This is a genomic window from Brevibacterium sp. FAM 24630 (genome assembly GCF_049804075.1).
In the GTDB taxonomy this organism is placed as follows: domain Bacteria; phylum Actinomycetota; class Actinomycetes; order Actinomycetales; family Brevibacteriaceae; genus Brevibacterium.
The window spans coordinates 1-57,671 of the sequence record NZ_JBNBZD010000001.1; the positions used below are offsets into that span (position 1 = coordinate 1).

The 57,671-nt window shown below is 61.9% G+C and carries 49 protein-coding genes (1 of these 49 running past the window's edge); 12 read left to right on the forward strand and 37 right to left on the reverse strand.

All coding sequences use genetic code 11. The features are described from left to right. Window positions 1-491: 491 nt before the first annotated feature. Window positions 492-1,388, reverse strand: a complete 897-nt coding sequence (locus ACPUD7_RS00005; RefSeq protein ID WP_425118743.1) for a patatin-like phospholipase family protein — start codon at window positions 1,386-1,388, stop codon at window positions 492-494. Window positions 1,389-1,393: 5 nt separating this feature from the next. Then, entirely contained in the window at window positions 1,394-3,409 is a 2,016-nt protein-coding gene (locus ACPUD7_RS00010; RefSeq protein WP_425118744.1) for an ABC1 kinase family protein, read from the reverse strand. Window positions 3,410-3,559: 150 nt separating this feature from the next. On the opposite strand from ACPUD7_RS00010, the gene ACPUD7_RS00015 reads away from it, so the two are divergent. The 3 genes from ACPUD7_RS00015 (at window position 3,560) to ACPUD7_RS00025 (ending at window position 9,038) form a co-directional block, all read left to right on the forward strand. Next, window positions 3,560-5,791, forward strand: coding sequence for an AAA family ATPase (locus ACPUD7_RS00015; RefSeq protein WP_425118745.1), 2,232 nt, complete (start codon window positions 3,560-3,562; stop codon window positions 5,789-5,791). Then, entirely contained in the window at window positions 5,788-6,879 is a 1,092-nt protein-coding gene (gene mcrC / locus ACPUD7_RS00020; protein WP_425118746.1) for a 5-methylcytosine-specific restriction endonuclease system specificity protein McrC, read from the forward strand. Before ACPUD7_RS00015 ends, mcrC begins: the two co-directional genes overlap by 4 nt. 251 nt (window positions 6,880-7,130) lie before the next feature. After that, entirely contained in the window at window positions 7,131-9,038 is a 1,908-nt protein-coding gene (locus ACPUD7_RS00025) for an ATP-dependent nuclease (protein WP_425118747.1), read from the forward strand. A gap of 209 nt (window positions 9,039-9,247) precedes the next feature. Here ACPUD7_RS00025 and dctP read toward each other — a convergent pair whose 3' ends face one another. The 4 genes from dctP to ACPUD7_RS00045 form a co-directional block, all read right to left on the reverse strand. After that, window positions 9,248-10,528 carry a TRAP transporter substrate-binding protein DctP gene (gene dctP, locus ACPUD7_RS00030; protein ID WP_425118748.1) on the reverse strand — a complete coding sequence of 427 codons (1,281 nt, stop codon included), beginning with the start codon at window positions 10,526-10,528 and terminating at the stop codon, window positions 9,248-9,250. Window positions 10,529-10,682: 154 nt separating this feature from the next. After that, window positions 10,683-12,275 (reverse strand): TRAP transporter large permease, encoded by a 1,593-nt coding sequence (locus ACPUD7_RS00035; RefSeq protein WP_425118749.1) that lies wholly within the window; start codon window positions 12,273-12,275, stop codon window positions 10,683-10,685. 9 nt (window positions 12,276-12,284) lie between these two features. Beyond that, complete coding sequence (locus ACPUD7_RS00040; RefSeq protein ID WP_009884128.1) at window positions 12,285-12,821, reverse strand: TRAP transporter small permease; 537 nt, start codon at window positions 12,819-12,821, stop codon at window positions 12,285-12,287. After that, window positions 12,821-13,807, reverse strand: coding sequence for a LysR family transcriptional regulator (locus ACPUD7_RS00045; RefSeq protein ID WP_425118750.1), 987 nt, complete (start codon window positions 13,805-13,807; stop codon window positions 12,821-12,823). The genes ACPUD7_RS00040 and ACPUD7_RS00045 overlap by 1 nt, the downstream gene beginning before the upstream one ends. A gap of 110 nt (window positions 13,808-13,917) precedes the next feature. Between ACPUD7_RS00045 and ACPUD7_RS00050 the strand changes: the two genes are divergently transcribed. Then, a complete protein-coding gene (locus ACPUD7_RS00050; RefSeq protein WP_425118751.1) occupies window positions 13,918-14,613 on the forward strand; it encodes an aspartate/glutamate racemase family protein in 696 nt (231 codons plus the stop codon). Window positions 14,614-14,767: 154 nt separating this feature from the next. On the opposite strand, the gene ACPUD7_RS00055 is transcribed toward ACPUD7_RS00050, so the two are convergent. The 6 genes from ACPUD7_RS00055 to pheS all read right to left on the reverse strand — a co-directional run bounded on the left by ACPUD7_RS00055 (window position 14,768) and on the right by pheS (window position 22,407). After that, window positions 14,768-16,141: a reverse transcriptase domain-containing protein gene (locus tag ACPUD7_RS00055; RefSeq protein WP_425118752.1), complete on the reverse strand. Its 1,374-nt coding sequence runs from the start codon at window positions 16,139-16,141 to the stop codon at window positions 14,768-14,770. After that, window positions 16,134-16,793 carry an SLATT domain-containing protein gene (locus tag ACPUD7_RS00060; protein ID WP_425118753.1) on the reverse strand — a complete coding sequence of 220 codons (660 nt, stop codon included), beginning with the start codon at window positions 16,791-16,793 and terminating at the stop codon, window positions 16,134-16,136. The genes ACPUD7_RS00055 and ACPUD7_RS00060 overlap by 8 nt, the downstream gene beginning before the upstream one ends. A gap of 460 nt (window positions 16,794-17,253) precedes the next feature. Continuing rightward, window positions 17,254-17,688 (reverse strand): hypothetical protein, encoded by a 435-nt coding sequence (locus tag ACPUD7_RS00065; protein WP_425118754.1) that lies wholly within the window; start codon window positions 17,686-17,688, stop codon window positions 17,254-17,256. A 64-nt stretch (window positions 17,689-17,752) separates the two neighbouring features. Continuing rightward, on the reverse strand, window positions 17,753-18,631 hold the full coding sequence (locus tag ACPUD7_RS00070; protein WP_425118755.1) for an SDR family NAD(P)-dependent oxidoreductase: 879 nt from the start codon (window positions 18,629-18,631) through the stop codon (window positions 17,753-17,755). Window positions 18,632-18,776: 145 nt separating this feature from the next. After that, a complete protein-coding gene (pheT, locus tag ACPUD7_RS00075; RefSeq protein WP_425118756.1) occupies window positions 18,777-21,362 on the reverse strand; it encodes a phenylalanine--tRNA ligase subunit beta in 2,586 nt (861 codons plus the stop codon). 1 nt (window position 21,363) lies between these two features. After that, complete coding sequence (gene pheS, locus ACPUD7_RS00080) at window positions 21,364-22,407, reverse strand: phenylalanine--tRNA ligase subunit alpha (protein WP_135542676.1); 1,044 nt, start codon at window positions 22,405-22,407, stop codon at window positions 21,364-21,366. Window positions 22,408-22,577: 170 nt separating this feature from the next. Between pheS and ACPUD7_RS00085 the strand changes: the two genes are divergently transcribed. Beyond that, entirely contained in the window at window positions 22,578-24,209 is a 1,632-nt protein-coding gene (locus ACPUD7_RS00085; RefSeq protein ID WP_425118757.1) for an acetolactate synthase large subunit, read from the forward strand. 88 nt (window positions 24,210-24,297) lie between these two features. On the opposite strand, the gene ACPUD7_RS00090 is transcribed toward ACPUD7_RS00085, so the two are convergent. Together ACPUD7_RS00090 and ACPUD7_RS00095 are read right to left on the reverse strand one after the other, a co-directional pair. After that, on the reverse strand, window positions 24,298-25,668 hold the full coding sequence (locus ACPUD7_RS00090) for an MFS transporter (RefSeq protein ID WP_425118758.1): 1,371 nt from the start codon (window positions 25,666-25,668) through the stop codon (window positions 24,298-24,300). A gap of 134 nt (window positions 25,669-25,802) precedes the next feature. After that, window positions 25,803-28,886, reverse strand: coding sequence for a cytochrome P450 (locus tag ACPUD7_RS00095; protein ID WP_425118759.1), 3,084 nt, complete (start codon window positions 28,884-28,886; stop codon window positions 25,803-25,805). 132 nt (window positions 28,887-29,018) lie between these two features. Here ACPUD7_RS00095 and ACPUD7_RS00100 point away from each other — a divergent pair, with 132 nt between their 5' ends. Beyond that, entirely contained in the window at window positions 29,019-29,933 is a 915-nt protein-coding gene (locus tag ACPUD7_RS00100; RefSeq protein WP_135539280.1) for a LysR family transcriptional regulator, read from the forward strand. 164 nt (window positions 29,934-30,097) lie between these two features. Here ACPUD7_RS00100 and ACPUD7_RS00105 read toward each other — a convergent pair whose 3' ends face one another. After that, the gene (locus ACPUD7_RS00105) at window positions 30,098-30,757 is read right to left on the reverse strand and encodes a pentapeptide repeat-containing protein (RefSeq protein ID WP_135539281.1); all 660 of its coding nucleotides are present in this window, start codon (window positions 30,755-30,757) and stop codon (window positions 30,098-30,100) included. Window positions 30,758-30,916: 159 nt separating this feature from the next. Between ACPUD7_RS00105 and ACPUD7_RS00110 the strand changes: the two genes are divergently transcribed. Further along, window positions 30,917-31,270, forward strand: a complete 354-nt coding sequence (locus tag ACPUD7_RS00110; RefSeq protein ID WP_425118760.1) for an SdpI family protein — start codon at window positions 30,917-30,919, stop codon at window positions 31,268-31,270. Between the two features lie 130 nt (window positions 31,271-31,400). Here the strand turns inward: ACPUD7_RS00110 and ACPUD7_RS00115 are convergent, their stop codons facing one another. The 5 genes from ACPUD7_RS00115 to infC form a co-directional block, all read right to left on the reverse strand. Then, on the reverse strand, window positions 31,401-32,042 hold the full coding sequence (locus ACPUD7_RS00115; protein WP_135539285.1) for a hypothetical protein: 642 nt from the start codon (window positions 32,040-32,042) through the stop codon (window positions 31,401-31,403). Between the two features lie 665 nt (window positions 32,043-32,707). Beyond that, complete coding sequence (locus ACPUD7_RS00120; protein WP_425118761.1) at window positions 32,708-33,529, reverse strand: TrmH family RNA methyltransferase; 822 nt, start codon at window positions 33,527-33,529, stop codon at window positions 32,708-32,710. A 226-nt stretch (window positions 33,530-33,755) separates the two neighbouring features. Continuing rightward, a complete protein-coding gene (gene rplT, locus ACPUD7_RS00125) occupies window positions 33,756-34,145 on the reverse strand; it encodes a 50S ribosomal protein L20 (RefSeq protein WP_025779787.1) in 390 nt (129 codons plus the stop codon). A 128-nt stretch (window positions 34,146-34,273) separates the two neighbouring features. Then, the gene (gene rpmI, locus ACPUD7_RS00130) at window positions 34,274-34,480 is read right to left on the reverse strand and encodes a 50S ribosomal protein L35 (protein WP_135539289.1); all 207 of its coding nucleotides are present in this window, start codon (window positions 34,478-34,480) and stop codon (window positions 34,274-34,276) included. A 99-nt stretch (window positions 34,481-34,579) separates the two neighbouring features. Then, window positions 34,580-35,230 carry a translation initiation factor IF-3 gene (gene infC, locus ACPUD7_RS00135; protein WP_425118762.1) on the reverse strand — a complete coding sequence of 217 codons (651 nt, stop codon included), beginning with the start codon at window positions 35,228-35,230 and terminating at the stop codon, window positions 34,580-34,582. Between the two features lie 283 nt (window positions 35,231-35,513). Between infC and ACPUD7_RS00140 the strand changes: the two genes are divergently transcribed. Then, the gene (locus ACPUD7_RS00140; protein WP_167854400.1) at window positions 35,514-35,885 is read left to right on the forward strand and encodes a DUF1844 domain-containing protein; all 372 of its coding nucleotides are present in this window, start codon (window positions 35,514-35,516) and stop codon (window positions 35,883-35,885) included. Window positions 35,886-35,952: 67 nt separating this feature from the next. On the opposite strand, the gene ACPUD7_RS00145 is transcribed toward ACPUD7_RS00140, so the two are convergent. Further along, complete coding sequence (locus tag ACPUD7_RS00145; protein WP_135539293.1) at window positions 35,953-36,645, reverse strand: TetR/AcrR family transcriptional regulator; 693 nt, start codon at window positions 36,643-36,645, stop codon at window positions 35,953-35,955. 137 nt (window positions 36,646-36,782) lie between these two features. On the opposite strand from ACPUD7_RS00145, the gene ACPUD7_RS00150 reads away from it, so the two are divergent. Then, complete coding sequence (locus ACPUD7_RS00150) at window positions 36,783-37,724, forward strand: NAD(P)H-binding protein (RefSeq protein ID WP_135539295.1); 942 nt, start codon at window positions 36,783-36,785, stop codon at window positions 37,722-37,724. A 17-nt stretch (window positions 37,725-37,741) separates the two neighbouring features. Here ACPUD7_RS00150 and ACPUD7_RS00155 read toward each other — a convergent pair whose 3' ends face one another. From ACPUD7_RS00155 to ACPUD7_RS00195, 9 genes are all read right to left on the reverse strand, one after another. Continuing rightward, window positions 37,742-39,379 carry an AbgT family transporter gene (locus ACPUD7_RS00155; RefSeq protein ID WP_425118763.1) on the reverse strand — a complete coding sequence of 546 codons (1,638 nt, stop codon included), beginning with the start codon at window positions 39,377-39,379 and terminating at the stop codon, window positions 37,742-37,744. Between the two features lie 40 nt (window positions 39,380-39,419). Then, window positions 39,420-40,766 carry a M20 family metallopeptidase gene (locus ACPUD7_RS00160; protein WP_425118764.1) on the reverse strand — a complete coding sequence of 449 codons (1,347 nt, stop codon included), beginning with the start codon at window positions 40,764-40,766 and terminating at the stop codon, window positions 39,420-39,422. A gap of 139 nt (window positions 40,767-40,905) precedes the next feature. Further along, complete coding sequence (locus tag ACPUD7_RS00165) at window positions 40,906-41,688, reverse strand: SseB family protein (RefSeq protein ID WP_425118765.1); 783 nt, start codon at window positions 41,686-41,688, stop codon at window positions 40,906-40,908. Window positions 41,689-41,692: 4 nt separating this feature from the next. Next, window positions 41,693-42,430: a bifunctional 1-(5-phosphoribosyl)-5-((5-phosphoribosylamino)methylideneamino)imidazole-4-carboxamide isomerase/phosphoribosylanthranilate isomerase PriA gene (priA, locus tag ACPUD7_RS00170; RefSeq protein ID WP_135539303.1), complete on the reverse strand. Its 738-nt coding sequence runs from the start codon at window positions 42,428-42,430 to the stop codon at window positions 41,693-41,695. 77 nt (window positions 42,431-42,507) lie between these two features. Next, window positions 42,508-43,116, reverse strand: a complete 609-nt coding sequence (hisH, locus tag ACPUD7_RS00175) for an imidazole glycerol phosphate synthase subunit HisH (protein WP_425118766.1) — start codon at window positions 43,114-43,116, stop codon at window positions 42,508-42,510. After that, on the reverse strand, window positions 43,113-43,715 hold the full coding sequence (locus ACPUD7_RS00180; protein WP_425118767.1) for a hypothetical protein: 603 nt from the start codon (window positions 43,713-43,715) through the stop codon (window positions 43,113-43,115). Before ACPUD7_RS00180 ends, hisH begins: the two co-directional genes overlap by 4 nt. After that, complete coding sequence (hisB, locus tag ACPUD7_RS00185) at window positions 43,712-44,308, reverse strand: imidazoleglycerol-phosphate dehydratase HisB (RefSeq protein ID WP_135539308.1); 597 nt, start codon at window positions 44,306-44,308, stop codon at window positions 43,712-43,714. Before hisB ends, ACPUD7_RS00180 begins: the two co-directional genes overlap by 4 nt. Next, a complete protein-coding gene (locus tag ACPUD7_RS00190; protein WP_425118768.1) occupies window positions 44,305-45,522 on the reverse strand; it encodes a histidinol-phosphate transaminase in 1,218 nt (405 codons plus the stop codon). The genes hisB and ACPUD7_RS00190 overlap by 4 nt, the downstream gene beginning before the upstream one ends. Window positions 45,523-45,676: 154 nt before the next feature. Further along, window positions 45,677-46,015, reverse strand: coding sequence for a LysM peptidoglycan-binding domain-containing protein (locus tag ACPUD7_RS00195; RefSeq protein WP_135539312.1), 339 nt, complete (start codon window positions 46,013-46,015; stop codon window positions 45,677-45,679). Window positions 46,016-46,249: 234 nt separating this feature from the next. On the opposite strand from ACPUD7_RS00195, the gene lexA reads away from it, so the two are divergent. Further along, window positions 46,250-47,005 (forward strand): transcriptional repressor LexA, encoded by a 756-nt coding sequence (gene lexA, locus ACPUD7_RS00200; RefSeq protein WP_135539314.1) that lies wholly within the window; start codon window positions 46,250-46,252, stop codon window positions 47,003-47,005. Window positions 47,006-47,122: 117 nt separating this feature from the next. On the opposite strand, the gene ACPUD7_RS00205 is transcribed toward lexA, so the two are convergent. Further along, on the reverse strand, window positions 47,123-49,093 hold the full coding sequence (locus ACPUD7_RS00205; RefSeq protein ID WP_135539316.1) for an ATP-dependent DNA helicase: 1,971 nt from the start codon (window positions 49,091-49,093) through the stop codon (window positions 47,123-47,125). Beyond that, entirely contained in the window at window positions 49,090-50,562 is a 1,473-nt protein-coding gene (gene hflX / locus ACPUD7_RS00210; RefSeq protein ID WP_135539318.1) for a GTPase HflX, read from the reverse strand. The genes ACPUD7_RS00205 and hflX overlap by 4 nt, the downstream gene beginning before the upstream one ends. A gap of 129 nt (window positions 50,563-50,691) precedes the next feature. Between hflX and ACPUD7_RS00215 the strand changes: the two genes are divergently transcribed. After that, a complete protein-coding gene (locus ACPUD7_RS00215; RefSeq protein ID WP_135539320.1) occupies window positions 50,692-51,306 on the forward strand; it encodes a class I SAM-dependent methyltransferase in 615 nt (204 codons plus the stop codon). 96 nt (window positions 51,307-51,402) lie between these two features. On the opposite strand, the gene dapF is transcribed toward ACPUD7_RS00215, so the two are convergent. The 4 genes from dapF to ACPUD7_RS00235 form a co-directional block, all read right to left on the reverse strand. Further along, window positions 51,403-52,392 carry a diaminopimelate epimerase gene (gene dapF / locus ACPUD7_RS00220; protein ID WP_135539322.1) on the reverse strand — a complete coding sequence of 330 codons (990 nt, stop codon included), beginning with the start codon at window positions 52,390-52,392 and terminating at the stop codon, window positions 51,403-51,405. Window positions 52,393-52,438: 46 nt separating this feature from the next. Continuing rightward, window positions 52,439-53,020 (reverse strand): PadR family transcriptional regulator, encoded by a 582-nt coding sequence (locus tag ACPUD7_RS00225; RefSeq protein ID WP_135539324.1) that lies wholly within the window; start codon window positions 53,018-53,020, stop codon window positions 52,439-52,441. 73 nt (window positions 53,021-53,093) lie between these two features. Then, window positions 53,094-54,497 carry a vanillate/3-O-methylgallate O-demethylase gene (gene ligM / locus ACPUD7_RS00230; RefSeq protein WP_135539326.1) on the reverse strand — a complete coding sequence of 468 codons (1,404 nt, stop codon included), beginning with the start codon at window positions 54,495-54,497 and terminating at the stop codon, window positions 53,094-53,096. Between the two features lie 89 nt (window positions 54,498-54,586). Further along, window positions 54,587-55,453: a methylenetetrahydrofolate reductase gene (locus ACPUD7_RS00235; protein WP_240689731.1), complete on the reverse strand. Its 867-nt coding sequence runs from the start codon at window positions 55,451-55,453 to the stop codon at window positions 54,587-54,589. Between the two features lie 255 nt (window positions 55,454-55,708). Between ACPUD7_RS00235 and ACPUD7_RS00240 the strand changes: the two genes are divergently transcribed. After that, window positions 55,709-57,067, forward strand: coding sequence for an MFS transporter (locus ACPUD7_RS00240; protein WP_135539328.1), 1,359 nt, complete (start codon window positions 55,709-55,711; stop codon window positions 57,065-57,067). A gap of 123 nt (window positions 57,068-57,190) precedes the next feature. Here the strand turns inward: ACPUD7_RS00240 and miaA are convergent, their stop codons facing one another. Next, window positions 57,191-57,671: the 3' portion of a tRNA (adenosine(37)-N6)-dimethylallyltransferase MiaA gene (gene miaA, locus ACPUD7_RS00245; protein ID WP_135539330.1), read on the reverse strand. The gene runs 452 nt beyond the window's last position; only the last 481 of its 933 coding nucleotides appear in the window; its start codon lies beyond the right edge, outside the window; it ends in the stop codon at window positions 57,191-57,193.

Consider the following 57,671-nt stretch of genomic DNA (forward strand, 5'->3'; position numbering starts at 1 on the left):
TGGATCCCCGCAGGGCCGTGGCGACACACGGTGGTCGTGTCATGCTCGAATGGCAGAATCAGTGTCGGTACGCGGCAACGGAGCCGGAATCATGGGCAACCAGCTACCCATGAAAAATCGAGGCTAGATAAGGCCGGGCAAGCTTCCTAACGCGCCAGCTCGAGGATCGCCACGGCTGTGAAACTCAGGTCGCACCGAGCGTTATCCCATTCTCGATCACTACTCAACCGAGACGATCATCAACCAAATTGGCGACCCGTCTCATAGAATTTGATGCTGCCATACCGAGCACTAAAGCGCAGAGGTTAGAGACAGGTCTCGTCGCCATCGCATGCGGGGCCAATGCCACCCAGATCGGTTGCAAAGTTCATTCGCGAAGGGTCATGATCACCGTTTGACGGGTCGTGACGGCTGCGTTCTGCCTGATTGTTTTGTCAGAGTGTGAGCAGGTGAGGAACCGTGCGAGCCTTTCCCGTGCGGCCGTTGCCGGCCTACTTCAAGCCAACGAACTCCGTTACCGCCGACAGCTCTCGCCGAGCCTGCGACAGTCCCATCCGATGGGCGGCAGCAAGCCGCGAGAGATCGCGAGTGCTGTTGTCGACCGGCATGCGTTCGGGCGCGAAGACATGCGCTTTGCCCTCCGCTTCGAGCTCGAAGATGCGTTCACGGGTCTCGTTATAGCGCTTCCACCTAGTCAGCAGTGCCTCAGCCAGGGCCGGATACTTTCTGAAGATGCCGCGAAAGACTGCAGGGAATCGCTGCGGCACTTTCTGGTAGACACGTTCTTGCGTGAGAACAATGACGAACTTCTCGAAGCCCTCGCGCTGAGCCTGACTCAACGCGATTCCGCCGTCCTCCCCCATCGCACCGTCGACGTACACGTGCCCATCGAGGTGCACCGGCGGCATGACAATCGGCATCGTCGATGATGCCTGCACCCGGATCATCAGATCGTCGATGTTCGGGGTATCTTTCTTCGACCACACCGCCTCGTCGCCGGTCACCGCATCGAACGCGATGACGCGCATGTCGCCGAGGCTTGCCTCGTAGGTGTCCCAGTCGAAGGGCAGTGCTTCGTCGGGTGCACCTGCTCGCTGGTAGATGTACTCGCCGTGGAACATGCCCTTTCCCCGAGCGAAGTACCGCCATCCGCCGAACTCTTCTTCCGCCGCGAACTCAACGAATGACCTGCGTATCCTCCAGGCATCTCCGGACAGGTAGTTCACTGCTGTGGATGCTCCGGCGCTGATACCGGCGACCCAGTCAAATGACAGGCCCGCTTTGAGTAGGGTGACGGCCATGGCGCTGGTGAGCGATGCTCGCATTCCACCGCCTTCGAAGATGAGTGCGGTATCGCTGATTCTCGTCGTCTCCACTGGCTCCGTCATTTGGCCTACCCGAGCCCTTCCCACGTCATCCGCTGCCTGAGCGCTGGTGCGAGGACCAACGCCGCAATCACACTACCAGCAAGTAACATCCAGGCGCCGAAGTAGGTGAAGAGTTTGAGTTCTGGCGCCAGTGCTGGCCCAAAGTCAGCGGCCATAAGGATCACCCCGCCGAGGATGAGTGCAGTTGAGACGATGACCTGAATGAACTGTTCAACCGTGGAGACCAGCAGGTTCTTGATGGTCGCAATGTTCAGCCCACTCGTTCCGACGTCGAGCGTGCCGTCCTGCAGGTGACCGGCGATGCGCGAGATCTGTCCGGGCAGCTCAGCGATCTGTGGTGCGGTCGCCGCCGCGTAGAGCGTCATCTCGTGTCGGTCGACTCCCAGTCCCCCGACCTCACGCAGCAGCATCTTCCCGTTCTGCGTGACTAGGGCCAGCAGGTTGAGTTCCGGCACCAGACGAGTAATCGATCCCTCGAGGGTACTGATAGCACGGAATGCTGTGGCTACCGAGGCCGGCATCCGGAAACCGAAGTCGACGACGAAGTCAATGAGCTCGCCGAACAGCGCCGCCGAGCTCGACCCCGGTGCCCCGTCTCCGTATTTGAGCATGATCTGCCCGATCTCACGCTGCAGCTCGCGCAGATTGACCTCGCTCGGTGTGCCGAGCAGCTCAAGGATCGCGGCGGTCGCCGCTTGTGAGTTCTGCGAGTCGAATGCCATGAGCAGAAGTGCGATTGCTCGGCGGTCGCGTTTGTCGATGCGCCCGACGGCACCGAAGTCGACGAGGCCGGCACGGCCCGCGCTTGAGACGACGATGTTTCCGGGGTGGAGGTCGGCGTGGAAGATACCCTTCCCGAGCACCTGTCGGACGACCATGAGGAAGAGGTCCTGGGCGATCTCTCTGCGCGCGATTTCGGAGAGGTGATCGACCACCTCGGCGCCGTGGGAAAGAGGGGAACCCTCAACAAGGTCCATGACGATGACGAACTCGCCGGAGAGATCCTTGTACACGTGCGGGATATGGACGACGGAGTCGGTCTGCGTCGTCGACCGGCCGGTCTCGTCGGCGAGGCGGAGGGCTTCGATGTGCGCAAGCTCACCACGGTAGTCGAGTTCGCCCTGGAGGGAGTCGACGAAGCTGCGGGCGAGCTTGCCGATGCCGATCTTCTTCGCCCATTCCGTGGTGCGTTCGAGTCGCTCGGCGAGAGTGAGGACGATGTCGCAGTCGGCGCGGACTTGCTTGCGGATCTTCGGTCGTTGCACCTTCACGGCCACGGCTTGGCCCTCCCAGGTCACGGCACGGTGGACCTGGGCGACGGAGGCGCCGGCGAAGGGGATTTCGTCGAACTCGGCGAACACCTCGGCGACGGGTTTGCCCCATTCGGACTCGAGCTGGTGTTTGACCTCGGAGAACGGGACGGGTTTCACCCCGGCTTGGAGGGTGGAGAACTCTTCGACGAACTCGTGCGGGATCATGTCACCGCGGGTGGCGATGAACTGGCCGAGCTTGATGAACGTGACGCCTGAGGCGGCCAGGGCATCGCGGGTGGTTGAGGCGATTTCGCGCAGGGACACGCGCAGGGTGGGGATCCGCGGTTTGAGGTAGCGGGCGAGTCCGAATTTAATGAGGATCTTTTGGATCTGTGCGAGTCGGTTGAGGCGGCGGTACCAGGTGGGGATCTTCGGCGCGTTGCGGATGAGTGAGCTGAGTGTGCCCGAGGGCATGATGAGTTCGATCGCGAGGAGGACGAACATCTGGATGACGATGAACCAGGCGAAGAGGAGCAGGAAGACCATGATCGCGGGGAAGCTCATGTCGAGGGTCGGATAGTATCCGCCTGCGGAGATGCCGAGCATCTTGTAGGCCTGGAGGGTGATCGGCCAGATCGACAGGCCCATGATGAGGGAGACGATGGTGTTGCGGGCGGCTCCGGTGCCGGTGAGCATCATCCGCCGGACGAGGAATCCGACGATGAGCGCGCTGAGGACGCCCAGCCCGATGGTGTAGAGGATCGTCATACGTGGGCCTCCCTGAGTCAGATATCATCGTGCCGCTACAACACGTTTCAGCCTAGTTGATGTTGCCTGAGGTCAGGCTGGGTATGCAGTGGTCAAAGTCGATCGTGAACAGCGTGGACAACATCTGAAATGTGCGGATAACATCCAAACATGTCATCTGATCAGGTATCTCTGCCCGACATCGTGAAGTCCCGCCCTGCAGCTGAACAAGACATGGCGCAAGAGGTCGCGGAAATTGTCTCCCATCTGCTTGGCGACCGCCGGTCAATCATTGACCCCTCCGTCGAGATCTGGACAGCCAAATCAGCCGAGGATCTGCGTGCACGGATCGAGGATGATCCGATTTTCGGCGGTTCTATGGGGCAATGGAAAAAGCTGGACATCCAATTGGCGGACGCACCTCGAGAGGTAGTGCTCTTGGCCGCAGAGCTCGTCTTCCTCCGGGAAGTACCTGTGTTGGAAGCTCGCCCGGCAACACGGAAAGCTCATGTCGAACAGGTCCTCTCCCACCTGGACACCCCAGTCGAACTGTCCCAGGTCATTCTTCAATCGTTCGAACGACCTTCCGGCGACGTAGGATTCCGGGCCGGACGCGGATTCAACGGCAGGTTGTGGCTGCACTTAGCTTGGGCTGCAACCTTCATCCGCCATTGGGAATCTTTAGATGAAGCGACTCAGAACCAAGCACGAAATGATCCTTGGATTCTCCAACAGGTGATGCTCGAATGTGGGGATGATCAAGCGAATATTCGAAACGCCTTTCAGTTCCTTTTTCGGCCGGATGTCTTCGAACCTATTGCATCTGCAACGACAAAGATCCAGGTGCGCGATGGGCTTGCCGATTGGGTTGGCACAATCTCCGGCGACGATCCAGCAGCGGTCGACCGCGACCTTTTGACAGCGAGAGCGTCCCTGGCGGAAGAGTTCGAGGGTGAATTCGGATTCTGGTACGACGGTGTCCGAGAGCTCTGGGACGACAGTTTCATCGACTCAGAGTTCGATGGGACATCTGACCCAGATGAAGACGCTCCACGAGCACGTCGCTACTGGCTCTACTCCCCCGGTAGCCAAGCGTCGGAGTGGAAGGTGTTCTCGTCTGAAGGAATCATGGCACTCGGTTGGGATATCGGGGACCTCGCCCAATTCCCAGACAGGGATTCCATCCGCCAAGCTCTTGACGTTGATGAGACTGGGTCATCGATGAAGAACGACGTTTTGGCGCTTTGGCAGTTCCAGAATGAGATTGAGCCAGGAGACATCGTCTATGCCAAGAAGGGGCGTCGACTGCTGGTCGGCAGAGGCGAGGTCACATCTGCAGCGCGGTACGAGGCAGACCGCAGATCATACCGCTATGTCCGGACCGTGGAGTGGACACATGACGGTGAGTGGGAAAATCCGGAAAACGCTGCGATGAAGACTCTCACCGATATAAGTCAATTCCCTGGGTACATTGACCAGCTCGAAGAGCTGTTCGCCGAAGACAGCGAAGCCGTGCAAGAACCTCTTCGAGAAACACTCCCGACCTACACTCGCGAAACCTTCTTAGAGGAGGTCTTCGTCAGCGAAGACGATTATGATCGTTTGGCATCTCTACTCAAACGCAAGAAGAACATCATACTGTCCGGTCCTCCCGGAGTCGGCAAGACTTTCGCAGCGAAGCGACTCGCTTACTCGATCATGGGCGTTAAGGATACCGATCGCACTCAGATGGTCCAGTTCCACCAGAGTTATTCGTATGAGGACTTCATGATGGGTTACCGACCGACAGAAACCGGTGGGTTCCGATTGGAGCAAGGACCGTTCTATCGGTTCTGCGAAGAAGCCCGAGCTGACGATTCAAAACGGCCGTACTTCTTCATCATCGACGAGATCAACCGAGGCAACATCTCGAAGATATTCGGCGAGCTGCTCATGCTTATTGAATCGGACAAGCGCGGACAAGAGCTCCGACTGCTTTACAAGGACGAGTTGTTTACCATTCCAAGCAACCTCCACATCATCGGCATGATGAACACCGCCGATAGAAGCCTTGCCGTTCTCGACTATGCACTGCGACGGCGCTTCGGATTCTTTTCGATGCGGCCCGCCTTCAATACTCCGGGATTTGCAGATTGGCAGGCTGAGGTCGCCAACTCGAAATTTGATGGCCTTGTGGATGTTGTCACCCGGCTCAATGTTGACATCGCCAATGACCTATCGCTTGGCCAGGGCTTCACGGTAGGTCACAGCTACTTGACTCGTCCGAGAAACGGCAATCTCGATGAGACCTGGATCCAATCGATCGTGCACGATGAGCTCATTCCACTTCTCGACGAATACTGGTTCGATGAGCCGGAGAAGTTCGAGAGCTGGTCCAAGGAACTCAAAGCCATACTGACATGAGTGCATCAACTATTCTCATACGAAATGTGTACGTCATGATGGCGTATGCATTTCGGGCACTGCAAACCCGTGATATTGCGTCTGTCAAGGGCGAATCGTTCGACCACCTCCATGACCTCCTTGCCGATTTGCTTCGCCGAGGTTTGAGTTCGCAAATCAAACGCGGTCTGCATCACGACTATCTTCCACAAACCGACACTCTCACCACTGTTCGCGGACGCATCGACATCTCCCTGACAGCTAGTTCTCGATCAATGTTACGTGGACGGCTGGTCTGCCAATTCGACGAATACCTCCCCGACACTCCCCACAACCGAGCCCTCAAGTCAGTAGTGATCTTGCTGATCCGTCGCGGTCAGGTCCAACCGGTCCGTCGAAAGGCCCTCGCTGACCTAATGCCTCATCTCGCTTCGGTGCGAGAGATCAGGCCAACTGAGATTCGTTGGGGCGACCTGAGTATTCATCGAGCCAACGCGAATTACCGAATGCTACTCGGGATCTGCGAGCTCATCGTCAAAGGGCTGCTCCCAACCCAGGAATCGGGCGAAACGAAACTGTGGTCCTGGCTGAACGACGAAGCAATGAGCAGACTCTATGAGCGGTTCATCTTGCAGTACTACAAGGTCCATCATCCTGATCTGTCTCCTCATGCCCGGCAAATCCCATGGGCCTTCGACCCTGCCGAAAGCAGCGGTACCGGCCAGTTGCCTGTCATGCAAACAGACGTCACGCTCACCGATGGCAGCTCGGAGCTCATCATCGATGCGAAATACTACGGTCGGTCACTCCAATCAGGTCGAGGAGACAAACAGACGGCCCACTCGCACAACCTCTACCAAATTGCCACGTATGTGTGGAACGCCGACGTGCAACGCGAAGGCTCGGTCACTGGACTGCTTTTGTATGCTCGGACCGTCCACGAGGAACAGCCCGATGTCGACGTTGTCGTCCGCGGCAACCGAATTAGTGTCCAAACCCTAAACCTCGATCTCCCATGGGATGAACTCCGCGGCGTCTTGGAACACTTGCCAGATTCCCTACGAACAATCAGCAATGACCGCAAGACAGAGCTGCGAAGCAGAGGATGATTACTTTTACAGGAGGACAATGAGAAGCCCTCACAGCCGGTCGAAACTTCGTATTCGATAGTTCACAGATTCGCACCCGCAATTAGACCATAAAATCAAACATAAAGCTCCGGTATTAGGCCTACAGTTGCGATACCTTCGCCTTCACGAAAGAATCATCCCGATCTAAACAAACGAAGGAAGGCAAAACATATTAAACGACAGGAAAACAAACGCCAAACCTGCCCCTTAATCAAACGAAAGTGAACTCCATGCGAATTAAAACTGTCCGAATAAACAACTACCGTGTCTTCGATGACGTTCAAATAGAATTTTCGGAAATCACCGCTTTTATTGGACCTAACGGTGTCGGGAAATCCAACATCCTGAGGGCGCTCGATTGGTTCTTTAACGGACCTCAAAGCAGTCTTACCGAAGCAGACTTTCATAATCGTGATACAAGTAAGCCCGTCCAGGTCGAGGTCATCTTCACCGACCTATCCGAGATTGATCGGGATGCTCTGGGAAAGTACGCACCATCGGGAACTCAATCATTCACTTGCTGGAGAACCCAAGACACCAATGGGGCCGATATTCGATCGGCGAATTCCAAAGGGTTCAGTTCCTTCACACCAATAAAATTGGCATCAAGCGCGGCAGAAAAAAAGCAGCTTTACAAGGATCTTCGAGATGGCCAGCCAGATCTAGGTCTCGAAGACGCAAAGACTGCGGGGGCAATTGCAGACGCAATGACCGCGTGGGAGTCCCGGAACCCCGAGTATCTGACGGATGTTACAGAGCAGCTGGAGACTAACTTTTTCGGCTTTAACTCCCGAGGTAAGCTCAGAGGCATATTCGACTATGTATTCGTCGGCGCCGACCTGCGGGCAGGGGAAGAAACAATCGATGCCAAATCGAGTATCATCGGGAGAATTCTGGAACTAGCGGTGGACAGAACCGCCGCGGACGACGAAATATCCAACATAACAGATGATTTGCGCGCCAAACAGCAAGAGGCTTACAAGAAGGCCTTTGGTGATCAATTGTCCGGAATCGCATCTTCCCTCAACGCAGAGATAGCACGATACTCTCCAGGGCATAGCATTACAGTGTCGCCTTCGGAGTTGGATATAAAAGCGCCCAAAACCACATTCTCGGTTGAAGTTGTCAAGGGAAGCACTCGAACCGACGTCGAGGGCCAGGGGCATGGCTTTCAAAGGACTCTCCTTGTATCTGCACTTCAAGTACTTGCACATAGCGGCCCCGCGGGCAGCGAAGGAACAATTTGCCTCGCCATTGAGGAGCCTGAGCTGTTCCAACATCCGCTACAGGAGAAAGCTTTTGCGCGGGTTCTCCGTGAACTCGGTGGTGCCGAGAACAGCCAGGTCCAAATTGCATATGCCACGCACAGCCCCTCATTCGTCGACCCGCAATACTTCGACGAAATTCGACGTGTGACTCATGCTAGCGATGCTTCTACATCACCTACGGTTACGTCAACAACAATGGAAAGAATCCGCGATAGGGTCTCAAATGTAATTGAACCGGAAAAATTCTCAAAACAAGTTTCTTCTGTAATTAGCGATCGATTACCCGTGGCGCTCTTCGCGGAGCAGGTTCTGGTAGTTGAAGGGACGACAGATGCGGCTGTTATCCTTGGGGTCGGAGACCGGCTATCCACAGTGGTAACTGAAGTTACCGGGTTGTCAGTGGTGCCGGCTGCGACGAAACGCGATGTTGTCTTATTCTCTGCAATTCTCTCCGAGCTGGAAATCCCCAACTATGTACTCTTTGATGGGGATGCCAATGTTGACGAGCGAATGCGAGCAAAAAACCAGAAGGCATCCACTATTCAGAATCAAATGACCGCGAATGCCGAAATTAATCGCGCTCTAATGGAATATTTTGGTACCCCTCCCACTGATTTTCCCAAGACCCAACTGTTCGATCGCTTCGCTGTCTTTGAAGATATCTTAGAAACATTTCTAGATGTTGAATGGCCTGAGTGGGGATCCGCACTATCAAAGCTAGAAAACGAAAGTGGAGTCCAACTTCGAAAACACGCGGACAGCTACAGACTCGTGACCAGCCAAGTTGACGGTCAAATTCCCGAATTTTTCCGTGATCTTCTCAAGAGGTGCAGTCTAAAAATGCCAGACGACGCAGACAGAATCAGCTGATTCACGACCTCGATGATCCTCAGTACAGTGCAATATTGTAGTGATAGGTAGTCATCGCTCTCGGCCCCGTCTAATCTCGATGTGGCCGAGAGCGATTCGATCGGCTTCCCCTTCGCTGCCTCGAACGACGCCGAGAACGATGCCATCTACTCCCGGCAGGCTTGGCTCCAGCCTGAGACCGAGGTAGTCGAGCTAGAATATCCCCACCGTCACTCCGGCCGGTGCTCACTCATGACCTTCTTGAACAGCTCGTCGCCGAGCTTGTCGTAATTCGCGTCCTCCGGGTACCACTCGTCGAGTGAGGCGAAGTCGCCCTTGTCGTCGTAGCCGAGTTCGGACACGGACTTCGCCCACTCAGATCCAGCGGTGCCCAGCGTCTTCGGCGCGCCGTCAACGCCAGCCTTCGCAGCCGTCTTATCCGACAGCGTCTTCGCGTACGTCGCCATCTGCTTCTGCACGTCATCGTCGAAAGGCTTGACCGAACCGTCGTTGTCCTTCGCCTGCTCGACGGCCTGCGCCTTCGCTCCGATGACGACCTCCATCATCGTGCTGAACGTCGTCGACATCGAGTCGAAGATGACCTGCTGATAGGCGACCGGCAGCTCCGAATACTTCTTACCCGCCGTGATCGCACCGGCCGACCGAGCAATACCCGCGTCCGAGGCCACACCGATGTTCGGGGCCACCTCGAAGGTGCCGGCCTCGACGTTCGGTGCCAACTGTCCGAGGTCGCAGTCGACGGTTCCGCGCTGCAGCGCCTCATAGGTCTCCGGGAACGACAGCGACACCGGAGTCGCACCCAGATCGGTCACCTGCTTGCCGGCGGCAGCCGAACCAACACGCACCTGCTTGCCCTTCCAATCATCGAGCGAAGTCATCGGCTTCGAGCACATCGTCGAATACCCACCGGCGGCGAGCATCGGGATGAGCGGGACGAGGTTCTTCTTCTCAAACTCCTCGAGCACCTCGGGCGTCTCCCACGCAGCCTGCACACCGGCCGCATTCGCCGCCAGATCACTGGCCACCGGCGAGGACGGCAGCGTCGACATAGCCGTGCCGATCGCGTCGAAGGCCGGGTACTCGGCCGGGGTGTAAGACGGCAGCGTGAACGCGAGATCGACTCGGCCATCGGCCAGAGCATCATCGACGGCGTCGTAGCCAGCGATCGCCTGACCCCACACAATGTCGACGGTGATCTTCCCGCCCGAACGTTCCTCGATCGCCTTCTTCACATCCAAACCATTGGGCGCGAGGATCGACTTCTCCGACATCGACGACGGCTGGAACTTGATCGTCACCGGGTCGAGGTCGGCCAGTGCCTCATCGATCTCGTCCTGGGAGGCGTCATAGGCGAAGCCCTCCCCCGCGGAGTCCTCCGACCCCGATCCGTCACCGCCGACGGATCCGGCGCATCCGGCCAACAGTGCCAGCGACGCGACCATGGCAATGGCGGTGGCGGGACGACATGCCGCCGAAGAGATGCGCTTCATGGGACTCCTTTGAACGAAGGCTGAGAAATCCCTTAAATTCTATTCCTTTGATTCTCAACCTTCACCATGACTCCCCTCACACCAGGTCACTCAGACCTGCGGCAGCCACACAGACGGCGCATGACACGGTTGGGCAGGGCCACCTCGGCGAGGATTATCCGGACATTCCCCCGCTCGTGCGGCTAATGAGGTCGGGCAGCCATTCGGTCATTCCGGGCACGGCGACCATGAGGATGAGGAAGACCACGACGACGGGCAGGAACCACAGCAGGGAGATGAAGATGTCGCGCAGGGTGACCGTGGCACCGAGGTTGACCTCGGGGTTCTTCGCGATCGAGTGGACGATGTAGGGGATGATGCCGACCGGCGGGGTGACCATGGCGAATTCGCCGAGGAGGACGACGAAGACTCCGAACCACAGCGGGCTCACGCCCATCGCCTCGAGGGTGGGCAGGAGGATCGGGATGGTCAGCAGCATCATCGACAGGGTGTCGAAGAACATGCCCATGACGATGTAGAGGACGATGAGGACGAGCAGGAATCCGATCCGCGACAGCCCGAGGTCCGTGATGAGGCCGGTGAGGATGGGGGCGAGTCCGGTGATGGCGAGCAGGCTCGTGAGCATGGTCGCGCCGATCATGATGAAGAAGATCGCCGAGGTGGCCGCCACCGTATCCATGGCCGATTCCGCGACCTTCCGCCACGGTCGTTCGCCCCGTTTCTCCCACACGCACAGCAGGAGTGAGCAGAGTGCGGCGGCGGCTCCTGCCTCGGTGGGGGTGAAGATGCCGGAGAACATGCCGCCGAAGAGCACGACGAGGATGACGGCGAAGCCCCAGACGCTGGCCAGGGAGGTGAAGCGGTCGCGCCAGGTTGTCGTGGGGCGTTCTGGGGTTGTGGGGTTGGTGGTATCGGTTGCTGCTTGGCCGCGGCCGACGAGTCTCGGGACGAAGACGCCGACGGCGAAGATGAAGGCAGCAAAGCAGACGGCGAGCACGATTCCGGGCAGGGCACCGGCCATGAGGGCGGGGCCGACGGGCACGGAGGCGATGCCGGCGTAGATGACCATGAGGATCGAGGGCGGGATGAGGTTGCCGGTCATGCCGGCGACCATGATCGTGCCCACGGCCATGCGTTTGTCGTACCCGGCCTTGAGCATTTCGGGAATGCCTGCGCGTCCGAGCGCGTAGGTCATGCCGATGGTCGAACCGGTGACTGCCGACAGTCCGGCACCGGCGAAGGTGGTGCCGATGCCGATGCCGCCGGGCAGCCAGGAGAACCAGTGGTCGGCGACGCGGTAGACCTTGCCGGACAGTCCCGATTGGGTGAGCAGCATGCCCATGAAGATGAACATCGGCAGCACGCTCATCGACCAGTCAGAGACCGCGCTGAACGGGGCGGTCGCCAGGATGTTCATCGTCGCCGGGATCCCGGACACGGCGTAGACGCCGATGATCGAGGGCACGGACAAGGCGATGGCCACGGGCACGGAGAGGAAGAGGAGGACGAGCATCATCCCGATGCACCAAGCTCCGCCGATCGCCGCGGACGGACTGGTGAAGAGACCGATGAGGCAGACGGCGACTAGGCCGAACCCGATGGTCAGGGCGAGGGCACCGGGGCCTTGGCGACGGCGGGAGTCCTTCGGGAACAGGGTGCGCGTGGTGGGGGCGGCGGTGCTCGGGGCGGCTGCGTTTGGATCGTCCGGGCGTGGGGTCGGGCCGGTGGTGTCGGTGTTCGCGTTCATTCGGCCGCCTCAGTAGGTCCGGGTCTCGAGGCCGTGTTCGGCGGGTTCGTCGGTGACCAGGTCTGGGTCGGGCTGCCCGGTGCGGGCGATGACGGCAGCGTCGAGGACGTAGAGCACGGCCAGGAGAACGAACACGATGGGCACGAGGAAGTACACCGGCCAGGTGATGACGTCGGAGACGTCGGCGGTCTGCCCGATCGCCATGTACTCCAGTGCCCTGGTGAGACCGAACCAGGCGAACGCGAGCGAGACGAGCGCGCCGAGGATGCACGCGAAGATCGTGAATACCGCGGCGGTGGCGGGCCTGGCCCGTTCGATGGCCATGGTCACGGTGATGTGTTCCTTCTGCAGCTGGGCGGCGGGGATGCCGAGCAGAGCCACGATCGGTAGGTACCAGTATTCGACGATTTCGTTGGTGCCGTAGATCGGGGCGTCGAAGAGGGACCGCGCGAGGGCGTGGGTGACGATGTGGAGCATCATGACGATGACGGCGGCGGCCGTGGTGACCGTCAGCCACCGGTCGAGGACTCTGTTGAAAGTGAACATCACGAGTCACTGTAGCTCTCTGGCGCGGGTTCGGCGCCGGAGTTCGGTGTGACTTCGACTGCGCGGAGTGCGTCGAGGAGGTCGTCGATCTCGGAAGCGGCGGCCAGGCTGTCGGGCATCATCGCGGTCACCCGGCGGGCGCCGGCTTCTTGAAGGGCGATGGGGTCGATGCCGGCCACCTTCGAGTAACGACGGGCGCTGCGGGGCAGGAGGGCGACGCCGAGTCCGTTGGAGACGAGTGATTGGATGGCGCCGGGGTTGTCGGTGATGTGGCGGGTGCGGGGTTCGAAGCCGGCGTGCCGGCAGAGTCGTTCGGCGGTGGAGCGGCAGCGCACGCAGCCCATAATCCAAGGTAGGTCGGCGACGTCGTTGAGGTGTTGGATCTGGCCGGCTCGGTTCCAGCGTTCGGGGACGAGGAGGTCGAGGTGGTCGGCCCCGAGGTCGACGGTGGTGTGTCCGGGCAGTTCGGGTGGTGTTTCGTCTTCGTGGTGGAAGAGGAAGGCGATGTCGATATCGCCGTCGTTGAGCAGGCTCAGCGCCTCGGGCGGTTCGGCCTCGGACACCTCGTAGGAGTGATGAAGCGGTGAGTCCGCACTTGCGCCGGCGTTCGCCTCGAGCCGACCGAGTGCTGCGGCCAGTGGGCCGATGACGAAGCTGGGGAATCCAGCGAGCCGGACATTGCGTCCGCCGAGGCCGAAGGCTTTCGCAAGGTCACTGCGCAATCCCGTCACCGAGGCGGCCACCTCGTTCGCGCGGATGCGCGCGAGTTGGCCGGCGGTGGTCAGTCGGATGCCGCGTGGAGTGCGGTCGAAGAGCGTGACACCGAGGTCCTTTTCGAGGGCGGTCATGTGTTGGGACAGGGCTGGTTGGGACCAGCCGAGTGTGCGAGCGGCGGCGCCGATGCTGCCGGCTTCGGCGATGGCACCGAAGATGAGAAGACGTTTGGGTTCGCCGAGAGTGAGAGCGTGTTCGAACACGGAAGACATAAGTACAGCTTATGTCAGAGCAGAGGGAACTGGGTCTACCGAAGGCAGATGATGCGCACCACACTGGAAGCAGTCGCGTTAAAGTCATTGCCGAGTTGAGGAGTTGGAGTATGCGCAGGATCGGTCTGCTGGGTGGAATGAGCTGGCATTCGAGCATCGAGTACTACACGAAGATCAATGATGCCGTGGCCAAGCAGCTCGGCGGTCATCATTCCGCGAAGATCCTGCTCGACTCGTGCGACTTCGCTGATATCCGGGAGCTGCAGGAGGCCAACGATTGGGCAGGCAGTGATGCATCGCTCGTCTCGACGGCGCAGCGCCTGGTCGATGGCGGCGCCGAGGCGGTCGCGATTGCCACGAATCTCATGCACAAGTGCGCCCCGGCAATCGAGGCGCAGGTCGACGCGCCTCTTATTCACATGGTCGATTCGATCGCGACGATGGCAAAGCGTCGGGGCTATTCGACACTGGCTGTTCTGGGCACCCGATGGACCATGCTGGAGGACTTCTACACGGGCCGACTCGAAGCCCAGGGCATCAAGACCCTGGTTCCCGATGAGGCGACGTGCCTCGAGGTCGATCAGATCATCTGGGACGAGCTCACCCAAGGCATCTTCACGGACAAATCGCGCGCTCGCTATGTCGAGATCATGAACGACCTCAAGACTCGCGGCGCCGAGGCAGTGACACTGTCGTGCACGGAGATCGGCCTCCTGGTTCCCCCGGAGACCGCTCCCCTGCCTGCCATCGACTCCGTTGATGCGCATGTCGCCGCGATCGTAGAGTGGATGCAATGCACATCGTAAACCACAACAAAAGATAAAACTGCAGCAAGAAACAGCCGACTTCGACTTACCTAAACAACACGGCATTGCCCTAAAGGGATCCCTACCTTCACATATAAGGCGGTCCGGCTACGCCACCCACTAAATGACCACAACCCCCACTACTACGAGCAGGTCAATAAGCAATCGCGAGATCCTCTTCCATATCATTGAGCAATTTACTAACTCGAAAATCGAATTCTCGATTTACTTCATATTCGCTCATCTTGCGCACATCAGCACGCACGAGCCCCGCAATCTTATACAACCATTCACGGCGGCGCGTCAATTTCATCTTATCAAAATTCGGAACATAACCGCTGACGTCTAATGCCCGGCGAGCCGCGCACCTGAAGGATTTCACAAATGATTTCGGACGAATCTTACCCGAAAGTCCATACATTACGACACGCTTTAGGACGAAATTGTCCAAACGATGCAGCAACGAAAAGTCTCTCATAAGCGAATAATATTGAAGCCACCCTCTTTTGTGTCCGTCGAAAACACAACCGGAAATCGTTAGGTTCAAATTATACTCGAGCCGCGCATTCCTACGCGATAGAGACTCCTGCTTGCGTAGCTCCTTCTTATAGTCAGCGAATAGTCTGGAGATCTTTCGTTCCAGAGCTTGAACGCTACTTTTGCGAACACTCGGAGTATTCCGCTCACCGCCTAATTTATATCCAAGATAGTCAACTTTATCCTCCAGCTTCCCGTGCGTAGTCTTAGAGCCACGCTCCTCCATGGGATGGGCCTGCAGACCGACAGGTTCAACAAGGGCGCAAACTTTCCTGAACAAAAGTTGATGCTGAACGCGAGGGCTGAGAATCAAGATATCGTCAACATAGCGACAATAATATATTCCCTTCACTCTGCGCATTTCTGAATCAAGATCACGCAAAGCAATTTCCGACAGTAGACTGGAGACTGCCAATCCCTGCGGAACGCCGCGTCCATTAGGAGACGAGGAAGCAACGTTATCAGGCGAAGTTGGAGTTTGAATGATCTTTTGCACTAGCTCTACAGCTGCAGGTAGAATAGCTCGCCCACCCAGCTTCTTAAGAATATATTCATGATCAATGCTTGGATAAAAATTCCGAATATCGATTCGGACGAAATATTTGTATCTACCAGAGTCTACCTCATCAACTAGGCGCGATACAGCGAGCTGGGGCAAGGGCGGATTGACCTCCGGAAAACACTGCTTAAGGAATATTTGCATAGCCTTTATAACAGCGCGATCACGGGCAGCGGGTATCGATACCTGACGCGGAGCACTCCGCGCACCCTTGCTTTTTAGCTTTGAACGATATCCAATTGGCGCGTATTTTCCATTCTCAATCTTGCGAGCAAGCATTTCGGAAATTGGTTTCCGCTCATTGAGCACATCCGTAGGTCTAGTGCCATCTCGCCCGCGCACTTTTGAACCGTGCAACACATTCTCTGTAAATGTAGCAAGTGATTCTGCAGAGAACAGCTCAGACCATAAATCTTCCTGACAGTTACCCAAAGATAATCCAAATCATGAAAGGAAGCACACCGAAAACGCTGGCACCAGACAAGACCAGAGGAATCCGAGAAATCCACGAACTACGCCACATGACGGAACGATATTGCTTGTTTGAGATCCCTCGAGATTTACGCTCTTCTTCGTTTAGTGAGGAATAGAAATCTGCGGTGGAATGATTGAAAGTCGTTCCCAGCTCATTGAGATATTCATCATTCAGTTTTTCAATTTCTTCCAACGAAACTCGATCGCTGCTATTCCCAGTAACGCATTGTTCGATTTTGGTTGATACTCTTTGCAGATTTTGATAATGCCTGAACAACTCGGAACTTTTGGCCCCGTAATTCGCATTTGTGACCAACAAAGAAACAGCAAGCACCACGATACCCAATATCGCCGAGATAAGATCTCCCCTATCGGCATATATTGAGGGTTCGACTAGACTAGTCGTGGCGATAATTGATGCCGTCAGCGCCATCAAGACAAGGGTTGTATCCCACCTTTTGCCTCTCTTCTCAATTCGCCGTGCAGTCTCGTGCCTAGACTTTCTTGTGATCTCTACTCGGTCCTGCAGTCTCTCGAGTAGTTCTTGACAAGTAGGTGTGCCTGGCCGCTCCCGACTTTCGTCGTGGCCACCACTGGTGTGATCGCTCAATTGATTATCGCTCCGTTGGGAACCGGCTTCAGTAGGAAGCCTGCATTTGCATTAGTTACAGAAGCCTAAGCTCTCGCTCAGACCAGCGGCCAGGTATCTGCCAATATATCAGCTAGGTGCGCTTGAGGTCTATTGCATGTCTGCATGTTCTGCTTCCGTCATATTGGAGTGTCAAGCGAGTACATTCTCCGATTTCTGCCACCCACCTTAAGAGGATGGTACCAAACTCCATGTCTGGGATTGCGAGCACGTTCTTTTCAAGAGTCGCCTCTAGAGTGGAAGTAGTCTGCAATCCCTTAAAATCAATCTCGCAATAGTTACATAGTCGTCTACATCTATCTTTCTGGAAACCCTATTTTTCGCATTTATTCCGCTAGAAATCGGTAACACTGAGCTAACTCATCCTCACGTAGACACTCAATCAGGCATACATTCTGCAATTTTCATAGATCGAAAGATGTTATTCGCGCGATTCCTCGCTCTCAGCAGTGCGCTGCAGATTAACGAATTGTCGCGCCTTCGAAGAGAGGTCATTCGCGCGAGCAGTCATCGGGCTGTCAATTAGTGCCGCCAGCTCCGCCGCAAACTTCTCGTCAAAGCTGGTGTCAGGACCACCAGACGAGACCTTCACATACGAAAGATGCTCACCGATCAGTCGAATCACCTCGGCAAACGTGTCTATCATATAGACTATGAAGCGATCTGCCGCAAGTAGGACGCTGACCAGGTCGTTCGTATAGATACGATCAAGCGCCATGAGCGCTGCCAGTCGGGCCGCTGGCTCAAGTCCAGAAACCCACTGCTCAATGAACCGATCACGAGTCTCTTCGAAGTTGTGACCGTCGTTTCCGGTGTCCTCGAAGCCATCCACTACTGCACGAGCCACAACTTCCACAGGCATAGACTAGGCCAACTTCAGCGCGTCATCCAACGATCCTGAGGCAGAGGAGGTAATTGCCTCAGCCAAGGACGATCCGACGAGTCGACTCCTCCAAGCCATCCGCCTCGGCGAGCAGCGACTCCTCCGTATCCGCACCGGCGCGAACATACCGTCCGGTGAACGCATCCAATGTCCCCGAGGCCAAAGCCACAGCCAGATCGGTGACCTGCTCGGGTGAGGTCCAATCATCCCCCTGACGGAAATCGTGGACGGGCATCGACTTCGTCATGGCTGTCTCGACGACGCCCGGCGCCATCTCGAAGATACGCAGTCCCTTGTCATGCCCGAAGTGAACGACCGAGTCGGCGATGCGGAACAGTGCTGCCTTCGACGCCGAGTACACTGCATACGCCGGCGTGCCCTTCGCCCCCGATCCCGAGTTGAGGTCGATGATGCGGCTGGGACGGCCGGTCGCCTGGGCGCCCGCCATCAATACGGGTGCAAAGACGTTGATCATGAGCGCGACGCCGAGCACGTTCGCGTCGACGACGTCCTTGAGGCTCTCCGGATCGGCGTCCCACAGTGGCCCTTCGGTCGACTCGATGCGCCCGGCATTGTTGATGAGCACCTGCAGGCGCTTCCCCGTCGATTTCTCGAGCTCAGCGACAGAGTCACGCAGCTGTTTCACCGCGGTGACGTCATCGGTGCGCAGACCGACACCGGTCACCGTTCCCCCGGTCGATTCAGCGATCTCTTCAGCCGCAGCTTCCGCCTTCTCCGCCGAGGTGGCCGTGACGATCACGTCATACCCGGCCTTCGCGAACGCCTCCGACAGGTGACGCCCGATTCCGCGGGCACCGCCGGTGATGAGGGCGATCGTCTCTGATGGGACCGCAGTCGCTTCTGATTCAGTATCGCCGGCAGGCAGGTTCGTTCCGTAAGGCAGCTTCTCGGTCATGTCAGATCTCCTCGTGAGCGATGGGGGTACAGGTGGTCGGTGGTGCTTACTGTCTGGGTGCGCTCTACCGTGATGCTTCGAGCGGACACGGCAGAACCCGGTCGAACCACTGTATCGGTCGACCGGGCTCTGTGACGCACTGTTCTCAGCTGCGGACTTCAGCGCCGTGACGCTGGGCGGCCAACTTCGTCGCCGCCTCACGCATCGCCGACGCCTCATCGGCCTTGAGCGTGCGATCCGGGGCACGGAACGTCAGGCGGAACGCCAGCGACTTCTTGCCCGCAGGCAACTGGTCGCCGGTGTAGAGGTCGAAGGTCTCGAGCAGTTCGAGCTCCTCCCCGGCACCTTCACGCAGCGTCGCGGCCAGAGTCTGCGTCGGCAGCTCGGCATCGACGATGAGCGCGACGTCCTGGCGGGACACTGGGTAGGTCGACAGAGCGCCGTCCCAGGCTCGCAGGTCGTCTTGGGCCAGCAGTGCATCGAGGTCGATCTCGAAGGCGACCGTCCGCGCCGGCAGGCCGAGGTTCTCGCACACCTTCGGGTGCAGCTCACCTGCATGGCCGAGCACCTGACCGTCGGCAAGGACAAACTTCGCCGCACGGCCCGGATGCCACGGGGCGATCTGGTCGGCCTCGACGGTGACCTCGAGGCCATTGACCGCAGCGATCCGGCGCACGGTGTCGATGACGTCGGTGGCCTCGGCCTTGCGGCCCTTGCCCCAGACTCCGGGCAGCTCCGCATTGCCGGAGATGATGCCCGCGTAGTGGTAAGGCTGATGCGGCACCGAAGCGTAGATCTTCTCGAGCTCGTCATCGCTCGGGTGGTATCCGGGCAGGTGACGCGGTCCGGGACCCTCAGGCAGACCCGCCGAGGTGGACACCAGTCCCGCCTCGAACAGCGCGACGTCCTTCGCCCCGCGGCCCTGGTTGCGGACCACGAGGTCGACGAGCGTCGAGAGCAGGTTGGTGCGCATGAGCGGCAGGTCTTCGGACATCGGGTTGGCCAGGCGCACGTGCTTGCGACGCACATCATCGGCCTCGAGCCGCAGCTGGTCATCCCGTTTATCGTTCGTAAACGGGTAGGACAGCACCTCGGTGAACCCGTCGGCCGCCAACAAGTTCGAGATCCGGCGACGCGTCTTCTGCGCCACCGTCAGACCGTTGCCGGCCCGAGCGGCGGGCTGAACGGAGGGGATGCGGTCGTAGCCGCCGGTGCGGGCGACTTCCTCGATGAGGTCGACGGTGTCGGTGATGTCCGTGCGCCAGCTGGGCACGGTCACCGACACGGTCTCCTCGTCCTTAGTCGACACTGTTGCGCCGATGCCCTCAAGAAGTGAGGTCACCTCGGCGACGGTGTAATCGACACCGACCAGCGACGCGACACGAGCGACCTTGAAGTCGAGCACCATCGGCTCGGGAGCCTGCCCGATCTGCGTGGTCGCAGGGCTGAGCGTTCCGCCGCCGAGTTCGACGAGCAGGTCCGCGCAGCGACGTGCGGCCACAGGCCCGAGCCTCGGGTCGACGCCGCGTTCGAAGCGACGCGAGGCCTCCGAGGACAGTTTGTGGCGACGGGAGGTGCGGGCAATCGAGATCGGGTCGAAGTGAGCAGCCTCGATGACGACGTCGGTCGTCTGGTCGTTGACCTCGACGTCGGCGCCGCCCATGACGCCGGCCAGACCGATGATCTTTCCACCCTTGCCAGAAGCACCAGCACCGCGGTCGGTGATGAGCAGATCCTCGGCATCGAGCTTGCGCTCGACGTCGTCGAGAGTCGTGAACTTCTCCCCCGCAGTCGCACGGCGCACGACGATCTCGTCGCCGAGCAGCGAAGTGTCGTAGGCGTGCAGAGGCTGGCCGAGTTCGAGCATGACGTAGTTCGTGACATCGACAGTCAGGCTGATCGGACGCATTCCCGCCTGCTGCAGGCGACGCTGCATCCAGAACGGAGTCTTCGCGGCCGGATTCAGCCCGGTGACCTGCAGGGCAGTGAACTGGTCACAGCCGGCCACCTCGTTGATGGGGTTGTTGTCCTCAACCGATACCGGGAATCCATCGTCGGTGGCCGCATTGGTGGGGGTTACCTCGGCGGATCCGATGTCGGTGAAAGTCTGACCCTTCATCTGCGCATATTCGCGTCCGATACCGCGCATCGACAGCTGGTAGCCGCGGTCGGGGGTGACATTGACGTCGAGGGTGACCTGGTCGAGGCCGAGCAGCTCGATCGCGTCATCGCCGGGCTCACCCGTCAGGCCAAGATCCGACAAAACGATGATGCCGGAGTGATCCTCGCCGAGTCCGAGCTCCTTGGCCGAGCAGATCATGCCGTCGGACTTGTGACCGTAGGTCTTCCGGGCGGCGATCTTGAAGTCACCGGGCAGGACGGCTCCGGGCAGGCAGGCGACGATGAGGTCGCCGGCGTCGAAGTTGTGGGCCCCGCAGATGATGCCGCGGCTGGGGCGTTCCTCACCGGGCTGCGGGTCCTTCGGATCATCCTGGGCTTCGTTGTGTTCGGGGCCGACGTCGACGCGGCACCAGTTGACGGTCTTGCCGTTCGAGTGCTCTTCCTTGACCAGTTCGAGCACCCGTCCGACAACGAGTGGGCCCGTGATCTCGGGCCCGAAGAAGTCCTCTTCCTCGAGACCGACGGCTGCGAACTCGGCAGCGAGGGCATGGGGATCGGTCTCGGCTGGGAGATCGACATAGTCGGCCAGCCAGTTCAGTGGGACGCGCATATCAAGCCTTCATTCCGAAACGGGTCGAGAAGCGCACATCGCCTTCGACCATGTCATGCATATCGTTGATTCCCTCGCGCAGCATCAGTGTCCGCTCGATGCCCATGCCGAAGGCGAAGCCCTGGTAGACATCAGGATCGATGCCGGCGGCGCGCAGCACATTGGGGTGGACCATGCCGCAGCCGCCCCATTCGATCCAGCCGGGACCGCCGACCTTGTTGGGGAACCAGAAGTCCATCTCTGCGCTCGGTTCGGTGAACGGGAAGAAGCTCGGGCGCAGGCGGGTCTTCGACTCAGGCCCGAACATCTCGCGGGCGAAGCCGTCGAGGGTACCCTGCAGGTTGGCCATGGTCAGACCCTTGTCGATGGCAATGCCTTCGATCTGGTGGAAGACCGGGGTATGGGTGGCGTCGAGCTCATCGGTGCGGAAGGTCTTGCCCGGGCACACGACGTAGAGCGGGACACCGCGTTCCAACAGGGAGCGCGACTGGACCGGTGAGGTGTGGGTGCGCAGGACAAGACCGGCATCGGCGGGATCGACGAAGAACGTGTCCTGCATCTGTCGAGCCGGATGGTCGGGCCCGAAGTTGAGCGCATCGAAGTTCAGCCACTCGGATTCGATCTCGGGACCTTCGGCGACCTCCCAGCCGAGGCCGACGAAGTAGTCCGCCGCCTGTTCCTGGATGAGGCTCAGCGGGTGGCGAGCGCCGAGGCGGCGACGGTCGGTGGGCAGGGTGACGTCGATGGCCTCTTCGATGAGCACGGCCGCATCGCGTTCGGCTTCGAGCTCTGCCAGGCGTGCGTCGTGGGCCTGCTTGACCGCTCCCCTGGACTTGCCGACGATCTTGCCGGCGGCGGCCTTATCGGCCTTGTCGAGTGAGCCGATGGCCCGGTTGGCGAGCGCCAGCGGGGCTTTGTCGCCGGTGTGGTCGATCTTCGCCTGCTTGAGATCGTCGAGCGTCGTCGCATCCGCGAAGGCTGTCAGTGCCGCGTCGACGGCCTGCTTCACGGCCGACTCGTCCAAGGGGTCGAGTTCGTCTGTCATCAATGTCCTTTTGTCCGTGTCGATGGGACGTCATATCTATTCGCGCTCAAGTCTATCGTCTCCGGTGGGGGCGGCTGGGGCGGCGTCCGCGGGGTGGGTGGGCCGCCTCGGTGACGGTGGTGTGCGGTGGGTCATAGGGATCGTTCGGTGAGAAGCGTAGGGTCGGGACCATGACGACACAGCGTGCATCAGATGTCATGATCAGAGCCTTGGAGAACGAGGGCGTCGACCGCATCTTCGGCATACCCGGTGAGGAGAACATCGATTTCATCGATTCCCTGCGCCGATCGTCGATCGAGTTCGTCCTCACTCGGCACGAGCAGGCCGCCGCGTTCATGGCGGCCACCTACGGTCGGCTCACGGGCACACCCGGGGTGTGTCTGACGACGCTCGGGCCGGGGGCGCTCAACCTTGCGACGGGGGCCGCGTACGCCCACCTCGGCGGCATGCCGGTCATCATGATCACCGGGCAGAAGGGCATCCGCACGGCTGAGCAGGCGGCGTTCCAGATGGTGAATACGGTGGCGACGATGGATCCGCTGACGAAGGTGAGCAAGCAGATCACCTCGGCTGCGATGATTCCGACCATGGTCCGAGAGGCATTCCGCGTCGCTCAGGCCGAACGTCCGGGACCCGTGCATCTCGAGCTGCCCGAAGACATCGCCGGCCTGCCGGTCGACAGGTACGAACTCATCGAACCGCACACGAATTCGCGGGCCGTCGCCAGTGATCTGGCGATCAAGAACGCCGCAAACGTCGTCCGGGAGGCGAAGCGACCGCTGCTCATGCTCGGTGCGGATGCCTCCCGATCCGACTGCAGCGAAGACCTCTCCCGTTTCGTCGCGCAGATGCGCATCCCCTACTTCACCACGCAGATGGGCAAGGGTTCGGTGTCCGGGTCCTCCGACCTGTACCTGGGCACGGCGGCGCTGACGTCCCGCGATTTCGTCCATGACGCGATCGAGGCCGCCGACGTCATCGTCACGATCGGTCACGACACGACGGAGAAGCCGCCGTTCATGATGGATGAGAACGGACCCACCGTCGTCCACATCGGCTACCGCGCGGCCGTGGTCGAGCAGGTGTATTTTCCGCAGTTCGAGGTCATCGGTGACCTGGGTCCGACCCTGCACCGGCTCGCCGAGGTGGTCGACAGCCCCACCTCCACCGCCGAGGCGCTGCTGCCGATGCGTGAGGATATCCTCGTCAAGATCCACGAAGGTGCCGACGAGGATCGGTTCATCCCCCAACGGATCGTGCAGGAGGTCCGCGACGTCATGCCCGTCGACGGGATCGTCGCTCTCGACAACGGGATGTACAAGATCTGGTTCGCCCGCAACTATCGGACGACTCGGGCGAACACTCTGCTGCTCGACAACGCGCTGGCGACCATGGGTGCCGGGCTGCCCTCGGCGATCGGGGCGAAGCTGACGTATCCGGAACGTCGGGTCATGGCCGTCGTCGGCGATGGCGGATTCATGATGAACAGTCAGGAGATGGAGACGGCGGTGCGGTTGGGCTTGGACCTCGTCGTGCTCATCCTCGAAGACGATGCCTACGGCATGATCCGGTGGAAGCAGGAATCCGACGGCATGCCCGACTACGGTCTGACCTTCGGCAATCCGGACTTCGTGAAGTATGCGGAATCCTATGGGGCCTCCGGTCATCGGCTCACCGACGTGTCTGAGATGAATTCGGTGTTGTCGTCGGCTTTCGAAGCCGGTGGTGTGCACATCGTCGTCGCGCCCGTCGACTATTCGGAGAACAAGCGGGTGCTCATCGACGAGCTGGGCAAGCACTGAGCCTGCTCGATCGGTGAGATCTGACTCCGGTGAGGTCCCGCCTCGGCGACTCGCACCGGGCCAAGGCGGGACCCGTCTTTCAGCTCTTTCAGCGCACGGGTGAGTTCCCCGCCCGCCACATTCCCGCGCTCTGCTCCTCTTCGTTGCCGACAGAGAGATCGATGCCTTTGCGGTCCCTGAGCAATGAGACGGCGAAAAGAGAGATCACCGCCATTATCACCAGATAGAGCGAAACCGAGGCTGTCGTGCCCGTCGCCTGCAGGAGTGCCTGGGCGATCGTCGGGGCGAACGCACCGCCGATGACAGCTCCCAGGGCATAGGAGATCGCGACCCCGGAGAATCGGATCGACGCAGGGAAGAGTTCGACATAGAGCACGGCCTGCGGACCGTAGGAGAGACCGAGCCCAATGGAGAAGATTCCCAGCGACAGGTAGAGCAGACCCAATGATCCGGTGTCGATGAGCCAGAACAGCGGGAAAGCAGTGACGATGAGGATGACGAATCCGATGACATAGGTGCGCACCCGGCCGATGGCATCGGACAGGTAACCTGAGACCGCGGTCGAGACCAGCCAGACGAATGACCCGAAGGTGATGGCCAGCAGCACATCGGTCTGCGAGAAGCCCACTGCATCGGTCGTCGCATATTTCGTCACGAACCCGCCAGTGGTCATATACCCGCTGGCATTGTTACCGGCGAAGATGAGTGCGGCGACGAATACAAGAGGCAGATGCTTCTTCAACAGCACGAGGATCGGTGCCTTGCGCTTGGCCGACTCGACCTGGATTTCTTTGAACACCGGAGTGTCCTCGACGGCCCTCCGTACCCAATAGCCGACGCCGATGAGCACGACCGAGAGCAGGAACGGCACTCTCCATCCCCATTCCATGAATGCGTCTCCCGGTGAGATGACTCCGGTCATGAGTGCAATAACGCCTGACGACAGCAACATGCCCAACGGAACTCCGAGCTGCGGGTAGGATCCGGCCCGACCACGCTTGTCCACATCGGCGTGTTCGACGGCCAGCAGGGCCGCGCCGCCCCACTCCCCTCCGGCCGAGAGGCCCTGGATGATGCGCAGGAGAATAAGAAGGACCGGTGCTGTCACCCCGATGGTCTCGTACGTGGGAATGAGACCGATGAGGGCAGTGGCCACACCCATCGTGACCAATGTGACGACGAGGATGAAGCGTCTGCCGAGCTTGTCGCCGAAGTGGCCGGAGAGGAAGGCGCCGAGCGGCCGGAAGAGGAAGGAGATGCCGATCGTCGCGAAGGCGAGCAGCTGGTCGACGCCCTCACCCGCCGGCGCGAAATAGAGGTGGGCGAAGACGAGCGCGGCCGCGGTCGAATACGTGAAATAGTCGTACCATTCGATCGTCGTACCAATGATGGAGGCGAACGCGACCCTCCGCTGATTCGCTTTCTGCGCCGTCGGCGTCTGTGCGTGTGTGGCAGTCATGAGAACGTCCTTGTTCTGTCGTGGTGGTTAGAAATTGTCAGTCCAGAGTCACCGACAGCCGTGATGTGACATCGGCACCCGGGCGAGACACTGAAATCCGGTCGGGGCATCCGCCGCCGGGCTGGAACAGCCGGTCAGACCGGTGAGAGCGTCTCGGACAGATTCGTCAGAACTCCTTCTGCCCACTCACAGGCCGCTTCGGTTGCCGGTACCGGCCCTCCGGCATCGTGGCGACCGTATTCGCCAAGCCGAGTCGCTCCCTGAGCCTCGAGCGCTTCTGTCATCAGTTCGCTGCCCCGCGAATATGTCTTCGTGTAGCTGGCGTCGCCCATCCCGAACACGGCGAATCTGACGCCGTCGAGCTCAACGGGCAGGTCGCGCAGTTCATCGTAGAATTGCGCGGCCGAGCTCGGGACATCACCGTCGCCGTACGTCGAGCACACGAGCAAATAGAATCTCTCCGGCTGCAGGTCCGACGGTGACACCGCGGACAGGTCCGAGACCTCCACCTCGGGAAGCTCTCGCAGGACCGTGCCGAGTTCCTCGGCGACGAGTTCAGCGTTGCCGGACTCCGTGCCGAACAGGATCGTCACCGGCATCCCGGGAGACAGGCCCTCAACCGTGCTCGCCGCAGCGTCCGGCAGATAGTCGTCGAGGTCGGTGTCCTCAGCTGTGGCCATCAGGTCCTCACGAGAGGTGATCTTCGCTCGGCAGCGACCTTCACCGGCGCCGAGGCGCTCCTTGAGGTCGATCCGGCGCCAACCGTCGAAATCGATGGCGGTCTCCCCCGGGTCGAGCCCTGGAGCACCGGTGGCGATCGACCCGGTGCTCACCTCAGCGGCGATGGTCGCAGCATGGATCCTGGCGTCTGTGCGCTGGTCGGGGATGGTTCCGCGGCCGGCACCCTTGAGCCAGCCGATGGCGAAAAGGTTCTCGTCGATCCTGCCGTCTGCGGGGATCGGCGTCGCCGGGCAGATGCCCTGTTTCGCCATCGACATCGGGTCTCCGACAAAGCCGATGGCGGTGATGACAGAATCCACGTCGAGGTGAACGGCCGCACCGTCATGGGTGATGTCGATCCCATCGACCTGCCGAGCGGAGGAAATCGAACCGGTGATCGCATCGGGTGTGCTTGAGAACCACCAGTGCATCTCGATCGCGTCTGCTGGCCCTGTTTGGTATTGGGTATTTTCTGCCGGTTCGACGAGGTCACGGAGGGCATCGAGCTTCGCGTCCTTGCCCTCGGCAACCGTCGACAGATCGACACCATGAAGTGTGTGAGTCAGCCCCGGAACTCGAGCCAGTTCACGGATCATGACCGGATCGAATTTCGCAGTTCGCGATGCTGAACGACCGATGATGTCGATGCGAGCGATCGATTCTCTCATCGGCCCATGTATGGTGTCGTCGATGTCGCTGCCGACCAGGGACTCACGTGCACAGGTGAGCAGCCGGACGATGTCGATGGCGACATTGCCCTGACCGACAACGGCAATTCTCCTACCCAGTTCGACCGCCGACCGCTCCTCATCGGGGTGCCCATTGAGCAGGCGGGTGATCCTGCCTGCCCGGTGCACCTGGGGCAGGTCGTCTCCGGGGATGCCGAGGGTACGGTCGAGGGAGAGCCCGCTGGCGAGGACCACGCTGTCATAGTTCTCCTTGAGCTCATCCATCGACACGTCGATGCCCAGTTCGGTGTTGCCGATGAATCTCACTCGGGGATCGGTGAAGAGTCGGTCGAACTGACTCGTCACGGATTTGGTGCCCTGGTGATCAGCCGCGACTCCATAGCGCAGCAGCCCGTATGGCACAGGGAGCTTGTCGAAGATGTCGACGCGGCCTCCGGGCACCTGCCGCAGTATCTCCTTCGCACTGAAGCAGCCTGACGGTCCGGCACCGATGATCGCGATCGTGGGTCCGTGCGACCGGCCAGCCGCATCGTCACTCGTCGCGGCCGCTCGGCCATAGGCGGACTTTCCGTAGTCGGGCTCTGTCCGCGCGCTCGACCACGCCACGGGGAGTTTGAGCATGCCGCGGAACACCCAGCCTCCGACCGCAGTTTCACGAGATTCATCGACGCGCAATCCCTCAAGACTGTTGAAGAGGAGCGGAAGAGCCACTTCGGCGATCTCGGCTCTTGCGGCCCAGTTGCCCAGGCACACGTGCACTCCTTTGCTGAAGGCCAGATGCGGTTTCGCTTCCCGATGGATGTCGAACCGATCGGCGTGTTCCCATACGGTTTCGTCGCGATTGGCCGAGAGCACGCAGATTCCGAGCTTCGCTCCTGCAGGCAGGTGGGTGCCCGCGAGGACGGTGTCCTGGGTGGTTTGGCGGGAATACATGCCGATGGGGGCGATCCACCGAATGGTCTCCTCGAACACAGTTGGCCACAGCTGCGGGTTGGCCATGACGGCCTCACGCTGATCGGGGTGGTTGAACAGGGCAAACGCCGCAACTCCGAGAGCATCGCGGGGCTCGTTGAGTCCCCCGCCGATGGTCATCTTGATGTTCGCCCGGATCTGCTCGATCGGCATGGTTTCGCCCGGCATCGATAGGAGCCCCGAGATGAGCGAATCATCACGGTGGGTGAGATGGTAGTCGAGCATTTCGTCGAGTGCCGCGTCGACCTCGTTGAACGACCGCTCCCCTTTGGCCCAGACTTCGGGGTCGTCCGCGTAGTTGCCGGTGGCGTCGATCATCGTCTGCGACCAGCGCTGCAGGTCGAGCTGATCGGCGTTGTACAGCCCGAGCATGCGACGCAGGGTCTCCGCTGCGAAGGGCGCGGCGAAGTCCCAGATGAGGTCGATATCAGTGCCTTTTTCGACGAGTTGATCCAAACGATCCTCGGCAACTTCGCGGTACATAGATGTCCACACGCGTTTGACGTAACCGGGCTTGAGCACCGGTTGCCAGGCTCGGCGCTGCTCATAATGTTCGGGATCATCGCGTCGGAGCATGGAATGGCCCATCGCGCGGATCTGCAGAGAGCCCTCTTCGTTCGCGGAGAAGATGTCCTGGTCATGTTCGGTTGCGCTGACGGCCTCATATCTGGTGATCAGATAGCGGTTGACCGCAGGAACCCAGTGCACTCCGCCTTCGGCACGGAGCCGTTCATAGATCGGAAACGGATTCTCGTAGAGTTCCGGGATCTTCACCCAGTCCGCCACCGGTGCCGAGGTGACTGCCCTGCGGGTGTGTTCGTGAAGACCTGACGTCATCATCATCTCCTCATCGTTGCGACAGCTTATGTCGGTGCGATCACTCTGTGATCGTGTTCACAGTCCAGTCTGCGATGGGTACTATGAAAGGAAAAGCGGAATTAATCTGAGAACTAATCCGGAAATACGAAGATGCATTCTGATCACGCCCCGAACTATTCACTGAGGCAACTGTCTTATCTCCTCACCGCAGCCCGGCTGGGTACGATCTCGGCTGCGGCGGCGGAACTGCATGTCTCCTCCTCGGCAATCTCCGATTCGATCACCGCGCTCGAACATCAGATGGATGCACAGCTGTGCGTGAGGAGGAAGGCTCAGGGACTGGTGCTCACTGCCGCCGGAAGACAGGTGGCCGCCCGAGCCACGCGCCTGATCTCCGAGGCGAACGAACTCGAGCGTGAACTCAGATCACACGATGGCGAACTGGCCGGTCCGATCACCATCGGTTGCTATCCGACTCTGGCACCGGTGATTCTGCCCGTACTGCTCGACGATTTCGGCAAGCAGCACCCACGAGTAAGTCTCGAAATAGTCGAGACCACACAGGACCGCTTGACCGGAACTCTGGAGTCTGGAGAGATCGACGTTGCTTTTGTCTACGAGACGCTCATTCCGGGGACGCCGAACCACGCGAGGCTCTTCGCACAGCCTGCCCATGTGATCCTGGCAGCAGATGATCCCTTCGCTGCTCGAGAGGCCGTGCGTCTGGAGGATCTCGTCGAACGTGACATGATCCTCCTCGACTCTCCTCCTTCGAGCCAACACACGCTGGGAATGTTCCACGACCGAGGTTTGGCGCCGAGGATCCGTCACCGAACGACCAGCTACGAAGTTGTGAGAACACTTGTCGGTCGCGGACTGGGCTACGGCGTCTTGGTTCAGAGGCTGACGAATACTGCCAGTTATGAGGGGTATCCTCTGGTCGTCAAGGAGATCAAGCCGGCAGTTGAGCCAGTCGGCGTCGAAGTGATCTGGCCCTCTGACCACGCGTCGCCGAAGCGCGCACAGGCTCTGGTCGAGTTCGCCAAGAACCAGCAATGGACATGATGAAGCAGCTGATGGCTGCAAGACTCGGACGCAGGGTCAGCGACCGCCTTCCGGCCCTCGGACGTCCGACGCAATGCTGTTGTACGCTCGCGTGTTCTTTTTGAATCAAGACCGATTCCCATGTCCGAGCGTGGACGACGCGCATGGACGAATACTCAGGATGCTCATTCCACGGTGATGCCGAGCTCCCGAGCGAAGAGGTCGGCAAAGAGCATGAGCTGGGTGTCGTCGATCGTCGCTCCGCGCAGCGAGTGCACCCCGGAGATCTTGTGCGGCTGCAGCCCACGGATATCGACACTGCCGAGAGTCGCTCCCTCGCATTGGAATGCACCGACACTGCTCCCTGGAAACGCGACCCGATTGACTTTGGCGCGGTCCAGGTCGATCTCGTCGATGACGCAGTCCCGGAATTCGACATCGGTGAGTGTGGCCCCGCGCAGGTTGAGATACGAGATGCGACAGTTCTCAAATCGCACCTTCTCCCACACGCTGTCATGAGTCACCCCCGCGCCGATCCGTGTGCCTCGGATCTCCGTGTGCAGAAGGCTGCCTCGTGGCATCGTCCACGTGTCGGCCCGACAGTCGTCGACCCGTGTTCCGGAGAAACGCCCGCCCGTCAGGTTCGCCGGCGCCTCTGCTAGGCCGAAGTTCACTCGCGTCAGCGTGCAGTCGAGGAACGTCGCCTGTGCCGAGTCAACCTCGGTGAGGTCGAGATCGTTGAATTCCATACCTTCGAGGAATTCTTCTGCGCCAAGGTCTCCGAGGTAGCCGGGAGTCAGTGAGCCGAGGGTGATCTTGGGTGCGCGGGGAGGTTCGGTCGTCATGTGCTCACCGTATCTGGCTCGCCGGACACGGGGCGTTCTCACCTGTTCGGCCGACGTTGCAGCTGCGTGACCGATACACTGCAGGAGGAGTGCTCTCAGCATGCGCCGCTTCGAATCGGCTTCGTTCCAGGAGGTGATCGATAGGTGTTCTACCCTCCGATGATCGGCTATCTGGTCATTGCCGCTGTCTGCGTCCTTATGCAACTGGGAATCGCTCGGAGAATGATCGGTCGCAATCGGATAATCGGGATTCGGACGAAGCACACTCTCAGCTCAGACGAGTCGTGGGAACGCGGCCAACGGGCGGCTGCTCCTTATGTCTACGGCGTGGCCGTGGTCGCGATCGGCCACGTGGCGGCTCTGGCCGCTGTGGAAGTATTCGAGCTCCCGCGAACCGTGGGACATCTGCTCGCCATTTCGGGGTGGATCATCATCCTGGCCTGCTGCGTTTTCATCTGGCGCGCCGCCAATTCAGCGGCAAAGGCCACACCCCCAGAACCTCTCACCCGCTGATTCCGAGCACTCCCGCAGATGCGCACGCTCGCAGTGTCTCGTTCAACAGCTTTTCAGGTTTTCGATACGAGGCACCATCGATAGTCTGAATGGCTGTTGATCCACGACGCCGAATCGGTCGCTTCCGACATCAGCCGGTGCGAGCGCTGCGCCGCTCGACGCTCTCTTTGATCCTGAGAAAGACGTCCGCAGAGAAAAGATCCTGCCAGCGAAGGCGAAAAACCGCGTAACCGAGATTCCGCAACTTGTTTTCTCGGCGACGTTCCTTCTCCATCTCATCCCGAGGGTTCTTCCCCGGCAAATGGTATTTCCCCTCGCCGTCGAACTCAGCGATGACTCTTGCCTTCTTGTTCGCGAAATCCGTGCGGCCGATGAAACGGTCCTGCTCATCGTAGAACTCCACTTGCGGTTCGAACCCCGGAACCGAATACTCAACAAATCGGACAGCACAGATCGATTCCGACACCGACTCGCGACCGCCATTCATAAGGTGCACTGCGTCAGCGACTCTCCGTGCCAAGGTCCGCGGAGGATGTGCCTCGCAATACCTGATGATGGCTTGTTCCGATGTGAACCCGCGATGCACCGCGGCATCAAGGACTGCCACGGCAAAAGCCAACGGGTAGTCTCGTGCAATGTCAGAGAGAGTCCTCAACACTGACGTCACCGGAATCCCAGCTACCTCGACGATGTCCGACTCCGCCAAGTCTCGACGCCGAACCAGCATCGTCGCATGGCGCACTCCGTACTTCGGATGAATTGCTTCGGCCATCGGACTGCTGTCCTTGTCGAGATACGGGATGGGCAACCCGTGAACGATCAACGCGCTGCGATGAGATAAGACGCAGCGGGGCGGCATACGGCCAGCGTAGGATCGGACCAAGATGCGCAAGTCCTCATCCCGCTTCCGCATCCCAGATTCTTCGACTGGAAGATTGACATCCGCCGCTGCGGCAAAAGTTGCCACGTAGCCGTGGTCAGGGTGCCTGCACTCTTTTGACACAACGTAGATCCCGTGGCGCACACGTCGAAGACAGCATCGCAAGGCGTGGGTGATCTGATGCGTTGACCACCCGGCGTCTTGGAGGTCTGCGGTACTCAAGCAGATGAACATGCTCACCAGCATGTGCCGTGCCACAGCAGACAGGCAAGGGCGGCGCAAGGGGCTGTGGACAACCCCTGACTCGTGCGCACAGGGTCAGAAAATCAGCCGCCCTCGTCTCCCAACCTGGCCGAATCCGCGCTTCCTCCCAGGCAAGCTGCGGACGGGACGACCGGACTCGTTCAACCACGAATCAGGTTTTCGATGCTGGCTCGTATCGAAAACCTGATTCGCCGTTGAATGAGGCGCTCAAAACCGTGTGGCCGTTGAGCCAGGCTCAATTATCTGTTTCACAGTGCCGCTGGCTCAGCAAAGATGGCCGCGCCCACGAAACCTCACATCCGTTGGTTGCGCGCACTCTCATAGATGCACACGCCGGCGGCAGTCCCGAGGTTGAGGCTTTCGGCCGAGCCGTAGATCGGCACGGCAACAGACGAATCGCACAGCTCCAGATCGTCGGCACTCATCCCCCATGCTTCGTTGCCGAAGACCCACGTGGTGCGCGCGGTCAGATCCAGCCCTGTGTCCCACGGGTGGTGAAGATCGTGCGCCTCGTCGTTTGCGTCGGCCGCGAGGACCTGCAGGCCGCGGGCTCGCGCAAGTTCAGTGACCTCGGACAGTCCGACTCCGGTGACGACGGGGATGTGGAAAAGAGAGCCGGCAGTTGAACGCACCACCTTGTCGTTATAGGCATCAACGGACGACGATGTCAGCACCACAGCGTCGGCGCCGGCGGCATCGGCCAGGCGGATGATCGTACCGGCGTTGCCCGGGTCGCGGACCTGGGAAAGGACGACGACAAGCTGCGCTTCCTTGTTCAGTACCGAGGTCAGCTCGACATCGAGAGTCTTGCACACGGCGACGACCCCCTGCGAATTCACGGTCGTCGCCAGCTCGGTGAGCACCTCGGGGGTGACGATGCTGCACTGCAGACGCCCATGTTTGGCCGAGGCCATGAACTCGGGATGCTCCTCGGCGGCTTCCTCGGTGATGAACAGCTCGACCACGGAGCCCGCCAGGCCCAATGCCTCACGCACGGCCTGCGGACCCTCGACGAGGAACTGCCCCGTAGCCTTGCGGTCACGCCGCTTGAGCAGCTTCGCGGCGTTCTTGATCCGCTTCGACTGCGGCGAGGAGATGACGTCAGGGAGCTTCATGCGTGCGTGGTCCTAAGAGTCGATGGAGGGAGCTGCTGGAATAAGAGAACGTTGCCGGGAGGGAGTCAGGCCAGGTCGGTGGCGCGGCCGGCACGAACCGACCTAGAGCGCGAGCGATGGCCCGAACAGACTCGACGGCCCCGAACCATGTCAGTTCGGGGCCGTCGACGGTCACCGAGGTGACCAATCAGTCACGAGTGTGACTGGAGTATTCAGGTGACGCTGCTCAGGCGGCGTCGGTCTTCGCTGCGTTGACGTCAGCAGGAAGAGCGTCCTTGGCGACCTTGACCAGGTGCGCGAAGGTGGCCGAGTCGTTGACGGCGAGCTCAGCGAGCATGCGACGGTCGACCTCGACTCCAGCGGCCTTGAGGCCCTGGATGAAACGGTTGTAGGTCATGCCGTTGGCGCGGGCGCCGGCGTTGATGCGCTGGATCCAGAGGCGACGGAAGTCCCCCTTGCGCTTGCGACGGTCACGGTAGCTGTAGACCAGCGAATGAATGACCTGCTCTTTGGCCTTGCGGTACAGGCGCGAGCGCTGTCCGCGGTAGCCGCTTGCCCGGTCGAGGATGACCCGGCGCTTCTTGTGGGCGTTGACCGCCCTCTTCACACGTGCCACGTGTTACTCCTTTGAAAAGTTCGTATCTTCCGGCGGTGCCGGACTCTGGTTCAAGCTGTGGGAGCCGGTGATCGGCTGCCCGGGGAGATCCCGGAGACTCGTCCGAGAAAGAAGACCCGAAAGGGGTCTCACCTGCCCTTGAGCTTGCCCAGAAGCTTGCGGGCCATGGCGCGGTCTCCACCGGTGATGACCTGGTCGGTGGACACCCGGCGCTTGCGGCCCGAGGACTTGCCCTCGAACTTGTGCTGGTTGTTCACGCCTTCACGCATGATCTTGCCAGTGCCAGTCACGCGCATGCGCTTCTTGGCGCTGCTGTTCGTCTTCTGCTTCGGCATAGTGCCGTTCTCCTTTGCAATTCGTTGTCGGCGGTGGCCGCCGGCAACTACTTCACACGCACAGACCAGGGGGCCTGGAACGCGACGTTACCTGTTTGCTCACGCCTCGGGTTGAGCTGAGTTCTTCTCTGCAGCAACCCGATCGCGACGGGACTTCACCTCAGCGGACTTGCCCTTGGCACCTGCCGATGCCTTGCGAGCCTCCGCCTTGGCGTCAGACTTTGATTTGTGCGGGGCGATGACCATCACCATGTTGCGTCCGTCGACTCGCGGGGAGGATTCGACGGTGCCGAGGTCCGACACATCTTCGGCCAAGCGGTTGAGCAGCTTGATGCCCATTTCCGGGCGGGACTGCTCACGTCCGCGGAACATGATCATGACCTTGACCTTGTCGCCGCCTTCGAGGAAGCGGGTGACGTGGCCCTTCTTCGTCTCGTAATCGTGTTCGTCGATCTTGAGACGGAAGCGGATCTCCTTCAGCGCAGTGTTTGCCTGGTTCTTCCGGGCTTCCCTGGCCTTCTGAGCAGATTCGTACTTGAATTTTCCGTAGTCCATGAGCTTGGCTACGGGTGGCTTCGCCTGCGGGGCTACCTCGACGAGATCGAGATCCGCCTCACGGGCGAGATCGAGTGCCTTGCGAATGGCAACGATACCGACCTGTTCACCATTGGGTCCGACCAACCGGACCTCGGGAACCCGAATCCGGTCATTGATGCGCGTCTCGCTGATGTGTTCACTCCTTTTGCTCAAATGTGGTCGTGGCAACGAAAAAGGCTCCCGTTGACACATGCCAAGGGAGCCTGCACACACGAGCAGTACGGTCAACCGTACGTCTTCGGTGAATACACCTCGATCTGCAACCCATGCGGACAGTCGTCCGCGGGAGAGATCTTTGGACCCGATCGCTCTTCGCGATCAAGGTGGGAGTCAGACTCCGCTTCGCACCAGCTACCAGTGTACTACGCTTCATGACTCTTCGCACATCGAGACCCTGGTGTGATCGCCGCGTTGATTTATATGTCAAGCTTATGGCATGAGTTCTGAAGAATCCGTTCCCGCCGAGGCGGTCGCCGAAGTCACCCGCGATATCGCCGAGGTTCCCGCCGTCGAGGTCATCACCTCCAGCGCCGTCCATCTCATGTCCGCCGCCGCCATCAAGTGCGGCCTCGCCGACGACGGACCGGACGGCCCCGGGTCCGACCTCAAGGACCTCGATGAGGCCCGTAAGCTCATCACGGCGCTGGCCGGCTTCATCACCGGCGCCGCCACGGTGATCGGCGATCACCACGCCCGCCCGCTGCGCGATGGACTGCGCAGTCTGCAGCTGGCCTTCCGTGAGGCCTCGGAGATTCCCGACGCCCCCGGCGAAGGCCCCGGAGAGAAGTTCACCGGCCCCGTCCGCTGACCCCACTCCCCCGCCAATAGCTGATCCAGCGGCCCTCGATCATCGATCGGGGGCCGCTGTCGCATCCTCACTCGCCGAGGCGGCCGACCACCGCGGACATGAGGTTGTCTTCGACGTCATCGAATCCCGGCCCGAACTGACCGAACCGCAAGGCATTGATGAGCCCGACGATGCCGACCCAGATCGTGACGGTCTCCAGAATGACGGAATCGTCGTAGCCGAGCCCGAGCTCTTCGAACCCTTGTCGCAGCGGCTTGAGCGTCGCGCTCGGTTTCCGCACTTCGACACCCGAGGTGCCCTGCACCTGTCCGGCCCGGCTGGCAACCTCGAAATCATTGCGGGATTCCGCCACCAGGGATGCCAGGGCGACCATGATTCGTGTTCCCGGCACCACGGTCTCTTCCCGTGGGGCCTCATAGTCGGCGATCGGAGTGCCGTAGATGAGCGCCCAGCGGTTCGGATACCTCCGCGCCCAGGCGAGCATCGACAGCGCCAGAGTCTCCACGTTCCGCTGCTCTGCCAGAGCCTCATCGACGGTGTCGGCGATCTGGGTGAAAGCGTCACGGATGAGGATCGTCAGCAGCTCATCGCGGCTCTTCACATAGCGGTAGACCGCGCTCGAGACGACACCGAGCTCGCGGGCGATCGCCCTCAGAGACAGGCCGTCGACCCCGTCTTCGTCGATCATCCGGTTGCCGATGCGTGTGATCTGCGCTTCGGTCTCGACGCGAGCGCGCTGGCGTGGGGTCGTCTCAGTCATGGATCCACTCTACGATCCGAGAACAGAGATAACAATTGTGAGCACTGCTCTTGAATTGAACCGCCTTGAGGTCTACGCTGATTTTTCGAGATCACCGCTCTCTCAATTTGATTCGAGGTCATCGGAAAGGACCCGTCATGAAGCAAGCACTCGTCATCGGCAACGGCCAGATCGGTTCGGAGATCGCCGCCCAACTCATCGGCTCAGGGGTCACCGTGCGCATCGCCACGCGCTCGGGTGGCCGTGCACAGCAGGCCGTGACCGTTGGGGCACCGGCACCCAGTCCCGCTCCCGCGCATATCAGGGCCGACGCCACGGACCGTTCGCAGCTGGCTCAGGCTGCGGAGGGCGTCGATGTGATCTTCGCCTGCGCTCATGCCCCCTATGACAGCCGGAAATGGGAACAGGTCCTCCCGCGGCTGGATCAGGCGGTCCTCGACACCGCCGCCGAACTGAGCATCCCCGTCGTCTTCCCCGAATCGGTATACGCCTTCACCGGCCTCACCCGACCGATCACCGAGACCTCACCCTTCGCTCCTGTCGAAGACAAAGGCCGAATCCGGCAGCGGCTCCTCGAGGCTCGCTCCGCTCATTCTGCGACGTCTGCCAGTGTCATCGCCGGGGATCTGCTCGGCAGAACCGCAGAGAAGTGGTCATCGGTCGTGCGGATGTGCATCACCGAGCCGATCTCCAAGGGGCGCCGCGCCCTGGTCCCGGCACGGACAGATGTCCCTCATGGAATCACCGTCATCGCCGATCACGCGGCCGCAATGATCCAGGCGGCAGAGGATCTGACGACCGTCCCCGCGGGGACGCATCAGCTGCGCATCGCACCGGCCTCGAATCCGACTCTCACTGAGATCGCTGATTTCACCGCGGACGTTCTGGGGCAGAAGCACAAGCGTCCGGTCCCGGTGCCGCGCTGGGTGACCAGGGCCGTCGGTGCGTTCGAACGCTCCTTCTATGAGCTCAACCAGCTGGCCCCCATCTGGTACGAACCCTGCGTCATCGAACCGGGCACCTTGGCCGACGCGGTCCCGATCACCGATTGGCGCGACGGCGTGCGGCAGATGCTGTGAGCACTACCCGGTGCGCCCTAGTTGAGGAAGATCCCATTGCCCGGTCCCAGCGGCAGGTCGAAGAAGTACCAGATGGCCAACAGCGCAGCCCACGCGAGCCAGAACGGGATGACGAATGGGAACATTCGCGAGATCACGGTGCCCAGCCCCGCGCTCGGCTCGTAGCGGCGGACGAGGCCGAGGAGGACGATCATGTACGGGTTGAGCGGGGTGATGACCTGAGTGGCTGAATCTCCGACGCGGAAGCCGGCCTGGATGAACGCGGGTTCGTATCCGAGCAGGGTGAACAGGGGCACGAACACCGCGGCCATGAGAGTCCACATGGATGAGCCGGAGATGATGAACAGGTTGAGCACGCTGGCCAGGAGCATGAAGCCGATGACCGCGGCAAACCCTGTCAGCCCGATCGCCTCGAGCCCCGAGGCACCGGCCACAGCGATCCACGAACCGATGCCCGTCCAATTGAACAGAGCGATGAACTGGCCGAGGATGAACGCAAGGATGAGGAATGACATCATGTCGATAATCGACTGACTCATCATCCTCACCAGATCGTTCATCGACCGCACGGTGCGCACGGCGAATCCGTAGACGACTCCCATGAGCATGAAGTAGGCGAAGACGATGAACACGATCGATGACAGCAGCGGTGACTCCGGCAGGAATCCGCCGTCCTCGTTGCGCCACGGCGAGTTCGGGATGAGCACGGAGAACAGGATCAGCGCGGTCAGCAGCAGCGCTGCGAGAACAGCCCAGATCAGACCCCGCTTCTCCTGCGGTTCGAGTTCGGCCCTGATCTCGGACTCTTCGTCCTCGGCTTCGCCACCGCCTGCGCTCCCGGATTCGCCGTACGGGTTGTCCGCTCGATACTCTTTCGCCAGCCCCTGAGCTCCTGCATTCGCGTATTCGCGGGGGACGCCTCGGCGGATCATGTTCGGTTCGATGAGACGGTCGATGATGAATCCGGCGACGATGGCCAGCACGATCGACGACGCGATGTTGAAGTAGTAGTTCGACACGGGGTTGACGGCCGTGAAGTCGGTGTTCGGCAGGGTGTCCATCACCGAGGTGGTGATGCCGGCGAACAGCGCATCGAGGCTCGTCGGCACGATCGACGTCGAATATCCGGCACCGGTGGCGGCGAATCCGCCGATGAGCCCGGCCATCGGGTGGCGACCGGCGGCTTTGAACACGAGCGCGGCCAAGGGCGGGATGATGATGAACGCAGAGTCGGACATGATCGACCCGGTGACTCCGACGAACCCGACGGCGTAGGGCAGCAGCCAGCGTGGACTCCTGCCGAAGGCGATGCGCACGGCCGCGGCGAGCATTCCCGACTTCTCAGCGACACCGACGGCCAAGAGGATCGGCAGCACGGTGGCCAGCGGCGGGAATCCGAGGTAGTTCTCCCCCATCGTCGTCGTCAGCCACGACAGTCCCTCACCGGTGAACAGTCCTTTGATCGCGATGGTCTCGTCATCGCCGGGGATGGTGACCGAGACCCCGGCCATCGCCATCGCCGTCGAGACCAGCCCGGTGATGATGAACAGACCGAGGAAGAGGGTGAAGGGCTCCGGCAGCTTGTTGCCGACGTTCTCGACCCAGTCCAGCAGTCGCTGCCCGATGCCGACCTTGCCCTGTGTCGTCGTTGACATGGATGCTCTCTTTCTTGCGGTGGTCAGAGTCCTCAGGCGATCAGGCGAAGTAGTTCTCGACGTCGATGGCTCCCCCGTCTCGAGCGAACTCTTCGGCGACTTCGGCGGCCAGGGCATCGTCGACGAGGAAGTCCAGGGCCGTACACGCCAGTCCATAGGCCGCGTCGCTCGCTGCTGACTCTGCGGCCGGGGTCTTCGCGGCTTCGGCGAATTCACGGGTGTGCAGGGCCACCTCGGCGTCGGCGGTCTTGATGAGCGGGTGAATGCCGGGGATCCGGTAGGAGACGTTGCCGAAGTCTGTGGATGCGGCGATCGACTCGTCGAGGACACCGCGGGGAAGCGGAGACCGCCCGCGGGCCTGTTCGTGCTCTGCCCAACGTCGGGTCAGCGCCGAGTTCGCGCGCACGGGCAGCGACGGCGGGTGTTCGTCCCAGGCGACGTCGACTCCGGTGCCGGTCATCAGTGCAGCACCCTGCGCGGCGTCTTCGACCCGGTCCGAGAGCTCCTTGAGCGTTTCTGGGAACTTCGACCGGACGTAGCACTGGACCGTGGCGGCCTCGGTGATGATCGACGGTCGGGTGCCGCCGTCGGTGATCACGGCGTGCAGGCGCGAGATCGGGGGCATCTGCTGCCGCAGCAGGCCGAGTCCCTGGTAGAAGAGGTTCGCCGCGTCGAGGGCGTTGCGGCCCATGAACGGCTGCGCCGAGGCGTGGGCTGCGATGCCGGAGTAGGTGACGGTGAGCAGTCGCCGTCCCAACCACACCTGGTCGGCGCAGTCGTAACCGTAGCCGTGGACCATGATCGCCGCATCGAGACCGTCGAAGGCACCGGCCCGGGCCATGACCTCCTTGCCCGAGTGCCCCTCTTCTGCCGGGGTGCCCAGCAGCACGACGGTGCCCGGCACAGCCTCGGGATCCTTCTCATACAGTGCGTGGAGTGCGAGGAAGGCGCCGACTCCCGCGGTGGCGATGATGTTGTGTCCGCAGGCGTGTCCGATCTCGGGCAGGGCGTCGTATTCGGCGAGGATCGCAATGGTCCGACCCTGCCCGGAACCGGTCGTGGCCCGCAGCGTCGTCTCGACCCCGTACAGTCCCGTCTCGACGTCGATGCCGTGCTTGTCCAGTACCGAGGCGATTGCGGCGACGGATTCGAATTCGACGAAGGCGGTCTCGGCCAGCGTATGGATCGTGTGGAGCAGGTCCTTCAGCTCGCTCTGTGCGGCCTCGAGGCCTGCGGCGATTCCGGTGCGGCTCGTCTCCGGGGCACCGGCGAAGTCCGAGTCCCAGTCGGCGGCCGCTTCGGCCCGAATCCGGGTCTGGTGGGCCATCTGGTCGAGGTAGCTCTCGTCCGGTGCGGTCGGGTGATTGAGATCACGGATTCCACTCATGGCTGTAAGCATAGGTGTCTTGCCGTTGTGGCACACCCGATTCCGTCATTTCCGATCCCGTCATGTCCGAATCCGCCGAGGCGGCACCGCATGATCCGGTGTCCGTCGGGGTCTCGTCGATGCCGGGGTTCGGTGAGTCTCAGGCTTCGATGATGCGGATGGCGAGGGAGTCGATCTTCGCGACGAGCTCCTCATCGGCGGCGACGGTCTCCTGGAACCGGCGCACCTCTTCCTGCGGCACCTCGGATTCGACGCCGAGGGTGATGCCGAGCTCCGGTCCTGCGAAGTGGACGGAGTTGCTGCCGGGGCTGACGCCCAGCCGAGCCAGCCACGGAAACGACTCGGCGATGGCACGCAGACGCCGGGCCACCTCGGCGTCGGCCCAGGACGGGGTCCAGGGCTGGGACTGGACGAAGGCGAACATGGACGGCCGGCGCAGCAGGAACGAGGGCTCGGCTCCCGGGTCGAGGACGACGAGCTGGGATTCGGCCTCGATCGCACCGAGCACGAGCCGTTCGGATTCGATCGGCACGGGACGCGCATCCGGGTGCCAGGCGGTCAGCGGCGGAATGCCGGAGAAGCCGGGCGTGCACTCGCGTCCGTCCTCGGCCTGAAGACGGACCATCGCCATCTCCGAAGAGTTGTCGGCCATGAGCCCGTTCTCTCCGACCTCCTGGTCGACGACCATCGGCACGATCGGGGCGTAGAGCCGGGCCCCGGACAGTGCCGTGACGACCTGCTGGTGTGCGGCGGGTTCCAGGGGCGTTTGTGCGACCTGGTTCAACGCTTCCAGCAGTGCGGTGTCGGCCAGTCCGGAGTCCCCGGAGAACGGGTTGGGTTTGAGCTCCCGCCCGGCCCAGGCCTGTCCGGCCGAGTCCGTGGGCTGATGGGAGTCCTCTGGACCGTGCGAGTGTGTGCTCACCGGCTCACCGTCCTGCGACGTCGAGGGCCTCTTCCAGAGTGAACTTGCCGGCGTAGAGTGCCTTTCCCACGATCGCCGAGTCGACGCCGAAGGGCACGAGCTCACGCAGGGCACGCAGATCGTCGAGGCTGGAGACACCGCCGGAGGCGACGATCGGGGTCTCGGTCTTCTCGGCCAGGGACTTGAGCAGTTCGACGTTGGGGCCCTGCAGGGTGCCGTCCTTGCGGACATCGGTGACGACGTAGCGAGAGCAGCCGGCCGCTTCGAGGGTCTCCAGAACTTCGTAGAGGTCTCCGCCGTCCTGCGTCCAGCCGCGGGCGGCCAGCGTCGTGCCGCGGACGTCGAGTCCGATGGCGACCTGGTCGCCGAAGCGGGAGATCATCTCAGCCGTCCACTCCGGGTTCTCCAGTGCCGCGGTGCCGATGTTCACGCGTTCGGCGCCGGTGTCGAGTGCGCGCTCGAGGCTTTCGGTGTCGCGGATTCCGCCGGAGAGTTCGACCTTGATCCCCACGGCCTTGACGACCTGGTTGAGCAGGTCCGAGTTCGAACCGCGGCCGAAGGCGGCATCGAGGTCGACGAGGTGGATCCACTCGGCTCCCCTGCTCTCGAAGTCCTGAGCCGCGTCGATGGGTGAACCGTAGTCGGTTTCGGTGCCGGCTTCACCCTGGACGAGCCGGACGGCTTTGCCGTCGGCGACGTCGACTGCGGGAAGGAGGACGAGCTTGTTCGGGGTCTCTGTCATTGTGACCTTTCTGCGAAGGGTGCCAGGGGATTCGGGCAATGCTAGTCGGTGCGCTCGGTCAGGAACTGAGCGGGGCTCTACGAGAACGTGCCGATCCAGTTGCGCAGCAGCTGCGCTCCCGCTTCGGCGGATTTCTCCGGATGGAATTGGGCCGCCCAGGTGGTGTCGTCTTCGACGGCGGCGATGAAGTCGCTGCCGTGTCGGGCCGTGGTCACCTTGGTGTCGGGAGGCGGCTGGGTCGCGGCATAGGAGTGGACGAAGTAGAAGCGCTCCTCGCGGATGCCGGCGAACATCTGCGAGTCCTCCGGCGCGGAGACCTGCGACCAGCCCATGTGAGGAACGACCGGGGCCTTGAGGCCGGTGACGGCTCCCGGCCACAGGCCGATGCCGTCGGTCTGCACGCCGTGTTCCTCGCCTCGGGCGAAGAACACCTGCAGGCCCACGCAGATGCCCAGCAGCGGACGGCCCTGTGCATGGCGGGTCCGGATGAGTTCGCCTCCCCCGAAGTTCTGCAGTCCCGTCATGACGGCGGAGAAGGCACCGACGCCGGGGACGAGGAGACCATCGGAGTCGTTGATGACGTCGTGGTCGGCCGTCAGTGTCACCTCGGCGCCGGCGGCAGCGGCCGCGCGCACAGCGGAGCGGACGTTTCCGGCGCCGTAGTCGAGGACCGCGACCGTCGTCATCGCTTTGCGCCCTTGCTCAGCACCGACCAGATCCGCCACAGGGAGAATCCGAGGACGATGGCACCGAAGACGGCGACGACCCAGGCGACGGTGTTGCCGCCGAGGCCCAATGCGACGCCGAAGGCAGCGACGAGACCGGCGAGGACCGCGGCGACGATCCACAGCAGCGCGGTGCGGGCCACCGCGGCACGTCCCGGCGTCATGGTGGCGGCGCTGGCCTGCAGCTTCGTCATCGAACTCGTCGGGATATTGCCGTCGACGTCTTCGGCGGCGACGGTTTCGAGCAGGAGACCTTCGAGCACATCGGGCAGGTTCTTCAGAGCCAGCCCGGCGGGAACATCGGATTCGCGGTTGCCGTGACGGTAATGTCCGGCATCGATCTGCTCTTCACTGCGGACGAGGAGGAGGACCTCATGTTTGCCCGCGAGCTTCGAGATCGCGGCAGCCGCCTCGTTGCCGGCCTGCACATCGGTGTCGGCGAGGACGATTCCGGTGAACTCCCCGATCGGAACGATGGTGCCGTGGATGTTCGACAGCACGCAGGCTGCGGCCAGCTGCTGGGCGACCCCGAAGGGGGTCACGAGAACGGTCGTGCTCACAGGACTCCCTTGGTGCTGGGAACGGAATTGCTGCGGGGGTCTTCTTCCACGGCTTCGCGCAGGGCACGGGCGAAGGCCTTGAACTGGGCTTCGACGATGTGGTGCGGATCGCGACCGCGCACGAGGTCGAGGTGGACGGTCAGTCCGCCGTGGAAGGCGATGGATTCGAGCGAGTGGGAGGTCATCGAACCGGTGAAGTGACCGCCGATGAGGTGGTACTGCTGACCGTCGGGTTCGCCTGCGTGGACGAAGTAGGGGCGACCGGAGACGTCGACGACACACTGGGCCAGGGCTTCGTCGAGTGGAACCGCGGCGAAGCCGTAGCGACGGATGCCGATCTTGTCGCCGAGGGCTTCACGCAGAGTCTGGCCGAGCACGATCGACGTGTCTTCGACGGTGTGGTGGACATCGATATGGGTGTCGCCGGTGGCAGTCACGTCGAGGTCGATCATCGAGTGCTTCGCCAGGGCGGTGAGCATATGGTCGAAGAACGGCACGCTGGTCGAGATGTTCGAGGTGCCGGTGCCGTCGAGGTCGACGGACACGGACACCGTGGACTCGGAGGTGGTGCGTGAGTTCTGGGCCTGCCTCATGGTGTGCCTTTCGTCGGGGCGGAGGATGACGGAGCTGAGCCGGAGGGAGCCGCGCTGGGAGCCGTTGAGCTGGGCGGAGACGTCGGTCGTTCGGCGAGGATGTCCGGGGACTCGGCGAGGATCTCATCGATGGCGCGAAGGAACGCGTCGGTCTCATCCTCGGTGCCGGCGTTGACGCGGGCGTGGCCGGCGATGCCGATGTCGCGGATGAGCACGCCGCGGTCGAGCAGCTCCTGCCACAGTCGTGCCGGTGAGGAGATGTTGCCGAAGAGCACGAAGTTCGAATCGCTGTCGTGGACGGTGAAGCCGACTTCAGCGAGATGCTCCGACATGCGGTTGCGGGAGTCGATGAGCCGGTCGACGTTGCCGAGCAGCACGTCGGCGTGTTCGAGGGCGGTGCAGGCAAGGACCTGTGTGACCTCGGACAGGTGGTAGGGCAGACGGACAAGGCGGAGGGTGTCGATGAGTTCGGGGGCGGCGATGGCATAGCCCAAGCGCAGCCCGGCACAGGCGAAGGCCTTGCTCATGGTGCGGGACACGACGAGGCGCGGACGGCCGTCGAGCAGGGTCATCGCCGAGGATGCGGCCGGGCGGGAGAATTCCGCGTAGGCCTCATCGACGATGACGATGCCCGAACAGTTCTCGTAGGCGGCGTCGATGACGTCGAGGCCGATCGAGGTGCCTGTCGGGTTGTTCGGGGTGCAGAGGAAGACGATATCGGGGTCGACCCGTGCGACCTCGGCGGCGACGGTCTCAGCGTCGAGGGTGAAGTCGTCCCTGCGGTCGACGTGCCTCCATTCGGCTCCGGTCCCGGTCGTGATGAGCGGATGCATGGAGTAGGACGGGGTGAAGCCGAGGACGGTGCGGCCCGGGCCGCCGAAGGCCTGGACGATGTGGCTGAGGACTTCGTTCGAACCGTTGGCTGCCCAGATCATGCCGGGTTCGAGTGCGACTGTGTCTCCTGCGCGTTCGTTGACACCGTTGAGATAGGTGACGAGGTGTTCGCGCAGCGCAGTGAATTCCCGGTCCGGGTAGCGGTTGAGCCCGGAGAAGTGATTGTTGACGGCGGCACGCATGCTGTCGACGACGACGTCCGGGAGCGGATAGGCGTTCTCATTGACGTTGAGCTGGACCGGCACGTCGAGGTGCGGAGCCCCGTAGGGCTTGAGCCCGACGAGGTCGGCACGCACTGGCAAAGATTCGATGTTTCCCACGCGATCAGTCTACCGAGAGACTCCCACCGCTCCGGCGGCGGGTCGAGCCTCGAGATCCGACATCGGAGCTCCGGCCCGATGCGGCCGAAAGCAGCTCCCCGGCGACCTCGCACGTTGCCACGCTGCGCGGCTGCCGGTCTCACCCGGCCGGCCCTCAGCGGACGGGGACGTCGAGGGTCTGGCCAGGGTGGACGGTCGGAGTCGTCAGATGGTTGATGTCGACGATATCGGCCACGACATCGCGGGTATCGCGATCAAGTCCGAGGCTCGAGGCCACGGTCCACAGCGACTCGCCTTCACCGACGACGACCGCGTCGGCTTCGATGCCGATGCTCTCGGATTCCGGTTCGGCGACCGCTGCGGCCGAGAACGACTGGGTGGCGAGGAGGAGCGCTCCGCCGATGACGACGAGAGCAATGAGCAGGGTCCGGAGAAGGCGAACCGCCTGGCGTCCACGAGTGGTCAGGCGCAGCCCGGTGTTCTGTGCAGACATCGCATTACCTCTTTCATTCGTACGATTCCACCAGCAATCGGTAGAACGTCTGTTCTATTCAACATGCCAATCGAACAAATGTCCAGTCCAACTCGAACATCTATGCGACAATGAGAGGGAACCAGCGTTGTTGATTGATCTGTCAGAACCATCTCAGCCGGCACTGACACGAGTATCTTCGAAGCGGAGATCACGGCGTCCAGCGGCAGGGAATAGAACGAAGGGGAACGAGCAATGGTTCAGAACAAACGAGGCAGAGGCCGGCCTCGCAACGAAGATGTTGCCAGTGAGATCGCTGCCGCTCGCAGCGATGACGACGAGATTCAGATCCCTGAGGGTTCGACCGGCGAAGACGACTTCCGCCTCACCCCACGTCAGCGTCTCGTGCTCGAAACCATCGAACGCGCTGTCGTGACCAACGGCTACCCGCCGAGCATGCGCGAGATCGGCAAGGCCGCCGGACTCGCTTCGCTCTCGAGCGTGGCCCACCAGCTCTCCCAGCTCGAACGTCTCGGTTATGTCCGCCGCGATCCGAAGCGCCCGCGCGCCATCGAGGTCGTCAATCCGTTCGAAGAGGAAGAGGCGGAGCGGGCGAAGTTCGAAGAGCTTGCCAACAACACCGTGCAGGTGCCGGTCGTCGGACGGATCGCCGCCGGTGGCCCGATCCTCGCCGAACAGGAAGTCGATGACATCTTCTCGCTGCCGACGCAGGTCGTCGGCTCCGGTGAGATGTTCCTGCTCAAGGTCGTCGGCGATTCGATGATCGAAGCCGCCATCTGCCACGACGACTGGGTGGTCGTGCGCAAGCAGCACACCGCGGACAACGGCCAGATCGTTGCGGCGCTGCTCGACGGCGAGGCGACCGTGAAGACGCTCAAGCGCAAGGCGGGTGAGCAGTGGCTGATGCCGCAGAACGAGAACTATGAGCCGATCGACGGCACCTACGCCCAGATCATGGGGCTCGTCGTCGCTGTCATCCGCCGCCTCTGAGCACACTGCCGGCGGCCCCGGCACTCAACGCTCGAACACAGAACGCCTGCGACCGGATCGGTCGCAGGCGTTCTGCCATTCAGGCGGAGCGATCGGTCGTCGAGGCGCAGTGCCTAGTCATTCCGTTTCGGACTCGGCGAGGCGGGCCAGGCTCGTGCGCACGAGCTGAGCGTTCGTCGTCGGCCACATCCGCGGCATCGAGTTGACGAGGAAGCCGGAGTACCGGGCCGAACGCAGCCGCGAATCGAGCACGGCCACCACTCCCCTGTCCTTGGTCGAGCGGATGAGCCGACCCGCTCCCTGTGCCAGACGCAGCGCGGCATGTGTGGCGGAGACGGCCATGAAGCCGTTGACACCCCGCTGATCGGCATCCCGCGCGCGGGCCTGCATGAGCGGGTCGTCGGGGCGCGGGAACGGCAGCCGGTCGATGATGACCAGCCGGTTCGTCCGGCCCGGCACGTCGACTCCCTGCCAGAGTGACATGGTGCCGAACAGGCAGGTCTGGTCATCGGCGGTGAATTGGGAGACGAGTGCGGGCAGGCCGTCATCTCCTTGGAGCAGGATCGGAAAATCGAATTTCTCCCGCAGGTGTTCGGCTGCGGCATTGGCCGCCGCCCGAGAGGAGAACAGTCCCAGTGCCCCGCCGTTCGAGGCTCTGACGAGCTCTTCGAGTTCGGTGAGCGCTTCGTCGCTCAGGCCGCTGCGTCCGGGTTTGGGCAGGTGGGAGGCGACGTAGAGGATGCCCTGTCTGCCGTAGTCGAAGGGCGAGCCGACGTCGAGGCTGTCCCATTTCGGGGCGTCGGGGCCGAAGAGTCCCAAGGATGCGGCGACCGCGTCGAAGTTCCCGCCCAAGGACAGAGTCGCCGAGGTGGCCACGACGGTGGACTCTTCGAAGATGCCCGAGCGCATGGTCCCGGCCACACTCAGGGGTGCGACGACGAGGTTCGTCGTCTCCTTCTCCCGGAATGTCGACCGCGAGAGCCAGATGACGTCGTTCTTGCCCGGATCGCAGAAGCGTTCGGCGAGTTCGAAGATCTCCTGACACCGGGCCTTGGCCATCTGCCGGCCGGCATCGGCGTCTTCGGTCTTGCCTCCGATGTCGTTGATGATCTGTCGGGCGGAGTCGCGGATCTGCGTCAATGCCAGCCCGAGGGCTTCGCTCATATGGAGGATGAGTCCTTCGGGCACCGAGGACTGTGCGCGTTCGAGTGCCGCCGCAGCGGAGTCGAGAAGGGAGACGACCCCGTCCTGGACGGTGGTGTGTTTGCGCACCGAACTCGTCGCGGCCGAGAGCATGCTCGTGTTGATCTGCCCGGACAGGGCGTTGGTCACCCGGTCCTTGAGCTCGTGGGCCTCGTCGATGATGATGACATCGTGTTCGGGCAGCACGTTCGATTCGCCGAAGGCGTCGATGGCCAGCAGCGCATGGTTGGTCACGACGATGTCCGCCTCGGCGGCCTTGTTCCGGGCGATCTCAGCGAAGCATTCGGTGAACAGGGGGCAGTTCGATCCGAGGCAGTCGAAGGCGTTGACGGACACCTGCGACCAGGCGCGGTCGCTGACACCGGGCATGAGGTCATCACGGTCACCGGTGTCTGTGGTCTTCTCCCAGGTGCGGATCCTCTGGATCTCCTCGCCCAGGCCGGAGCGTTCGGCCGGTTTGCGTCCCGCCTCGGCGTCAGCACCGAGGTCGAAGAGCATTCCTTCGCCTTCGTCGGGGTACCCGCCGGAGAGCTTGTGCTTGCATACATAGTTCCGTCGGCCCTTGAGCAGAGCGGCCCTCGGCAGCGGGTCGAGGTCCTTCTTCACGGCTTTGAACAGACGCGGCAGGTCACGGTGGATGATCTGCGTCTGCAGCGCCAGGGTCGCTGTCGATACGACGACCTTCCCGCCGGTGCGATTGACGTATTCGGCCGCCGGCACGAGGTAGGCCAGGGACTTGCCCGTGCCGGTGCCGGCCTGCACGAGCAGGTGGATGCCTTTGTCGACCGCCGAGGCGACCGCTTGAGCCATATCCTGCTGACCCTGCCTGGGCGATCCGCCGATGGCCCCAACGGCGGATTCGAGGAGGTCGTCGACAGCCTTCACTCGTCGATGACCAGGTCCGGACGCTGGAACTCACGCAGCTCGTCGACGATTTCGGCCGGCACCTTCACCTGCAGGCTCGTGCCTTCGGACCCGTGGGATTCGTGTTCGACGGTGCCCAGGGCGTAGATCTTCGACACGAGGTCGCCGCGTTCATAGGGGACGAGCAGCGTCATGTCGATGTCCGGGGCGGGAAGCCGACTCTCGATGGCCTCGACGAGGGCGTCGATGCCTTCCCTCGTCACGGCCGAGACGAACTGCGCCTTCGGATATTCCGCGCGCAGACCGGTGATCACGGCCTCCTCGGCGAGATCGGACTTGTTGAACACGAGGAGTTCGGGGATGTCCCCGGTCTCGACGTCTTTGAGGACTTCGCGCACGGCGTGGATCTGCCCGTGCGGGTCCGGGTGGGAGGCGTCGACGACGTGGAGGAGCAGATCCGAACCGGCGGCCTCCTCGAGCGTCGAGCGGAAGGCTTCGACGAGCTGGTGGGGCAGGTTGCGGACGAAACCGACGGTGTCGGTGTAGGTGAAGACGATGCCGTCGGCGGTCTTCGCCTGTCGGACGGTCGGGTCGAGGGTGGCGAACAGCGCGTTCTGCACCATCACCTCGGCATCGGTGAGCCGGTTGAGCAGGGAGGACTTGCCCGCGTTCGTGTATCCGACGATCGCGGCCGAGGGCACATGGTGGCGGGCGCGGTTCTTCCGCTTCGTCTCCCGTGACGGGGCCATTGCGGCGATCTCACGGCGCAGTTTGGACATGCGGGTGCGGATGCGGCGGCGGTCGAGTTCGATCTTCGTCTCACCGGGTCCGCGGGAGCCGATTCCGGCACCGCCGGCGACACGACCGCCGGCCTGCCGGGACAGCGACTCGCCCCAACCGCGCAGGCGCGGCAGGAGGTATTCGAGTTGGGCGAGTTCGACCTGGGCCTTGCCTTCACGGGATTTCGCATGCTGGGCGAAGATGTCGAGGATGAGGGCGACACGGTCGACGACCTTGACCTTGATGACGTCCTCGAGGCCGCGACGCTGGCTGGGGGCGAGCTCGGAGTCGATGATCACGGTGTCGGCGCCGACGGAGGCGACGATCTCGGCGAGTTCGTTCGCCTTGCCTTTGCCGAGGTAGGTGCCGGGGTCCGGTTTGTCACGGCGTTGGATGAGCGCGTCGAGGACGTCCGAACCGGCGGTTTCGGCCAGCGCCGCGAGCTCACGGATCGAGTTCTCGGCTTCGGCCTGAGTGGTGTTCCAGATGCCGGCGAGCACGACGCGTTCGAGTCGGACCTGGCGGTATTCGACCTCGGTGATGTCTTCGAGTTCGGTGGAGAGTCCGGCCACACGGGTGAGTGCGGCACGCTCGGCGAGGTCGAACTGGTCGTCCTCGCGGGTGGTGTCGTGATCGTCCAGGGCCTGGGCGCCTCGGGAGAGCACACGGTCGAGCATCGCGTTGCGACGCTCCTTGTCTTCAGACGTCATTCATTCCTTTGTTCTCTGCCGCCCGCACGGTACTGATCGTGTGGGCGTGGTCCTGCTGCGCACCGACGGTGGCGCATCGCACCGACGATGGTGTCCATCAATTCTCCCACAGCCGTCTAGACTGAAGTGGTGTCAGAGCACTATTTCACCGAATCTCCGAGCAGTGAGGCCAAGACCCGCGAACTGCGCCTCGAATTGGCCGGCCGCGAGGTCACCGTCGAAACCGTATCAGGCACGTTCTCACCGACTCGCCTCGATCTCGGCACCGCCGTGCTGCTGCGGCATCTGCCCGAACCGCCGACCGGTGATGTCCTCGACCTCGGCTGCGGGTGGGGGCCGATCGCCCTGCACACCGCATTGGAGGCCAAGGACGCCGAGGTGGCCCTGCGAGTGTGGGCACTCGACGTGAACTCCCGGTCCCTGGAGACGACAGCGGCGAACGCGCGCCGGCTCGGACTCGATTCGATTGCTCCCGTCACCGCCGAGCAGATCCCCGCGGACCTCCAGTTCTCCGCCATCCGGTCCAATCCCCCGATCCGCATCGGCAAGGCCGCCCTCCACGAACTGCTTGAGACCTGGCTGCCGCGACTGGCGCCGGGCGGTCGGGCCGATCTCGTCGTGTCGAAGAACCTCGGGGCCGATTCCCTGCAGAAATGGATCGCGCAGATGCTCGGGGACGGGTTCACGATCGAACGCACGGGTTCGTCGAAGGGCTTTCGCGTCCTCACCGTCCACCGCGGCTGAGTCTTCGGTTCGACACGTCATTCCGCGCCGAGGCTGAGGTCTTCCCTCGCCGAGGTCGGGCTCGGCTGCGCGTACGAAGTGCGGTCCGCTCGCGCCTCAGCTGATGGTGCCGCTGGCGACGAGGGTCGCGGGGCCCGCGAGGCTGACACGTCCGCTCGTGCCCTCGGGGTTCGGGTCGATCTCGATGCGCAGCTGTCCGCCGGGCACGTCGACGCGCCACTGCAGCGGCGAGGTCTCCCCCGCCCAGTGGTGGGCGGCGATCGCTGCGGCGCATGCGCCGGTGCCGCAGGAGCGGGTCTCGCCGACTCCGCGTTCGAACACCCGCATGCGCAGTGCGCCCTCTCCTCCGGCAACGTCGGAGCGAGCGGGCTCCATGACGATGTATTCGACGTTCGAACCGTCCGCGGGCACCGGGTCGAGGACCGGGGCGTCACGCAGATCGGCGGCAGAGAGTTCGGAGTGTTCGGCCAGCGCGACGACCGTATGCGGATTGCCGGTGGACACGCGCAGTCCGGGTCGAGCGACTTCGACGCCGCCGGTGGTCACGAGCACCGAGCTCGACGGGTCGAGTGACCAGTCGCCCATGTCGATCGTGTACCAGGCGTCGCTGGCCGAGCCGGGTCCCGACGCTCCCGTGCCGACGACGTCGTCGCCGGTCTGGACGCCGAGTGCCGGGTTGAGGGTGGTGCGCACGGTTTTGATTCCGTCGCGGGTGCCGACGAGGATGTCGCGGGTATCGGCCGGAACGCGACCGCTGGTCACGAGCACGTGGGCGAAGACACGCACACCGTTGCCGCACATCTCGGACAGGCTGCCGTCGTTGTTGTAGTAGTCCATGAACCATTCGGCGCCGGCTGCGGCCTGCTCGGCTGCGCCGGGGATGCCGCTGGCGGCGGACCGGACGATGCGGATGATGCCGTCGGCGCCGAGCCCGGCTCGCCGGTCGGCCAGTGTGGCCACGGTTTCCGGATGCATCTCGAGTTCGCTGTCATCGTCGGACAGCAGGACGAAGTCATTCTGCGTGCCGTGTCCCTTGAGGAAGGAGACATCGGTCCAGGCGGCGAACGGGGTATCCGGAGTGCTCATGGCACCATCCTATCGGTGGACCTCGGCGGCTCGATACAGTCTCCGATCAGGGACCGAATCTCTTCGCCAGCTCGAGGCCCCTCTGCGCCCACGCGATCTCGGTTCGTGCCTTCTCGGCCAGTCCTTCATAGGCGAATCGCTTGAACGCGATCGTCTTCTCGCGGTCTTCGGGGCGGGTCACTTCCAGTCGCCGCTGGAGCATAGGTGTGGTCAGTGTGTCGATCTTGTCGATCTCGTCTTCCCAACACTTCAGTTCAGAAGTCCAATGGGCGATGTGATCGTTGAGGAAGGCTGTTCGGGTCTCATGATCGGCTGATTCCAGATACGCGGCTTTGAGATGCGCAGCGTCACGCGTGCGCTGATACTTCAGCGGAGTGCGCATCCATTCGGCGAAGTTGTCCTCACCGGCATCCGTGACGTGATACACCCGCCGGGTGGCCACGCTCCCCCGGGTCTGCTCTTCGGGCTCGACGAGTCCTTCCTTGGCCATCTTCCTCAGCTCGGGATAGATCTGCGAGTCCGGAGCGTGCCAGACGTATCCGACGGACTGCGAGAACTGCTTCTGCAGCTCGTAGCCGGACATGGGTGCTATCCGCAGGAGCACGAGGAGGGCACTGCGTAGGCTCATAGGTCTGAATCTCCCTGTAGTCGAACGCATTGAGGGCCCGAACCGAAGTCCGGGCCCTCTCAGGATAGCGGTGTCAGTTCGTGTAGCCGGTCCGCCAACCGCCCTTATACGTCTGACGTGCGACCGTCGAATACGGGACCGGGCTGACAACAGCACGAACCTCGGTCTGCTCGTGCGGCTCGACCGATGCCTTCGAGGTGCCTCCGTTCGGCTCGCCCCACACGACCTTGAGCTCCGCGCCTTCGGGAACTTCTGGATCGATCACGGCCAGTGACAGTCCGCGACGTTCGTTGGCCGAGTATCCGGTGAACATCGAGAAGCCGACTGTGTTGCCCTCGGCGTCGATGACCGAGTCGTAGTTCGCCGAACCGTAGTTCGCCAGCGGCAGATCGAAGTACTTGTAGTTCGGACCGTCGACATTGAGCGGCGAGGACAGCACCTGGCCGAGGTCGTCGGCGTCCCAGGCGAGGGTGACCTTCCGACGCTGCTTCGCCGGATCCATCTTCTCCAGGGCGCTGCGGCCGATGAAGTCGTGGTCGAACTTGACGAAGGAGCCATAGCCGAGCTCCCACGGGGTCAGGTAGTAGTCTTCGATGTTCTCCGAGACGAACGATCCGGCCAGCGTTCCTGTCGCTTCGTAGCTGTCGACACCGAGCCATTCGCGGAAACCGCGCTCTTCCTCGCCGGTGTAGATCGCCGGCAGCGGCGAAGGGATCCAGCCGGATTCGAGGGTGTTCGACGGGTAGGCGCGAGCCCCGACCGGCAGGAGGCCGAACTCGGCTCCCGCCTCGACGATGGCATCGCGGATCAGGTGGTGGTCTTCGTAGGGGCCCCAGACCTCGAGGCCCGGAGCGCCGGCCATTCCGTGCCGCAGCGTGCGGACCTGCTTGCCGGCGATCGACATCGTCGACATGTTGAAGAAGCCGAGCTTCTCGAGCGGGCCGCCGTTGAGCTTCTCAATGATGCTCCACGCGTTCGGACCCTGAATCTGGAATCGGCAGTACTGCCGTGAGACCGCGTCGCCATACGGGCGCGAGGGCGAACGACGATCGATCTCGATGTCGAGGTTCGAGTAGCCGCCGGTCTCGCCGTGGTAGAGCAGCCAGTTCGACGCCGGGGCGCGTCCGACGTAGACGTACTCGTCTTCGGCCTCGTGGAAGAGGATGCCGTCGCCGATGACATGGCCCGAGGCCGTCGTCGGAACGTACTGCTTGGCCTTGTTCACCGCGAACTTCGCCGTTGAGTTGATGGCGGTGTCGGAGATGAGCTTGATGGCGTCGGAGCCGCGCAGGAACACGTTGTCCATGTGATGTGATTGGTCGTAGAGGACTGCGGTCTCCCGCCATGCCCGCTGTTCCTTGATCCAGTTGCTGAAGTCAGCGGGGACGACCGGATAGATGTATGACCCGATCTGGGAATTGCGGAGCAGGTCGACCGGGTTCGTGGTCTCGAGGAGCTGCTGGAGATTGTCGGTCATGGGATGTGAACCTCTCTGTTCTGATTCTTGCTGATGGTCGCGTTCTTGCTGGTGGTCGCTGACAGCACTTCTCGTTCGGCGTGGGCCCCCTAGAGTCCGGGCGAGAAGTCGCTGACCCATTGGGCCGTGTTGAGCAGGCCGCCGAAGGTGTAGAAGTGCACCTTGATGTTGCTCCTGTGCGGGCCGTCGTTCCTGCTCGGGTCGTCGATTTCGCCTGCCAGCTCGGTGAGGAACCTGTCGGGGCCTGCCGTGCCGAGAAGATTGGTGAGGGAGAATCCGTACTTCTTGACGATCGAGGCGCTTGTCCCGACCCCGAATCGGCCCGCATATCCGAGCAGCCGCTTGATTCCGGCTGGGCCGGGCGTTCCGATGCGGATGAGGGAGTCGATTCCGTGCTCCCGGGTCTCCCGGATCCACGTACAGACCCGGTCGGCATCGAAGGCGAACTGGGTGAGGACCACACGGTCCAGCCCTTGGGCTTTCAGGGACTGGGTCTTTGCCTCCATATGAGACCACAGGTCGTTCGTTGCGATATCGGGGTGACCTTCCGGGTATCCGGCGATGCCGACCTCGGTCACGCCGTAGTTCGGCAGAATTCCGGTATCGATGACCGACAGCGAATCGGCGTAGGGTCCTTCCGGTTCCTTCGGGTCTCCGGCGACGACGAATACGCGCTCCGAAGCCCCCACCTGCTGAAGTTCGCCGAGGAAGTCTTCAAGCTCAGCTGGCGATTTCAGTCTGCGCGCGGAGATGTGCGGAACCGGAACGAAGCCCAGCTCGCGGACCACCTTCGCAGCGTTGACTCGCATCGCGAGCTCCTCGTTGCCGAGGAAGGTGACGTTGACGCGAGTGCCTGGTGGTATGGCAGGAGCCGCTTCACGCAGCTTCTCGACGTCCTTGCCCGTCATTTCGAGTGAGTAGTCGTCAACGAGCTGAGTTCCGGTTGCTGTGACCACGAGGCCGCCTTTCACGAACACTTCAATGGGTTCCGTGAGTCACTATACGCATAGGTATTTGCCTCAGTCCATAGGTACTTTGCGCATCGCCTCCCCGGAGTGAGCCCTGGCCGCGAACCATTGCCCTGCGGCTCGGGCGATGCTAGCGTGACTGGCATCTCATTTTCACTATCATCATAGGGACTCTGTATAGGGAAGTCGCATCGGGGCGACGTTCCTGCTCTTCACCAGACCTCACAATGACGGAGACTTCTCGTGGATCTACGCACTCGCATCGACAACTCGCCGATGTCCTTCTACCAATGGCTGATCGTCGCGATCTGCACACTTCTCAACGCCTTGGACGGCTATGACGTCCTGGCCATCTCCTTCTCCTCCAATCAGGTGACCGAAGAATTCGGACTTACCGGGACTGCTCTCGGACTCGTCATGAGCGCGGCGCTCTTCGGCATGGCCGTCGGAGCCCTGGTGCTCGGCCCGGTGGCAGACCGAATCGGGCGCAGGAACATGATCGTGATCGCCATCATCATCAATGCGATCGGTCTCTTCATGTCCGCAACCGCAACCTCGGCGAATCAGCTCGGTCTGTGGCGGATCGTCACCGGCTTGGGCATCGGAGGCATTCTGGTTGCCACCAACGTCATCTCAGCCGAATACTCCTCACGCAAGCGTCGCGGCCTGGTCATCAGCATCTATGCAGCGGGGTACGGAATCGGTGCGGCGATCGGCGGATCCGTGATGGTCGCGCTCATCGCGAGCTCCGGCTGGCGATCGGTGTTCGTCCTCGGCGGTGCGCTGGCCGTCTTCTCACTCCTGCTGGTCATCTTCTTGGTACCGGAGTCCCCGTCGTTCCTCTACAACAGGAAGCCGCACAATTCGCAGGCCAAGCTCGAAGTCATCGCCCGCAGGCTCGGTTTCGACGAGCCCGTCGATATCGATGCCAGGCCGGCCGCATCTGCTGGAGGAGCGGACTCCGGGACGGGAATCATGGCTCTGTTCAATCGCCAGAACCGCCGCGTCACCTTCGTCGTCTGGACGACGTTCTTCATCATCATGTTCGGGTTCTACTTCGTGAATTCGTGGACTCCACGGCTCATGCACGAAACCGGTCTGACAGACACCCTGTCGATGATCGTCACCGTCGGTCTCACCTTGGGCGGGGCCATCGGTTCTGTGGTCTTCGGCCTCTTCACCTCACGCTGGTCCACGCGAACCGTACTCATGACGTTCTCGGTGGTGGCTGCCGTGCTCATGGCGATCTTCATTTTCATGGCGCAGTGGATCGCAGTCGTCGTGGTCTTCGGTGTGCTTGTCGGCATGTCGATCAACGGCTGCATCGCCGGACTCTACGTGCTGACGCCGCAATCGTACCCGTCGACGCTGCGGTCGACGGGCGCAGGATGGGGCATCGGAATCGGGCGATTCGGCGCCATCATCGCTCCGACGGCCACCGGTGCCCTGCTCGACGGAGGATGGAGTCCGCAGCTGATCTATGTGTTCGTCGGAGCGGTGCTGCTCCTGGCATCGCTTGTGCTCATGGGGATGCGCGGCATCGACGTCGAAGCGAACAAGCGACCGCAGACCGAGAACCGGGCACATGCGGGAGCGGAGTGACGAGCCGAGCAGAGGCCGGAGCGAAGTGGCGAGCCGAGCACATGCCGGAGCGAAGTGGCGAGCCGGACAGAGGCCGGAGCGAAGTGGCGTACCGTCAGTCGAACCTGCGTCGGCGGACGCCGATCAGGGCTCAGTGAGCACCTTGAGCGCTGCTGCCAGGTTCTGTTCGGTGTCGGCGGCGCTGCCGTCGATCCAGTGGATGCGCGGGTCCCGGCGGAACCAGGTGTCCTGCCGTCGGGCGAACTGACGGGTCCTGATCGTGGTTTCCTCCTGCGCCTCGGCGACGGTGAGCTCCCCGGCGAGGTGGCGCCGGATCTGGGCATAGCCGATGGCTCGGGACGCGGTCTTGCCCTCCGCCAGTCCGTGGTCGAGGAGGTCACGGACCTCGTCGACCCAGCCGTGGTCCCACATGAGTCCGACACGGGTCGCAATGCGTTCGTGGAGGACGGTCCGGTCCATGCTCAGCCCGAGGTGGATCGTCGGTTCGATCTCCTGGTAGTCGGGCAGCTGGGCGCTGAAGGGGCGTCCGGTGAGTTCGATGACTTCGAGGGCCCGGGCGATGCGCCGCTGATCGTTCACGGTGATCTTCGCGGCTGCGGTCGGG

Coding starts and splice junctions, on each gene's coding strand:
- ACPUD7_RS00225 (WP_135539324.1), bottom strand. CDS start 53,020: ATGAGCCTACGCAGTGCCCTCCTCGTGCTCCTGCGGATAGCACCCATG.
- ACPUD7_RS00070 (WP_425118755.1), bottom strand. CDS start 18,631: ATGACCGAGAAGCTGCCTTACGGAACGAACCTGCCTGCCGGCGATACT.
- mcrC (WP_425118746.1), top strand. CDS start 5,788: ATGAGTGCATCAACTATTCTCATACGAAATGTGTACGTCATGATGGCG.
- ACPUD7_RS00040 (WP_009884128.1), bottom strand. CDS start 12,821: ATGTTCACTTTCAACAGAGTCCTCGACCGGTGGCTGACGGTCACCACG.
- rpmI (WP_135539289.1), bottom strand. CDS start 34,480: ATGCCGAAGCAGAAGACGAACAGCAGCGCCAAGAAGCGCATGCGCGTG.
- ACPUD7_RS00145 (WP_135539293.1), bottom strand. CDS start 36,645: ATGACTGAGACGACCCCACGCCAGCGCGCTCGCGTCGAGACCGAAGCG.
- ACPUD7_RS00115 (WP_135539285.1), bottom strand. CDS start 32,042: ATGGCCGAAGCAATTCATCCGAAGTACGGAGTGCGCCATGCGACGATG.
- lexA (WP_135539314.1), top strand. CDS start 46,250: ATGGTTCAGAACAAACGAGGCAGAGGCCGGCCTCGCAACGAAGATGTT.
- dapF (WP_135539322.1), bottom strand. CDS start 52,392: ATGAGCACTCCGGATACCCCGTTCGCCGCCTGGACCGATGTCTCCTTC.
- ACPUD7_RS00105 (WP_135539281.1), bottom strand. CDS start 30,757: ATGACGACCGAACCTCCCCGCGCACCCAAGATCACCCTCGGCTCACTG.
- ACPUD7_RS00025 (WP_425118747.1), top strand. CDS start 7,131: ATGCGAATTAAAACTGTCCGAATAAACAACTACCGTGTCTTCGATGAC.
- hisH (WP_425118766.1), bottom strand. CDS start 43,116: ATGACGACGGTCGCGGTCCTCGACTACGGCGCCGGAAACGTCCGCTCC.
- ligM (WP_135539326.1), bottom strand. CDS start 54,497: ATGACCGACAATCTCCAGCAGCTCCTCGAGACCACGAACCCGGTCGAC.
- hisB (WP_135539308.1), bottom strand. CDS start 44,308: ATGAGGCAGGCCCAGAACTCACGCACCACCTCCGAGTCCACGGTGTCC.
- ACPUD7_RS00035 (WP_425118749.1), bottom strand. CDS start 12,275: ATGAACGCGAACACCGACACCACCGGCCCGACCCCACGCCCGGACGAT.
- ACPUD7_RS00015 (WP_425118745.1), top strand. CDS start 3,560: ATGTCATCTGATCAGGTATCTCTGCCCGACATCGTGAAGTCCCGCCCT.
- pheT (WP_425118756.1), bottom strand. CDS start 21,362: ATGCGCGTCCCACTGAACTGGCTGGCCGACTATGTCGATCTCCCAGCC.
- ACPUD7_RS00150 (WP_135539295.1), top strand. CDS start 36,783: ATGAAGCAAGCACTCGTCATCGGCAACGGCCAGATCGGTTCGGAGATC.
- priA (WP_135539303.1), bottom strand. CDS start 42,430: ATGACAGAGACCCCGAACAAGCTCGTCCTCCTTCCCGCAGTCGACGTC.
- ACPUD7_RS00050 (WP_425118751.1), top strand. CDS start 13,918: ATGCGCAGGATCGGTCTGCTGGGTGGAATGAGCTGGCATTCGAGCATC.
- ACPUD7_RS00010 (WP_425118744.1), bottom strand. CDS start 3,409: ATGACGATCCTCTACACCATCGGGCTGGGCGTCCTCAGCGCGCTCATC.
- dctP (WP_425118748.1), bottom strand. CDS start 10,528: ATGAAGCGCATCTCTTCGGCGGCATGTCGTCCCGCCACCGCCATTGCC.
- ACPUD7_RS00100 (WP_135539280.1), top strand. CDS start 29,019: ATGCATTCTGATCACGCCCCGAACTATTCACTGAGGCAACTGTCTTAT.
- hflX (WP_135539318.1), bottom strand. CDS start 50,562: ATGACGTCTGAAGACAAGGAGCGTCGCAACGCGATGCTCGACCGTGTG.
- ACPUD7_RS00085 (WP_425118757.1), top strand. CDS start 22,578: ATGACGACACAGCGTGCATCAGATGTCATGATCAGAGCCTTGGAGAAC.
- ACPUD7_RS00140 (WP_167854400.1), top strand. CDS start 35,514: ATGAGTTCTGAAGAATCCGTTCCCGCCGAGGCGGTCGCCGAAGTCACC.
- ACPUD7_RS00120 (WP_425118761.1), bottom strand. CDS start 33,529: ATGAAGCTCCCTGACGTCATCTCCTCGCCGCAGTCGAAGCGGATCAAG.
- pheS (WP_135542676.1), bottom strand. CDS start 22,407: ATGACAGACGAACTCGACCCCTTGGACGAGTCGGCCGTGAAGCAGGCC.
- ACPUD7_RS00110 (WP_425118760.1), top strand. CDS start 30,917: ATGATCGGCTATCTGGTCATTGCCGCTGTCTGCGTCCTTATGCAACTG.
- ACPUD7_RS00155 (WP_425118763.1), bottom strand. CDS start 39,379: ATGTCAACGACGACACAGGGCAAGGTCGGCATCGGGCAGCGACTGCTG.
- ACPUD7_RS00005 (WP_425118743.1), bottom strand. CDS start 1,388: ATGACGGAGCCAGTGGAGACGACGAGAATCAGCGATACCGCACTCATC.
- ACPUD7_RS00090 (WP_425118758.1), bottom strand. CDS start 25,668: ATGACTGCCACACACGCACAGACGCCGACGGCGCAGAAAGCGAATCAG.
- ACPUD7_RS00195 (WP_135539312.1), bottom strand. CDS start 46,015: ATGTCTGCACAGAACACCGGGCTGCGCCTGACCACTCGTGGACGCCAG.
- ACPUD7_RS00160 (WP_425118764.1), bottom strand. CDS start 40,766: ATGAGTGGAATCCGTGATCTCAATCACCCGACCGCACCGGACGAGAGC.
- ACPUD7_RS00095 (WP_425118759.1), bottom strand. CDS start 28,886: ATGACGTCAGGTCTTCACGAACACACCCGCAGGGCAGTCACCTCGGCA.
- ACPUD7_RS00045 (WP_425118750.1), bottom strand. CDS start 13,807: ATGTCTTCCGTGTTCGAACACGCTCTCACTCTCGGCGAACCCAAACGT.